This window comes from Georgenia phoenicis (assembly GCF_047302425.1).
Classification (GTDB): domain Bacteria; phylum Actinomycetota; class Actinomycetes; order Actinomycetales; family Actinomycetaceae; genus Oceanitalea.
This window is the reverse complement of sequence record NZ_CP154855.1, coordinates 2,197,920-2,253,415: the sequence shown is the minus strand read 5'-3', so window position 1 is coordinate 2,253,415 and position 55,496 is coordinate 2,197,920. Positions and strand designations below refer to the sequence as shown.

Sequence of the window (55,496 nt, the reverse complement as noted above, 5' to 3'; positions counted from 1 at the left end):
CGGCCCGCTGCTCATCGACCGCTTCCTCGACGACGCGACCGAGATCGACGTCGACGCCATCTACGACGGCACCGAGCTCTTCCTCGGCGGCGTCATGGAGCACATCGAGGAGGCCGGCATCCACTCCGGCGACTCCGCCTGCGTGCTGCCCCCGGTGACGATCTCCGAGCGGGAGATCGCGCGGATCGCCGAGTCCACCCGCGCCATCGCCGACGGCGTGGGCGTGCGCGGGCTCATCAACATCCAGTTCGCGCTCGTCTCCGACGTCCTCTACGTCATCGAGGCCAACCCGCGCGCCTCGCGCACGGTGCCCTTCGTCGCCAAGGCGACCGGCGTGCCGCTGGCCAAGGCGGCCTCGCTCGTCATGGCGGGCGCGACGATCGCCGAGCTGCGCGAGCGGGGGATCCTGCCCGAGCACGACGCGACGCGCCTCGACCTCGGCGCGCCCATCGCCGTCAAGGAGGCGGTGCTGCCCTTCAAGCGCTTCGCCACCCGCGCGGGCTCCGTCGTCGACACGGTGCTCGGCCCGGAGATGCGCTCGACGGGTGAGGTCATGGGCTACGACGTCGACTTCCCGCGGGCCTTCGCCAAGTCCCAGGCCGCCGCGTACGGCGGGCTGCCGGCCACCGGCACCGTCTTCGTGTCCGTCGCCGACCGCGACAAGCGGTCGCTGGCCATCCCGGTCGCGCGGCTGCAGAGCCTCGGCTTCGAGATCCTCGCGACCGAGGGCACCGCCGCGGTGCTGCGCCGCAACGGTATCCCCGCGCGCCTCGTCCGCAAGGCCTCCGACGGCCGCGGTCCGGACGGTGAGCCGACGATCGTCGACCTCATCGAGACCGGCCAGGTCGACATGGTCGTCAACACCCCCTCCGGCCAGGGCGCCCGCGCCGACGGGTACGAGATCCGCACCGCGACGACGGCGGCCGACAAGCCGATCATCACGACCGTCCAGGAGCTCTCCGCCGCCGTCCAGGCGATCGAGGCCGCCGGACAGGGCGCGATGACCGTCACCTCCCTCCAGGAGCACGACGCCGCCCGGGCGGCCCGGTGACGCCCTTCGGCACGCGGCTGGCCGGGGCGATGGCCGAGCACGGCCCGCTGTGCGTGGGGATCGACCCGCACCCGGGCCTGCTCGCGGCGTGGGGCCTGCCCGACGACGCGAGCGGCCTGCGGGAGTTCGCCATGCGGGTCGTCGAGGTGCTCGGCGGACGCGTCGCGGCGCTCAAGCCGCAATCGGCGCTCTTCGAGCGCTTCGGCTCGGCGGGCGTCGCCGTCCTCGAGGACGTGCTCGCCGCGTGCCGGGACACCGGCACGCTGAGCGTCCTCGACGTCAAGCGCGGGGACATCGGCTCGACCATGGCCGGCTACGCCCAGGCCTACCTCGCCGACGGCTCGCCCCTCGCGGCGGACGCGGTCACGCTCTCGCCGTACCTGGGCCTCGGCTCGCTCGCCCCCGCGGTCGAGCTGGCCCACGCCACGGGCAGGGGAGTGTTCGTCCTCGCGCTCACCTCCAACCCGGAGGGTGCGTCGGTGCAGCACGCCGTCAGACCCGAGGGCCGGGCGGTCGCCGCCGGGATCGTCGACGGCGTCGGCGCGCTCAACGCGAGCGGCCCGGTGCCGTCGGGGTTGGGTTCCGTCGGTCTCGTCGTCGGCGCCACCATCGGCGACGCCGCACGCCGGCTCGGCATCGACCTCGCCGCCTCCCGCGCCCCGCTCCTGGCGCCCGGCTTCGGTGCCCAGGGCGCCGGCCGGGCGGAGGTCGCCGAGGTCTTCGCAGGGGCGGAGCAGGCGGTGCTCGCCAGCACCTCCCGCGCCGTCCTCGGCGCCGGACCGGACGGGCTCGTGGACGCCGCCGAGCAGGCCGTCGCCGAGGTCCGCGCCGCCCTCGGCGGCTGAGTGACCCACGCCGTCGGCGCCCAGCGGGGGCGGCCGGCGCCCAAGTGTGGTGAGCGCGACGCTGCACCTGCCGGTCGGCCGGTCCTGCGGGCCCGCGGGTACTGGCACACTGAGCTGGTCGCTGGGTACCTTGCCCTCAGCCCCCTCCATGTCCCCGTCCCCGAGGTGATCGCCGTGGCCCTCCCGTCCCTGACCCCCGAGCAACGCGCTGCCGCGCTGGCCAAGGCAGCGGCCGCGAGGACCCGCCGGGCCGAGGTGAAGAACCGTCTGAAGTACTCCCAGACCTCCCTCTCGCAGGTCATCAAGGACGCCGACAAGGACGAGGCGCTCGGCAAGATGCGCGTCGTCGAGCTCCTCGAGTCGCTCCCCGGGGTCGGCAAGGTCAAGAGCCGGGCGATCATGGCCGAGGTCGGCATCTCCGAGGCCCGCCGCGTGCGCGGGCTGGGGCACAACCAGGTCGAGGCCCTCGTCGAGCGGTTCGGGTGACCGTGCCGCACACGTCCCCCGCCTCCGAGGCGCGTCTCACCGTCCTCGCCGGGCCCACCGCCGTCGGCAAGGGCACCGTCTCCGCCGACATCCGCCGTCGCTACCCGCAGGTGTGGCTGTCCGTCTCCGCGACCACCCGCAAGCCCCGCCCCGGTGAGGTCGACGGCGTGCACTACCACTTCGTCTCCGAGGAGGAGTTCGAGCGGATGGCCGCCGACGGCGAGCTGCTCGAGTGGGCCGTCGTCCACGGCCAGAACCGCTACGGCACGCCGCGCGGCCCCGTCGAGGAGCAGCTGCGCAGCGGTGCCCCGGCGCTCCTGGAGATCGACCTCCAGGGCGCGCGCCAGGTGCGCCGGACCATGCCCAACGCGCACTTCGTCTTCCTCGCCCCGCCGTCCTTCGAGGAGCTCGAGCGCCGGCTCGTCGGGCGCGGCACCGAGGGCCCGGAGGAGCGGGAGCGGCGTCTGCGCACCGCCCGCGAGGAGCTCGCGGCGGCCGACGAGTTCGACGACATCGTCGTCAACGACGTCGTGACGCGCGCCACCGACGAGCTCGTCTCCCTCATGGGCCTGGCGACCGAGTAGACTGGGACGTTGCGCCTGCCGGCCGGCGTCGGCGCGCGCCCAGAACCAACACACGTGAGGTGAGCATGTCCGGAACCGTTGCCCAGCCCGAAGGCATCACCAACCCCCCGATCGACGACCTCCTCGAGGCCGCGGACTCCAAGTACGCGCTCGTCATCTACGGCGCCAAGCGCGCCCGCCAGATCAACGCCTACAACTCCCAGCTCCAGGAGGGGCTGCTCGAGTTCGTCGGCCCGCTCGTGCCGCACGGCCAGACCGACAAGCCCCTGTCGATCGCGCTGCGCGAGATCAACGAGGGACTGCTGACGGTCAACCCGACCCAGGAGTGAGCGTGTCGGGGGCGGCCGGGCTGCGCGTCCTCCTCGGTGTCACCGGGGGGATCGCCGCCTACAAGGCGGTCTTCGTGCTGCGCGCGCTGCGCGAGGCCGGGCACCGCGTGCGGGTCGTCCCCACCGAGGCCGCCCTCCAGTTCGTCGGGCGGCCGACCTGGGAGGCGCTGTCGGGCGAGCCGGTGACGACGAGCGTCTTCGACGGCGCCACCGAGGTGGACCACGTCGCCCTCGGCCGCAGCGCCGACCTCGTCGTCGTCGCCCCCGCCACGGCAGACCTCCTCTCGCGCGCCGCTACCGGCCGTGCGGACGACCTGCTGACGACGACGCTCCTCACGGTCACCGCCCCCGTGCTGCTCGCCCCGGCGATGCACACCGAGATGTGGCAGCACCCCGCGACCGTCGCCAACGTCGCCACACTGCGCGCCCGCGGCGTCACGGTCCTCGAGCCCGACTCCGGCCGGCTCACCGGCGCGGACACCGGCCCCGGCCGGCTGCCCGAGCCGGAGGCCATCACCGCCGCCGCCCTCGCGCTCGTCACCCCGCAGGACCTGGCGGGGCGCGCCGTCGTCGTCAGTGCCGGCGGCACCCGCGAGCCGCTCGACCCGGTCCGCTTCCTCGGCAACCGCTCCTCGGGCCGGCAGGGGGCCGCGATCGCCCTCGAGGCCGCCCGCCGCGGCGCCCGCGTCACGCTGCTCGCCGCCTCGATCGACGAGGCCGCGCGCCGTGCCGCCCAGCACCCCGCCGTCGCGGTCGTCGACGTCGAGACCACGCGCGAGCTCGCCGACGCCGTCGACGCCGCCACCGCGGACGCGGACGTCCTCGTCATGGCCGCCGCCGTCGCCGACTTCCGCCCCGCGACGACGGCGGGGCGCAAGATCAAGAAGGACGGCTCGGCCCCCGCGGCGGTCGAGCTCGTCGAGAACCCCGACATCCTCGCCACCGTCGCCCAGCGGGAGCGCGAGCGTCTCGTCGTCGTCGGCTTCGCGGCCGAGACGGGGGAGCGCGAGGAGGTGCTCGAGCTCGGCCGCGCCAAGGCGCGCCGCAAGGGCGCCGACCTGCTCGCCGTCAACTCCGTCGGCGGGGGCAGGGGCTTCGGGGACGTCGCCAACGCCGTCACCGTCCTCGACCGCGAGGGCGAGGTCGTGGGGGAGGCCGCCGGCTCGAAGCAGGACGTGGCGCGGGGGCTGTGGGACCTGGTCGTGCCGCGGCTGCGCTGAACTAGGATCGTGCGGTGACTTCCAAGCCCAACCTGCGTCTGTTCACCTCCGAGTCGGTGACCGAGGGTCACCCCGACAAGGTGTGTGACCGGATCTCCGACTCCATCCTCGACGCGATCCTCCGGGAGGACCCGGACGCCCGCGTCGCCGTGGAGACGCTCGTGACCACCGGCCTCGTCACGGTCGTCGGTGAGGTGACGACCTCCGCCTACGTCGAGATCCCGCAGATCGTGCGCGCCGAGGTCAACGCGATCGGCTACACCTCCTCCTCCATCGGCTTCGACGGGCACTCCTGCGGCGTGCAGGTGTCCATCGGCCAGCAGTCCCCGGACATCGCCACCGGCGTCGACACCTCCTGGGAGAACCGCGCCGGCGAGAGCCGCGACCGGTACGACGCCCAGGGCGCCGGCGACCAGGGCTTCATGGTCGGCTACGCCAGCGACGACACCCCCCAGCTCATGCCGCTGCCGATCTGGCTCGCGCACCGGCTCGCCGAGCGGCTCAGCCACGTGCGCAAGGAGGGGATCGTCCCCGGCCTGCGCCCCGACGGCAAGACCCAGGTGACCATCGCCTACGACGGCGACCGCCCCGTCGCGCTCGACTCGCTCGTCGTCTCCACCCAGCACGACGCCGACGTCACCGCCGAGTGGCTGCGCTCCGCCGTCGCCTCCGAGGTCGTCGCGCCCGTGCTCGCCGAGCACGCGGGCGAGCTCGACACGGCCGGCCACACGCTCTACGTCAACCCGACCGGCAAGTTCGTCGTCGGCGGGCCCATGGGCGACGCCGGACTCACCGGCCGCAAGATCATCGTCGACACCTACGGCGGCATGGCCCGCCACGGCGGGGGAGCCTTCTCCGGCAAGGACCCGTCGAAGGTCGACCGCTCCGCCTCCTACGCCACTCGCTGGGTCGCGAAGAACGTCGTCGCCGCCGGGCTGGCGCGCCGCTGCGAGGTGCACGTCGCCTACGCCATCGGCAAGGCCCACCCGGTGGGGCTGTACGTCGAGACCTTCGGGACCGAGACGGTGCCGGTGGAGAGGATCAACGCGGCCATCAGCGAGGTCTTCGACCTGCGCCCCGCGGCGATCGTCGACGCCCTCGACCTGCTGCGGCCGATCTACCGCGACACGAGCGCCTACGGGCACTTCGGCCGCGAGCTGCCGAGCTTCACGTGGGAGCGCACCGACCGGGTCGAGGAGCTGCGCCGCGCCGTCGGCTGAGCGCTCTCGGTGGCGGACGGTGAGTCCGCCTGTGGACGGCGCCCGCCGTGTCGGTAGCGCGTGGTGAGATTGAGGCGGAGGTGAGACCGGTGCACCAGCCCGCCCTGCTCGAGCAGACCGCCGCCGTGCGCACGGTCTCGGGCGCCGAGGCGGCAGGCGTCGAGCTGCCCGTCGCGCGGGTGGCGGTCGACATGTCCCTGCCGCACCTCGACCGTCCCTTCGACTACCGCGTCACGCCGGAGCACGACGCCGCCGCCCAGCCGGGCACGCGCGTCGCCGTGCGCTTCGCGGGCAAGGAGCGCACCGGCTACGTTCTCGAGCGCGCCGCCACCACCGACCACCACGGCGCACTGACCCCGGTGCGCCGGGTGGTCTCTGCGCTGCCCGTGCTCACCCCGGAGGTCACCGCACTGTGCCGGGCGGTGGCGGACCGCTACGCGGGCACCTTCATGGACGTCGTGCGCCTGGCCGTGCCGCCGCGGCACGCCACCACGGAGAAGGCGGTCCTCGAGAGCGCCGCGGCGGACCGCACCGGCACCACGGCCGCCTACCTGCCCGGCGGCGCGTGGGACGACTACGTCGGCGGGGCCGCCTACGTGCGCCGGCTCGCGGCGGGGGAGGCGCCGCGCGCGGTGTGGTCCGCGCTGCCGCAGCATGCCGTCGGCGCGCCGGACCGGCTCGCCTCGATCGCCGAGGCCGCGGCCGCCACGCTCGCCTCGGGGCGCGGGGTGCTCGTCGTCGTGCCGTCCGCGCACGAGGCCGAGGTGGTCGAGGCGGCACTGACCGCCGCGCTGCCGGGGGAACCGGTCGTCTCGCTGCAGGCCGACCACGGGCCGTCCCGCCGCTACCGCGCCTTCGTGCGGCTGCTCACCGGGCAGGCACGCGTCGTCGTCGGCACGCGGGCCGCGGCCTTCGCCCCCGTGCGGCGCCTCGGCCTGGTCGTGTGCTGGGACGACGGCGACGACCTCCTCGCCGAGCCGCGCTCGCCCTACCCGCACGCGCGGGAGGTGCTCATGCTGCGGTCCGCCCAGGAGGGGGCTGGGCTCCTGCTCGGCGGGTGGTCGCGCAGCATCGAGGCCGGGCTGCTCGTGGCGAGCGGCTGGGCCGCCTCGGTCATGGCCTCCCGGGCGACGGTGCGGGAGCGCACGCCGCGGGTGGAGGCACCGGGCGAGGTCGACCTCGCCCGCGAGGGCCCCGCAGCCGCGGCGCGCATCCCCCGCCCGGCGTGGGAGCTCGTGCGCAAGGCGCTGGAACAGGGACCCGTCCTCGTCCAGGTGCCCCGTGCCGGCTACCTGCCCGTCGTCGCCTGCCAGGGCTGCCGGGAGCCGGCTCGCTGCCGCGAGTGTCACGGGCCCCTCCAGCTCGGTGGGCGCACGAGCGTGCCCTCGTGCCGCTGGTGCGGGCGTCCGGACCGCACCTGGGCCTGCCCCACCTGCGGCAGCTCGATGCTCCGGGCGAGCCGGGTCGGCTCGGCCCGCACCGCCGAGGAGCTCGGCCGCGCCTTCCCCAAGGTCCCCGTGCTGCTCTCCGGGGCGCGGGCGGACCACGGCATCGTGCGCGAGGTCGACGACAGGGCGCGGGTCGTCGTCGCCACCCCCGGCGCCGAGCCGGTGGCCCGCGGTGGCTACCAGGGTGCGCTGCTCCTCGACGCCGCCGCCGTGTCGGGCCGGCAGGACCTCGCCGCACCCTCCGAGGCGCTGCGCCGCTGGATGTCCGCCGCTGCCCTCGTGCGTCCGGCCTCCGTCGGCGGCCGCGTCATGCTGCTCGGTGACCCGGCGCCGATCCCCGCCCAGGCGCTCGTGCGCTGGGACCCGGCGGGCTTCGCCGAGCGCGAGCTCGCCGAACGCCGCGAGCTGAGCCTGCCGCCCGCCAGCCGGATGGCCTCGGTCCGGGGCAGCGCCCGGGCCGTCGCGGGCCTGCTGCGCCACCTCGACCGGCCCGCCGGCACCGAGGTCCTCGGCCCGGTGCCGTTCTCGGAGGAGGAGGTCCAGGCGCTCGTGCGCAGCGACCTCGCCCAGGGCAGCCGCCTGACCAAGGCGCTGCGCCAGGCCGCCGCCGTCCGCAGCGCCCACAAGGAGCCCGACTCCGTGCGCATCCAGGTGGACCCCACCGAGCTCTGACCCACCGCTCTCGTCGAGAGCGCAGCTGTGCCCAGCGCAGGCCCAGTGCCGCGCCGCCACCACCCGGCGGGAATCTGCCACACTCCGGCCATGTGGACGGATCGAGTTCGCCAGCTCCGGGACGTGTCGGTCGCTGCTTGGATCGCCGAGCGACTGGCCCCGTCGTGGCGCACGATCGCCAGCGTGGTGCCGACGGGTTTCGACGCGTACGCCCGCATCCTCCACCCCGTCCAGATCGGCGACGGCCGCGCTCGCACCTGGGGGCGCGTCGCCGAGGTCACCGGGCAGACGCTCCACCCGACAGCGCAGTGGCACGCCCTCATCGGCGCAGCCTCCGCGGACGACCGCAACAGTGAGCTGTGGCCGGACGGGACGCCGGACCTCGGCAACCTCGCCCCTGAGCCGCTTCTCGAGCTGTGCGATGTGCTCGCCCGCCACACGACCACGCCCGAGGACTGCTACTTCGCCGTGTGGGAGGGGTGGGGACAGCTGCACGGGGCGCGCGTGTGGCTCAGCTCCGACGGTGGCGTGCCGGCTCCTCCACTGCTGACCCCGGAGGAGCTCGCCGTGCCGAGGTTGAAGCTGCCCGGCCGGGCGTACCACCTCTTCCAGGGTCCACTCGCGGCCATGGGCCACCTCGTGCGCCTGGACGGAACGGACTGGGACACCCGGTCGCCCGCGCTGTTCTGGCCCGCCGACCAGTCCTGGTGCGTGGCAACGGAGATCGACTTCGACTCCACCCTGGTGGGCGCCAGCGCCGCCGCCGTCGCCGACGTGCTCGCAACCCGCGGCCTCGAGGCACTCCCCGTCGGCCCGGACGCGTCCCTCCAGGCCGACGCGGACCACGTCAACCAGACGTGAGGCGGGTGCGCCCCCCGTCGTGCGCAACAAGTCCGCGCTCGGCGAGGGAGGGCGCTACCAGCCGCCGGTGAGGGCCATGAGGCCCAGTGCGCTGAGCGTGACGAGGAGCCAGAGGATGCCGCCGAAGGCCAGCGGCTTCAGCCCCGCCGCCCGCAGGGCCGGGACGTCGGTCGACAACCCGATCGCCGTGAGGGCCACGGTGATGAGGAAGGTCGCCGCCGTCGCGAGCGGGTCGTGCCACGCCTCGGGCACGAGCCCGATGCTGTTGAGCGTCGCGAGGATGAGGAACCCGACGAGGAACCACGGCACCAGCCGCCACACCGCGGGCCGCGGCGCGCCGGCCGCGTCCCCCGCGGCCTTGCGGTCCCGCCGCGCCATCACCAGCGCGAGCCCGACGACGATCGGGATGATGAGCAGCGTCCGCACGAGCTTGACCACCACGGCGTGGTCAGCGGCCACCGGACCGAAGCTCGTCGCCGCCGCGACCACCGAGGACGTGTCGTTGACCGCCGTCCCCGCGAAGAGCCCGAAGGCCTCCTCGCCCATCCCGAGGAGCTGCCCGAGCGGCGGGAAGAGCAGCACCGCGGCGATGTTGAAGGCGAAGACGGTCGACAGCGCGTAGGCGACGTTGCTGCTCGAGGCGCGCACGACAGGCGTCACCGCGGCGATCGCCGAGGCCCCGCAGATGGCCGTGCCGGTGCCGATGAGCGTCCGGAGCTCGCCGTCGATCCCGAGCAGGCGCCCCAGCGCCGCCGCGGCGACGAGGCACACGACCACCGTGCCCAGCATGACCGGCAGGGAGTCCACGCCCACCTGCGCCACCTGGGCGAGCGACAGCCGCGCCCCGAGGAGGACGACGGCGATCTGCAGGACCATCTTGCTCGCCAGCTTGAGCCCGGGGGAGAGGGCCGCCACGGACGAGGCGTCCACCCGCCGTCGGACGAGGCCGCCGACGACCACCCCGAGGACGACGCCGCTCACCGGGCTCCCCACGACGGGCACCGCGGTCCCGATCGCGGTGGCCACGAGCGCCAGCGCCACAGCCAGCGCGAGACCGGGCACCTTGGCCCGCCACGTGCCGGTGGCGGGGGCGGCGGGCGCGGCGGGTTCGGTCGACATGGCCTCCATCCTCGCCCCGCCGCTCGCCCGGCGCCGAATCACGCCGTCGTCTAGGGTCGGGGCGACTCCTCCAGGAAAGGCGATACCCGATGCAGTCCTCCGTCCCGGTCACCGGCCCGATCACGACCGTCGTCTTCGACCTCGGGCAGGTGCTGGTGAGGTGGGACCCCTACGAGGCCTTCGCCGACCGCTGGACACGTGAGGAGTTCGACGCCTTCCACACCGAGATCGACTTCCCGAGCTTCAACCACGAGCAGGACGCCGGGCGCAGCTTCGCCGAGGCACGCGCCGCGATCGAAGCCTCCCACCCGCACCGCGCCGCGGACTTCGACCACTACGTGACGAACTTCGCCCGCTCGCTCGGTGGGCCGGTCCCCGGCACCACGGAGATCGTCGAGGAGCTCATCGCCGCCGACATCCGCGTCCTCGGCCTGACGAACTGGTCGGCGGAGAACTTCCACGAGGCCGCGAAGTCGGCGCCGGTCATCAACCGCCTCGAGGGCGTCCTCGTCTCCGGTGAGGTGGGCGTGGCCAAGCCGGACCCGGCGATCTACGACCTCCTCATCCAGCGCTTCAAGCTAGACCCGCCGCTCACTGTCTTCACCGACGACTCGCTGCGCAACGTCGACGCCGCCTCCGGCGCGGGTCTCGTCGCCCGCCACTTCACCGGCGCCGAGCAGCTGCGCGCGGACCTGCGCGAGCTCGGCCTGCCGGTCTGACGCCCCGGCCGGGCGCCTAGACTTCTGCACCATGCGCCTCCTCTTCGCCGGCACCCCCGAGGTCGCCCTCCCGTCACTGCGCGCCCTCGCCGACTCCGCGCACGAGGTGGTCGCCGTCCTCACCCGGCCCGATGCCCGCCGCGGGCGCGGCCGCACGCTGCACCCCAGCCCCGTCGCCGCGTGGGCGCGTGAGCACGGCATCCCGGTCCTCACCCCGCGCACCCTGCGCGACCCCGAGGTCCAGGAGGAGATCGCCGCCCTCGACGTCGACGCCGCACCCGTCGTCGCGTACGGCGCGCTCATCCCGCCCGCGCTGCTCGATGTCCCGCGCCATGGGTGGGTCAACCTCCACTTCTCGCTGCTGCCCGCGTGGCGCGGTGCCGCGCCCGTCCAGCACGCCCTCATCGCCGGCGACGACGTCACCGGCGCGAGCACCTTCCGCATCGAGGAGGGCCTGGACACCGGCCCCGTCCTCGGCACGCTCACCGAGTCGGTGCGCCCCAGCGACACCGCCGGGGACCTGCTCGCGCGACTCGCCGAGTCCGGCGCGCCGCTCCTCCTCGCCACCCTCGACGCGCTCGAGGCCGGCAGCGCCGTCCCCGTCCCGCAGCCGGCCGACGGCGTGAGCCACGCCCCGCGCCTCGAGGTCACCGACGCGCGGGTCGAGTGGGCCGCGCCGGCCGTCGCCGTGGACCGTCTCGTCCGCGGTACCACCCCCGCACCCGGCCCGTGGACGACGGCGCCCGACGGCTCCCGGCTCAAGCTCGGACCCGTCACGGTTCGCGCCGACGTCGACGACCTCGCCCCGGGCGCGCTGCGCGCCACGAAGAAGGAGGTCCTCGTCGGCACCGGGAACGGCGCCGTCGAGCTGGGGCAGGTGGCCCCGGCCGGCCGGTCGTGGATGGCCGCTGCGGACTGGGCGCGGGGCGCCCGGCTGCCCGAGGACGCCCGTCTCGGCGAGGAGTCCGCATGAGCGAGCAGCGCCCGGGCTCCCGCGGACCGCGCCGCGGCGGTGGCCGCCCGACCGGCCCGCGCCGTCGTGAGGACGCCGACGCGGCCCGCACCGCAGCGGCCGACGCACTCGAGGCCGTCGCGACGAGCGACGCCTACGCCAACCTCGTCCTGCCCAAGGTGCTGCGCGAGCGTGGGCTGACCGGCCGCGACGCCGCCTTCGCCACCGAGCTCGTCTACGGCACGCTCCGCCTGCGCGGCCGCTACGACGCGATCCTCGCCCGCTGCACCAACGGCCGACCGCTCGAGCAGCTCGACCCACCCGTCCTCGACCTCCTGCGGATGGGCGCGCACCAGCTCCTCGGCATGCGCGTACCCTCGCACGCGGCCGTCTCGCAGACCGTCAACCTCGTGCGTGCCCGCGTCGGCACCGGCGCGAGCGGCTTCGCCAACGCCGTGCTCCGCGCCGTCGGCCGCCAGGACCTCGACACCTGGCTCGCTCAGCTCCGATCCGAGATCCCCGACGACGGCGCCTACCTCGCCGCCGTCGAGTCCCACCCCGCCTGGGTGGTCAGGGCCCTGCGCTCCTCCCTTCGGGCCGCCGACCGGCCCGCCGAGGAGCTCGCCGAGCTGCTCGAGGCCGACAACACCCCGCCCGCGGTCACGCTCGTCGCGCGCCCCGGCCTCGTCTCCCCGGAGGAGCTGGCCGAGCAGGTGACGCAGACCCTGGGGGAGCAGGGGACGCCCGGCAGCTGGGCGCCGACCGCCCTGCGCCTGGCTGGCGGTGACCCCGCCTCGCTTCCCGCGGTACGGGACGCACTGGCCGGGGTCCAGGACGAGGGCAGCCAGCTCGTCGCCCTCGCGCTGGCCGCTGCCCCGGTGCAGCCCGGCCCGGACGGGGAGGAGGAGGCCCGCTGGCTCGACCTGTGCGCCGGCCCCGGCGGCAAGTCCGCGCTGCTCGGCGCGATCGCCGCCGAGCGCGGTGTCCAGCTCCTCGCCAACGAGGTCGCCCCGCACCGGGCGCGACTGGTGCGCCAGTCGACCGCGGCGCTGCGCGACACGGTCGAGGTGCGTACGGGCGACGGCCGTGAGGTCGGCCCCGCCGAGCCCGGCGTGTACGACCGCGTGCTGGTCGACGCCCCGTGCACCGGCCTGGGCGCGCTGCGGCGTCGGCCCGAGTCGCGCTGGCGCCGCCAGCCGAGCGACGTGCCGGGCCTGACGTCCCTTCAGCGCGAGCTCCTCGAGTCGGCGCTCGAGGCGGTGCGCCCCGGGGGAGTGGTCGCCTACGTCACCTGCTCCCCGCACCTCGCCGAGACGAGCGCCGTCGTCGAGGACGTGCTGCGCAGCCGCCAGGACGTCACCCGGCTCGACGCGCGCGCCGCGCTCACCGAGGCGACGGGCAGCGAGCTGCCCCACCTGGGCGAGGGGCCCGACATCCAGCTGTGGCCCCACCTCCACGGCACCGACGCGATGTTCCTCGCGCTGCTCCGCAAGGACGTCTGACCCCGCGCGCTGGCACGGCTCAGCCGCCGCCGGCTTCCACCGGGTGGTGGGCAGACCTGTCCCCTGGGGTTTCTAGGTCTGTTCGTGCTTGGCGGTGATGAGCTGGCCGTGGCGGGTGTAGAAGTACCAGCGGCCGTGGGCGCGGGCGATGGTGATGCCGTAGGCGTGGACCCAGTCGTGGTGGTGCCAGCACAGCAGGATCCCGTGCTCGACGCAGGTGTTGCCGCCGTCGCGGTACCACTGCAGGGAGTGGTGGATCTCCCCAACCCCGGGTGGTTGGTCGCAGTCGGGGTACTGGCAGCGCCGGTCGCGGGCGATGATCGCCCGCACCATGTGGGCGGGGAAGATCCGCTGCTCCCGCCCCACATCCAAAACGGTGGAGTCGGGTCCGAACACCACCCGCGACAGGGACGACTCGCACACCAGGCGGGCCAGCATGGCCGGCGGGACCGGGGTGCCGTCCTCCAGGGTGGCGGGGGTGATGCCGGTGATGGCTCGGGGGTCGATGGCGGTGGAGATGACGTGGGTGTCACCCGGCTCCCAGGCGTCCATCCACTCCTTGGCCTCCGGGGAGAGCTGGAACGGGTCACCGGCGGGCCGGTTCGGGTCGCGCGGGCCACCGGGGGCGGTGAACTGCGCCTCCTCCCAGAAGCCGAGCTCCCCACCGGCCTCGTGCTCCCGCCCACTCGTGGTGACCGGGGGCTGGGGTGAGCCGGTGGCCGCGGCCAGCGCGCGCAGGGTGTCGAGGTCGGTGGTGACGGTGACGTGGGGGCGGATGCGGGCACCCTTGCCCTGCTCCCCGGCATCCAGCGACTGGCGGGCCAGCGACGTCAGTGCCGCCGCCCGCCGTTGGGCCGGGGTGCGCTCGTCCCCCTTGGCCTTGCGGCCCATGTGTGCGCGTAGTGCGGTGTCGACGGTCTGACCGGACAGCTCGTCGAGCCACCCGTTGAGGTGGTAGCCGTCCATCGTCCGCGACAGCGTGAGCTGCTCCTTGGCCCCGTCCTCCCGCCAGGCCCGGTCGGCGGCCTCGGGGTCGGCGGCGATGGCCCAGGTGGCGACGAGCTTGGCGAAGGACGTGGCGTCCATCTGCTCGGCCTGCTCCACCAGGAAGCCCTCACCGAGCTCCTCGTCGGTCAGCTGCATCCGCTGCCGGGTGGTGGTGATCGCCCCGCGCACGAGCACACTGACGTGCTCCTCACTGATCCGCCCCTGCGCCAGCGCCGCCCGCGCCCGCGGCAGCAGGTCCCGCAGCGCCCGCGCCTGACGCACCTGCCGCGCCGCCCCCTGCGCCGTCGCATCCGTCCTCGTCCGCAGCCACGCGGCAAAGGTCCGCTGACCCTCCAGCGCCCACAGCCCGTTCGCCTCGATCGTCGCCAGCATCGCCGCCCGCACACCCGACAGCTGACGCTCCAGCGACTCCAGCAGCGCCAACCCCTTGTGCAGGCGGTGGCCATCGACCTCGTGCCAGCTCGTGCCCTCCAGGCCACCGACGGCGGCGAGAACCTCGGCCAGCGCGTCGACCCCATCCGGTGCGCGCTCAGGTGCGGACGCCGTGCCGTCGACCATGTCCGTGGTCATCGTCCCCACCTCCCTCGCACCCTTGGTGTGCTGTTGGTCACATCCTGTCAGCGACCTCTGACATTCGAGCCCATCGCCCGCCCCTCACGGGCCGTCCGATGTGCTGCTGGTCACACCCTCTCAGGGGCCCACTGACATCCGGCGCCTGCCGAGCAGCCCGGCCGGTTCCCCCCGGCATGGGTAGGCTCGGAGCCGTGGCCGTACGCATCACTCCCAGCATCCTCAACGCCGACTTCGCCGACCTCACGGGCGAGCTCGGGCGGATCTCCGGCGCGGACCTCGTGCACGTGGACGTCATGGACAACCACTTCGTCCCCAACCTCACGGTCGGGCTGCCGGTGGTTGAGCGGATCGTCGCGGCCAGCCCCGTCCCGGTCGACGCGCACCTCATGATCGAGGACCCCGACCGCTGGGCGCGGGGCTACGCCGAGGCCGGCTGCGCCTCGGTCACCTTCCATGCCGAGGCCTCGGTCGCCCCGATCCGCCTCGCCCGGGAGATCCGGGACGCCGGCGCCCGCGCCTCCGTCGCGGTGCGCCCCACCACCGACATCACGCCGTACCTCGACTACCTCGAGGAGCTCGACATGCTCCTCGTCATGACCGTCGAGCCCGGGTTCGGCGGTCAGCGCTTCCTCGAGTCGACGGTCGGCAAGATCGCCGCTGCCCGCGAGGCGATCGACGCCTCCGGTCGCGACATCTGGCTCCAGGTCGACGGCGGCATCTCGCGTGACACCGTCGCGATCGCCGCCCGCGCGGGTGCGGACACCTTCGTCGCCGGGTCCGCCGTCTACGGCGCCGAGGACCCGAACGCCGAGGTTACCGCGCTGCGCGAGCTCGCCTCCGCCGCCCGCTGACCTCGCACCCCATCCCGTGCCCGGGAACAAATCCACCTGTGGCATGCTTGATGCTGCAAGAACGTGCTCCGGGGTCGGTGAGATTCCGAACCGGCGGTGACAGTCCGCGACCCACCTTCCGAGGTGGTTGACCTGGTGGAACTCCAGGACCGACGGTGAAAGTCCGGATGGGAGGATGCACGGGCGCCTTTGCCGACCCGTCGGCGGAGGTGCCGCGGACGCTTGCGCGTTCGTCGACCCCGGTCACGCCACCAGTGGACCGGAGGGACGAGATGGAGCAGGCACCGCTCGCGCGCACGCTCGCCGCGCACCGCCGCGCGCGCCGCCTCGTGCTCCTCACGCCCGTCGCTCTCGGTGCCGCCGTGCTCCTCGTCTGGGAGCTCGTCGCCCGTTCCGGCGCGGTGTCCCCGTTCTTCCTCCCCGCGCCCAGCGCCGTCGCCGCCCGGCTGTGGACCGACGTCACCGCCGGCAGCCTGCTCTCCTACACCTGGGTGACCTGGGTGGAGGCGCTGCTCGGCAGCGTCCTGGGGACCGCCGTCGCCTTCCCGCTCGGCTACCTCATCGCGCGCAACCGTTGGGCCGCGGCCGGCCTGCAGCCCTACGTCGCGGCCTCCCAGGCGCTGCCGGCGGTCGCCCTCGCGCCGCTCCTCGTCATCTGGATCGGCTACGGGCTGCTGCCCATCGTCCTGCTCTGCGCCCTGCTCGTCTTCTTCCCGATCCTGCTCGCCACGATCCTCGGCCTGCGCACCCTCGACCCCGAGGTCGTCGACGCCGCCCGCCTCGACGGCGCCCACGGCTGGTCGATGCTGCGCCACATCGAGGTCCCGATGTCCCTGCCCAGCCTCCTCACCGGCCTGCGCAACGGCTTCACCCTCTCGGTGACCGGCGCGGTCGTCGGGGAGTTCGTCATGGGCGGCGAGGGCCTCGGCATGGTCCTGTCCGTCCAGTCCAACTCCGCCGACACCACCGGCCTGTTCGCCACCCTCGCCGTCCTGGCCCTGATCGCCGTCGTCATGTACGCCGCCCTGCGGCTCGTCGAACGTCTCGCCGTCGACGACCGCCCCACCGTCCGCACCCGCTTCGGCGCCCGCCGCGCCGCCCACCCCAGCCTCAGGAGCACCCCGTGACCCGCCGCCTCACCGCCCTCGTCCTCACCGCCGCCGCCACCCTCGCCCTCGCCGCCTGCGCCGATCCGGCCAAGACCCCGGACACCGCCGGCACCTCCGAAGCAGGCGAGCTCGTCATCGGCCTCACCTACACCCCCGACGTCCAGTTCGCGCCCTTCTACGTCGCCGAGGCGCGCGGCTACTACGAGGACGCGGGCGTCGAGGTGTCGCTGCGCCACCACGGCGCCTCCGAGTCGCTCTTCGGGGCGCTGGAGTCGGGGGAGGAGGACCTCGTCGTCGCCGGCGGGGACGAGATGCTGCAGGCGCGCTCGGCCGGCGTCCCGGTGGTCAACGTCGCGACGCTCTACGAGGAGTACCCCGTCGTCCTCATCGTGCCCGCCGACTCCGACATCACCAGCGCCGCGGACCTCGCCGGCCACTCGGTCGGCATCCCCGGCCCCTTCGGCGAGACGTACTTCGGCCTTCTCGCGCTCCTCTCCGAGGCCGGCCTCAGCGAGGACGACGTTGCCGTCGAGCACATCGGCTTCACCCAGCAGGCCGCGCTCAGCGCCGGCCACGTTGACGCCGTCATGGGCTTCGCCAACAACGACGCCGTCCAGTTCGCCCAGGCCGGCGTCGACGTCCGCACCATCCCGCTCGGGGACGTCCCCCTCGTCGGCATCGGGATCGGCGCCAACGACGACATCGCCGACGACGGCGCGACGGCCGCCGTCGTCGAGGCCACCATGCGCGGGGTACGGGACGTCGTCGAGGACCCGGCCGCCGCCGTCGACGTCGCCGCCGAGCACGTCCCCGGCCTGGCCGACCCGGCCGCGCGCGAGGCCGCCCTCGCCACCGTCGAGGCGACCGTCCCGCTCTACGGCAGCGCGGCGGGCACGAGCGATCCCGCCCGCTGGGAGGCGATGGCCACCTTCATGGCCGAGCAGGGCCTGCTCGAGGGCGAGGTCGACCCCGCCGAGGCCGTGCGGACGCTCGGCTGACCGTGGACGCTGCCCCGGCCGCTCCCGACCGGGGGCCTAAACTGGACGGTGTGAAGACCTTCGACGACCTGTATGCCGAGCTCAAGCACAAGGCGGACACGCGGCCCGAGAACTCCGGGACCGTCGCCCAGCTGGATGCCGGCGTCCATGCGATCGGCAAGAAGATCGTCGAGGAGGCAGCCGAGGTGTGGATGGCCGCGGAGTACGAGGGCGAGGACGCCACCGCCCTGGAGATCTCCCAGCTGCTCTACCACGTCCAGGTCATGATGGTCGCTCGCGGCATCAGCCTCGAGGACGTCTACCGCAAGCTCTGACCGACCCGACCCGGAGACATATCCCCGTGCTGCGCATCGCCGTCCCGAACAAGGGCTCGCTGTCCGAGCCCGCCACCCAGATGCTCGCCGAGGCCGGCTACCGCCGCCGCCGCGACCGCGAGCTCGTCCTGCCCGATCCCGACAACGGGGTCGAGTTCTTCTTCCTCCGCCCGCGCGACATCGCGGTCTACGTCGGCTCCGGCACCGTGGACGTCGGCATCACCGGCCGCGACCTGCTCCTCGACTCGGGCACCTCCGCCGTCGAGCACCGGCCGCTGGGCTTCGCGCGCTCGACCTTCCGCTTCGCCGCGCCCGCCGGCGCGATCCGCTCCGTCGAGGACCTTGCCGGGGCCCGCGTGGCCACGAGCTACGACGTCCTCGTCGGCAACTACCTCGCCGAGCGCGGCATCGAGGCGAGCGTCGTCCACCTCGACGGCGCCGTGGAGTCCTCGGTCCAGCTCGGCATCGCCGACGCGGTCGCGGACGTCGTAGAGACCGGCTCCACCCTGCGCGCGGCCGGGCTCGAGGTCTTCGGTGACCCGATCCTCCAGTCCGAGGCGGTGCTCATCCGCCCGGCGGACCGTCCCGCCGAGGCCGCCGTCGCCGTCCTCGACCGGCGCCTGCAGGGCGTGCTCGTCGCGCGCCGCTACGTCCTCATGGACTACGACGTCCCGGTCGAGCACGTGGAGAAGGCCGTCGCCGTCACCCCCGGGCTCGAGTCGCCCACCGTCTCGCCGCTCCACGACGGCAACTGGCGCGCCGTGCGGGCCATGGTCCGCCGCGAGGACGCCAACCGCGTGATGGACGAGCTGTACGACGTCGGGGCGCGGGCGATCATCGTCACCTCCATCCACGCGTCGCGGCTGTGACCCTGCCGGCCGAGCTCCTCCGTCCGTTCCGCCCGCGCGCGGCGCGGTGGGTGGCCTCGGTCCTGCTCGTCCTCACCGTCCTCGGCCCGCCGGTCCTTTTCACGGTCATGGCCGCCAACGACCTCGCGATGTCGCTGTTCGACGTCGTCGGGATCGTCTTCACGGCCGTCGTCCTCGCGTGGCTGTGCTTCCGCCAGGCGGCCGTCCGCGCGGTGCCCGACGACGACGGGCTCACCGTCCGCAACTTCGTCAAGGTCCGCCGGCTCGCGTGGGCGCAGGTGGTCGAGGTGCGCTTCGGACCCAACAGTCCGTGGGCACAGCTCGACCTCTCCGACGGGACGACCCTCGCCGTCATGGCGATCCAGTCCGCCGACGGCGAGTACGCCCGCCGCGAGGTGGGCCGCCTGGCCGCGCTCGTCCAGCTGCACGAGTCCGACCACCCGGACTGACCGGGCAGGGCCGCCGTCAGCCGGCGGTGAGCGCGGCGGCGTGGGCACCGGCCGCGGCGGACGCGATAAAGGCGGCCTCGTCCGCATCCAGGCCGCGGCCCATGGTCGACAGGCGCACGGGGGAGTCCTCGAGCGCCGCGCGCAGCCCGTCGGTGGGCACCTCGACGAGCCGGTGGTGGCCGACCGGCTCGCACAGGGTGGCCGCCTGCTCGCGCACCCGCTCCCACAGCTGCCCCTCGCCGACCGGCACGACGACGTCGGCCGGGCGCAGCGCGACGCGGCCGTAGGCGGTCATCGAGTGGTGCGACACGCCCAGGTGCCGCTCGCGCGGGTCCGCCTCGGACACCCGCAGCGCGGCGACGGGCCGCCCGCCGAGCACCGCGGCCGCGTTGAGCGCCTCGCCGGCCGCGACCCCCGAGAAGCCCCAGCGCGTCCCCGTCCCGAGGTTGCCCGGCCCCTGGGCGACGACGACGACGTCGGCCCCCACGACGTGCTTCGCCGCGAGCAGTGCGGTGTGGACGTTGACGGCCTCGAGGTCGCCCCCGAAGGCCTGCCCCGCGGTGATCGTCGCCGCGAGCCAGCCCGCCTCGCGCAGCTGTGCAACGGAGCGGGAGAAGGCCAGCGGCAGCGCCCCGCCGTCGGTCATGACGTAGGTGACCTTCCGCTCGCCCCCGGCCGCCCGCACGCCCGCGAGGACAGCGGGCAGCGCGGAGTGCAGGTCGGCGACGACGACGGCGAGCCCGCCCAGGTCGTCGGCCTCGCGCATCCGCTCGTGCCAGGGCGACTCCTGCTCGTCCACGCCGAGGAGCATCGGCTGCAGCGGCGTGTAGCGGGCCTTGACGACGTGTCCCGGACCGGGAGGCGGGTCGGCCGGGAGGCGGTCGGGCAGGGCGACGACCATGGCGTAGCCGCCGGTGCCGAGCCCACGGACGAGCGCGGAGACGGTCAGCGTCACGCGGTCGCCGACATGCGGCTCGCCGACCAGGCCCGTGTAGGCCAGGGCCCGCACCGAGGAGCGGTCCCCGGCCGGCCGGTCGAGGTCGACCTCGAGCTCGACGGCGCCGGCCCAGGAGCCGCGCACCGTCCTCACCACACCGTCACGCCAGGAGATCACCCTGCGCACGCTACCGTCTCGGGCTCCGGCGCCAGGTGTGCTGTCGGTGCGGGGGAGAGGCCCGGCAGCAAGTACGGTGGGGCCGTGACTCGCGTGGACCCGGCCGAGCGGCTGCTCGACCTCCTCATCGCGCTCCGGCACGCCCCGGGCCGGCTGACCAAGGCCGACGTCCGTGCCTCCGTCAACGGCTACCGGGACGCGAGCAACGACGTCGCCTTCGAGCGGATGTTCGAGCGTGACAAGGACCTGCTGCGCCAGCTCGGCGTGCCGATCGTCACCGACGTCGACCCCGTCCACGAGGACGCCGTCGGCTACCGCCTCGACACCGCCGGTTACTCGCTGCCCGAGGTCACCTTCACCGCCGCCGAGATCGGCGTGCTGTCGCTGGCCGCGACGGTCTGGCAGGACGCCCACCTCCACGGATCGGCCCGGCGCGGGCTCACCAAGCTGCGCGCCGTCGCCGCCGGCGCGGACCCCGACGCGCACCTCGGCGTCGCCCTGCGCGTGCAGCCCGCCGAGACCGCCCTCGGCCCGCTGCTCGACGCCATCGGCGCCCGCCAGGCGGTGACCTTCACCTACCGCGCCGCCTCCACGGGGGCGGAGACCTCCCGCTGCGTCCAGCCGTGGCGCCTGGTGAGCCGTGACCGCGGCTGGTACCTCGTGGGCCACGACGTCGACCGCGGCGCCCCGCGCGTCTTCCGCCTCTCCCGCGTCGTCGGCGCGGTCCGCCCCACCGGCCCCACCGGCGCCTTCGAGGTCCCCGAGCACGACGCCCAGGCCATCCTCGCCGGCAGCGGCGGGGGCCGCGTGCGCGCCGTCCTCGCCGTGCTCCCCGAGCGGGGCGCCGCGCTGCGTGCCCGCGCCGTCGAGGAGCGCGGGGAGCGGGACGGGCGTGACGTCGTCGTCGTCGAGACGGACGACGTCGTGTCCCTCGCCGCCGAGATCGCGTCCTACGGGCCCGCCGTCCTCGTCCTCGACCCGCCGGAGCTGCGCGAGGACGTCGTCGGGCGGCTGCGCGCCGTCGCCGCCCTGGGGGAGGTCGTCCGTGGCTGAGACCACCGGCGAGCGCCTCACCCGGCTGCTCGCGCTCATCGCCTACCTCGGGGAGAACCCGGGCGTCCCGGTCGCCGACGTCGCCGCGCACTTCGCGGTGAGCGAGCGCCAGGTCCTCGCCGACGTCAACCTCCTGTGGGTCACCGGCACGCCGGGCTACCTGCCCGACGACCTCATCGACTTCGCCGCCGACGAGTACGACCGCCAGGTCCTCACGCTGACCAACCCGCGCGGCATGGACCGCCCGCTGCGCCTGGGGGCCCACGAGGCCCTCGCCCTGCTCGTCGCGCTCAAGCCGCTGGAGGCGCTGAGCGCCGACGGCGGCATCGACGACGAGGTCCTGCGCAGCACCACCGCCAAGCTCACCGCAGCCGCGGGGGAAGCCGCCCGCGCCGCCCAGGCCGTGGACGTCCACGTGAGCGACGCGAGCGCCGCGCTCGCGCCCGTCCGCCAGGCCCTGGCCACGGGGCGCCAGCTGCACCTGCGCTACGTGTCGGCGGCCGACGTCGTGAGCGAGCGGGACGTCGACCCCCTCGAGCTCGTGTGGGACGGCAGCCGCTGGTACCTGCGCGCCTGGTGCCACCGGGTCGCCGGGCTGCGCCACTTCCGTCTCGACCGCGTCCTTGCCGCGCAGGTGCTCGAGACGGCAGCCGTGCACCCGCCCGAGGCCACCGGCCGCAGCACCGAGCCCGAGCTCGACGACGACGACCTCCTCGCCGAGCTCGAGCTCGCCCCGCGGGCGCGCTGGCTGGCCGAGCGGGTTCCCGTCATCGACCACGAGGACCTGCCCGACGGCGGGATGCGGGTGCGCCTGCGCGTGGCGGACCCGGCGTGGCTGGCCAACGTCGTCCTCGGGCTGGGCGCCGAGGTGCGGGCCGTGGCGCCGCCGGAGCTGGCCGCAGCCGTCGCGCAGCAGGCGGCCGAGGCCCTGGCCGCCTACGACGACATATCCTCGGGCTCATGACCTGGTGGCTCTGGCTCCTCCTCGTGCTCGCCGCGCTGGCCCTGTACGCCCTCATCGGCCTGGGACTGTGGCGGCGCGGCAAGGCCCTGCTCGCCGAGCTGCGCGGCCTCGAGCAGCTGAGCGAGCGGCTCGCCGCGGTCACCGGCGCCGAGCCGCCGGCCCCGATCGTCCCCGCCTACCTCGCACCGCCCGCCGAGGTCGCCGAGGCCCGCCACCGGCGCGCCGCGAACCTCCGTGCCCGGCGCGAGCGGCGCGCGGCCCGCGCCGAGCTGGGCGTGGCGCGCTGGCGCCGGCTCGGGCTGCGCTGAGCGCGCGGCGTAGACTCGACATCCCCGGACCCGACGCGAAGGCACGTCATGCGACCCCCCTCACTGTGGCAGATCCTCATCATCGTCCTCGTCATCGTGCTGATCTTCGGCGCGAAGCGACTGCCGGACGTGGCGAGCAGCATCGGCAAGTCGCTCAAGATCTTCAAGAAGGAGGTGAGCGAGCTGCGTGAGGACGACGCCACGCCGCCGCCCTCCGGTCCCGTGTCCGGTGGCCCGACCTCCCCGAGCACCACGCCCAACCCGACGACGGCGCCGCCGTCCGCCGACGACCCCGGCAGCACCCCACCGGGTGGGGCGGGCCGCTAGCACGCACCGCAGGACAAGGACCCCGTGGCACTGAGGACGCGGCGCGCCCGCGACCCCGAGGGCCGCATGCGGCTGGTGGAGCACCTGCGCGAGCTGCGCCGTCGCGTCCTGCTCGCGCTGGCGGGCATCGCCGTCATGGCCGTCGTCAGCTGGTTCTTCTACGAGCCGGTCTTCGACGCCATCCAGGCCCCCGTCCGTGCGGTCGACGACGCCGGGCTGTCCGCGGCGCTCAACTTCACCAGCCCCGCCGCCGCCTTCGACATGCAGGTCCGGGTGTCGCTGTGGCTGGCGGTGTTCGTCGCCAGCCCGTGGTGGCTCTACCAGGTGTGGGCCTACATCGCCCCGGGCCTCACGCGCAGCGAGAAGCGCCGCAGCATCATGTTCGTCATCGCCGGGGTGCCGCTCTTCCTCGCCGGTGCCGCCCTCGCCTGGATGGTGCTGCCTAACGCGATCCGCGTGCTCACCCAGTTCACCCCCGAGGGCGCGCTGAACTACATGCCGGCGACCGACTACGTCCGCTTCGTCATGCGGGTGGTCCTCGCCTTCGCCATCGCCTTCCTCATCCCGCTCGTCATGGTCCTCGTCAACGCGATCGGGCTCGTCTCGGCGCGCACGCTCCTCGCGGGGTGGCGCTGGGCGGTGCTCCTCGTCTTCGTCTTCGCCGGCATCGCCAGTCCCACCCCTGACCCGTGGACGATGATCGCGTTGGCCGTGCCCATGTGCGCGCTGTACTTCGCCGCCGTCGGCATCGCCGCGCTCCACGACCGGCGGGCCGAGCGGCGCCGGGCCGCCCACGAGGCGGAGCTCCTCGGGCCCGACGCGTGAGCCGCCGCGTCGGCGTCGTCTGCAACCCGACGGCGGGCCGCGGCCGGGCGGCCCGCTCTCGCAGCGCCGTCCTCGACGGACTCGCCGCTGCCGGCCACGCGCCCCTCGACCTCACCGGCCGGGACTACGCCGACGCCCTGTCCCGCGCCCGTGCCGCCCTCGCCGAAGGGCTGGACGCGGTCGTCGTCGTCGGCGGGGACGGCATGGTCAACCTCGGCGCCAACGTCCTCGCCGGCACCGGTGTGCCCCTCGGCATCGTCGCCGTCGGCAGCGGTAACGACATCGCCGGCGCCCTCGGCCTGCCCGTCCACGACGTCCCCGCCTCCCTCGCCGTCCTGCACCGCGCGCTCACCGCCGGCGACGGCGTCCGCCAGGTCGACGCCGTCGCCGTCAGCACCCCCGGGGAGCCGACGAGCCGCTGGTACGTGAGCTCGCTGTGCGCGGGCCTGGACGCCGCGGTCACCCACCACGCCGCGCGGCTGCGCTGGCCCCGCGACGGCGGGCGCTACGTCCGAGCGGTCTTCGGCCAGCTCTCCGCCTTCCGCCCCTACGGCTTCCGGATCACCGCCGACGGCGAGACGTGGGAGCAGGACGCCACGCTCGTCACCGTGTCCAACACCCCGCTGTTCGGCGGCGGCATGCGGGTGGCACCGGGCGCCGAGGCCGACGACGGCCTGCTCGACCTCGTCGTCGCCCGCGGGCTCTCGCGCTCCGCCGTCGTCCGCCTCTTCCCGCTCCTGTTCTCGGGGCGGCACGTGGACCACCCCGCCGTGACCGTCCGCCGGGCCCGCTCCGTGCGTCTCGAGCCGCTCGCGGCGCTGGGCGCCAACCCGCCGGTGGCGATCGTCGACGGCGAGCCGCTCACCGCGCTCCCGCTGCAGTGCGACGTCCACCCACGTGCACTGTCGGTACTGGCGCATACAGTCGAAGGGTGAGTCCACGACGCAAGCGCCGCCCGGAGCCCGAGGCCCCGGCGCCGGACCCGTCCGCCGAGCCGAGCCCCGCCGAGCGCTACGCCGCCGCCCGCAGGCGCGCCCGCGCCGAGCGCAGCGAGCTCGCCGCCTTCGCCGCGGGCATCGGCTTCCAGCTCGACGACTTCCAGCGCGAGGCATGCGAGCAGCTCGAGGAGGGCCGCAGCGTCCTCGTCGCGGCGCCCACGGGCGCGGGCAAGACGGTCGTGGGGGAGTTCGCCGTCCACCTCGGGCTGCGCACCGGGCGCAAGACCTTCTACACCACGCCGATCAAGGCGCTGAGCAACCAGAAGTACCTCGACCTCGTCGCCGCCCACGGGGAGAGCCGGGTGGGGCTGCTCACCGGGGACACGACGATCAACGGGGAGGCCGACGTCGTCGTCATGACGACCGAGGTCCTGCGCAACATGCTCTACGCGGGCTCGCCCACGCTCGCGGACCTCGGCTACGTCGTCATGGACGAGGTCCACTACCTCGCCGACCGCTTCCGCGGGCCGGTGTGGGAGGAGGTCATCCTCCACCTCGCCGACGACGTCCTCCTCGTGTCGCTGTCGGCCACCGTCTCCAACGCCGAGGAGTTCGGCGACTGGCTCACCATGGTCCGAGGGGACACCGCCGTCGTCGTCTCCGAGCACCGGCCCGTGCCGCTGTGGCAGCACGTCATGGTCCGCGACCGCGTCCTCGACCTCTACAGCGCCCGGGTCGACCCCACCGACCCCGGTCCCAACCCGCCGATCAACCCCGAGCTCCTCGAGGCGGTGCGGCGCGCCGCGCGCACCGGCTCCGCGCCGTCCGGGCGACGGCGTGACGCGCGGGGCGGTCGGGGTCGCCCGCCCGCCCGGCTGGGCCACGTCCGCCCGGCGCCGCGGCCCGTCGTCGTCGAGCGGCTCGACGAGGCGGGGCTGCTGCCGGCCATCGTCTTCGTCTTCTCCCGCGCCGGCTGCGAGGCCGCCGTCGAGCAGACCCTGCGCTCCCGGGTGCGGCTGACCAACGCCGCCGAGGCCCGCGCCATCGCCCAGGTCGTCGAGGAGCGCTGCGCGGCCCTGCCGCCCGAGGACCTCGCCGTCGTCGGCTACCACGCGTGGTCCCAGGCGCTGCAGCGCGGCGTGGCCGCCCACCACGCCGGCCTCCTGCCCGTGTTCAAGGAGACGGTCGAGGCGCTCTTCGCCGCCGGCCTGGTCAAGGTCGTCTACGCCACCGAGACGCTGGCGCTGGGAATCAACATGCCCGCCCGCTCCGTCGTCCTCGAGCGGCTGGACAAGTGGAACGGCACCGCGCACGCGGCACTCACGCCCGGGGAGTACACCCAGCTCACCGGGCGCGCCGGGCGGCGCGGCATCGACATCGAGGGGCACGCCATCGTCCTCTACGGCGAGGACGTCGACCCCGGCGCCCTCGCCGGGCTCGCCTCGCGCCGCACCTACCCGCTGCGCTCGAGCTTCCACCCCACCTACAACATGGCCGTCAACCTCCTCGGGACGCTCGCCTACCCCCAGGCGCGGGAGATCCTCGAGAGCTCCTTCGCCCAGTTCCAGGCCGACCGCGGCGTCGTCGGCCTGGCGCGCCAGGCACGGCGCAACGAGGAGGCCCTGGCGGGCTACGCCGAGGCGATGACCTGCCACCTCGGCGACTTCACCGAGTACGCGCGGCTGCGCCGGCGGATCAGCGAGCTCGAGAAGGACCGCTCCCGCGAGCGGTCGCGGGCCGCGCAGCGCGCCGTCCACGCCTCCCTCGCCGCCGTGCGCCGCGGTGACGTCCTCGAGTACCGCCGCGGGCGGCGCACGCTGTGGGCGCTGGTGCTCGACGTCGACGCCGACCGCCTCGACTCCCCGGTGGTCCGGGTGCTCACCCCCGAGCCGCGCGTGCGTACCCTGACGAGCACCGAGCTGCCCCACGGCGCCACGACCGTCGCCACCGTGCCGGTGCCCAAGCACGCCAACCTCCGGGACGCCGGCCAGCGCCGCGACCTGGCCGCCCGGCTGCGCAGCGCGGTCCAGGCCGCCCCGCCCGCGCAGCCGGTCTCGCGCGCCGGCCAGGCGGGTGCGGACCTGGGCGAGGAGATCGACGAGCTGCGCCGCCAGCTGCGCGCCCACCCGTGCCACGCGTGCTCCGACCGCGAGGAGCACGCCCGCTGGGCGAACCGGTGGGCGACCCTCGACGCCGAGCACCAGCGCCTCCTCCAGCGCATCGAGACCCGCACCTCCTCGATCGCGCGCGACTTCGACAAGGTCTGCGCGCTGCTCGGCGAGCTCGGCTACCTCGAGCCCGACGGCGAGGGCGGCCTCGTCGTCACCGACAACGGCCGCTGGCTCGCGCGGCTGTACGCGGAGAAGGACCTTGTCCTCGCCGAGTGCCTGCGCCGCGGCGTGTGGGCCGGCCTCGACGCCGCCCAGCTCGCCGCAGTCGTCTCGACCGTCGTCTACACCGCGCGCAACGACGCGGCCAGCGCGCCCACCGGTGGTGGGAGCGGGGCGCTGGGGGAGGCCGTGCGGCAGACCGTGCGGCTCTCCGACGAGCTCGCCGAGCGCGAGTCGCAGCACGGCGTACCGTCCTCCGGGCCGGTGGACGCGGGAATCGTCGCCGTCGTCCACCAGTGGGCGAGGGGAGCAGCGCTCGACTCGGTCCTCGAGGGGACCGAGATCGGGGCCGGGGACTTCGTCCGGTGGTGCAAGCAGATCCTCGACGTCCTCGACCAGCTCGCCACGGCCGCGCCCGAGGCCGAGGGCCGCCGCACCGCCCGCCGGGCGATCGAGCTCGTGCGCCGCGGTGTCGTCGCCTGGTCCAGCGTCTGAGCGGTGCTGGAGTGACGGGTGTGAGACACCCCACGACACGCCCGCGCGACACGCCGGTCACGGGAAGATCACGGGCGGCCCGGCGCACCGCCGCTGACCTGCGTGCATGCGTCTGACCTGCGGTTTCGCGGGCTTGAAGCGTGCGGCCCTGGGCACTAGTTTCAACTCTCGTACCGCCCGCCCGTTCCGCCCGCCGTCGAGCTGGCCGGGACGAGCGCAGCGGCGGACAGTGGCCAGGCCCGCGTGTTCAGTAGATAACGATGCTGCCCCCGCAGCGTCGGTCCGAAGGACACGCGGGTCGGTCACGTCCGCACCTCCGAGGCGGTCGGCCGGTCCGGCCCTCCCGGGCACCTATCCTTGTCTGGTGCCCCCGCTCAGTGCTCCCGTCGCCATGCTCCTCAGCATCCTCGGGGCCCTGGCGACCGAGGCGGCCTTCCCCGGGCGCTCGTGGTGGCCGCTCGCGCCGGTGGGCGTGGCCCTGCTCCTTCTCGCGCTGCGTGGTGCCACCGCGCCGCGCGCCTTCGCCTACGGCTGGCTGTGGGGCGCGGTCTTCTTCCTCATCCACCTGTGGTGGGCCGAGGAGGCCGCCGGCGCGGTGCCGTGGGTGCTGCTCGGCGTCGCCGAGGCACTCTTCGTCGCGGTCTTCGCCGCGGCGTGGGTGCTGGCCCGCCGCTGGGGCCCGGTCGCCCGCCACCCCGCGCTCGGCGTCCTCGTCGTCGCGTGCCTGTGGGTGGCGACCGAGGCGGCGCGCGGACTGGTGCCTTTCGGCGGCATGCCGTGGGGCAAGCTCGCCTTCTCCCAGACCACCGGGCCGCTGCTGCGGATGGCCTCGCTCGGCGGTGAGCCGCTCGTCTCCGGCGTCGTCGTCGCTGCCGGGGCGCTGCTGGCCCTGGCGCTGAGCCACCTGCGCCACGTCCGGGTGGGACGGGCCAGCGGCGCGCTCGTCGTGGCCGCCGGGCTCGTCGCCACGGGCTTCGTCGTGCCCGTCGACACGCGCGCCGAGAACGGCACGCTGCGCGTCGGTGCCGTCCAGGGCAACGTGCCCGGTCCCGGGCTGGACGCCTTCGCGGTCCGCCGCGACGTCCTCGAACGGCACGTCACCGGCACCGAGGCACTGCTCGAGGACGTCGAGCCGGGGGAGCTCGACGTCGTCCTGTGGCCGGAGAACTCCACCGACATCGACCCCCGCGTGGACGGCGAGGCGGGCCGGCTCGTCGAGCGGGCCGCCCGCGCCGTGGACGCGCCGATCCTCGTCGGCGGGCAGCGCTACGAGGAGGACCACCGGTACAACGAGGCGATCCTCTGGGCACCGGGCGAGGGCCAGGTCGACGTCTACGCCAAGCAGCACCCCGCCCCCTTCGCGGAGTACATCCCCCTGCGGGACATCGCGCGGAAGGTGACCGACGCCGTCGACCTCGTGTCCATCGACATGCTGGCCGGCGAGGAGGTCGGGATCATCGAGCTCGACAGCCCGCGCCTCGAGCGGGTGGTCGACCTCGCGGTGGGGATCTGCTTCGAGGTCGCCTACGCCGGGCTCATGCGCGACGCGGTCCTCGCTGGTGGTGAGCTCATCGTCGTCCCGACGAACAACGCCTCCTTCGGCTACACCCAGGAGTCGACCCAGCAGCTGGCGATGTCCGTCTTCCGGGCCGTGGAGCACGGCCGGTCGACAGTGCAGATCTCCACCGTCGGGGTCAGTGGCGTCATCTCGCCCAACGGGGTCGTCACCCAGTCCTCCGGGCTGTTCACCGCCGACCGCTTCGTCGCCGACCTGCCGCTGCGCACCTCGCTGACGGTCGCCGACCGGCTGGGGGAGTGGCCGACGCTCGCGGCAGCCGCCCTCGCGACCGTCGCCACCGCGGCCGGCGTGCTCGCCACCTTCCGGCAGCGCCGGCAGCGACGGAGGACGGCGTGAGGACGCTCGTCATCGTCCCGACCTTCAACGAGCGCGAGTCGCTGCCGACTGCGCTGGAGCGCACTCGCCGCGCCGTGCCCGAGGCGGACGTCCTCGTCGTCGACGACAGCAGCCCCGACGGCACCGGCGCGGTCGCCGACGCCGCCGCGGCCCGTGACGACCAGGTCCATGTCCTGCACCGGCCCGGCAAGCAGGGGCTGGGCCGCGCCTACGTCGCCGGCTTCCAGTGGGCGCTGGAGCGCGGCTACGAGCTCGTCGTCGAGATGGACGCGGACGGGTCCCACCGGCCCGAGCAGCTGCCCGAGCTGCTCGCCCGCGCGCAGCGGCCGGACGCCCCTGACCTCGTCATCGGGTCACGCTGGGTGCCCGGGGGAGCGGTCGTCAACTGGCCCCGCCACCGCGAGCTGCTCTCCCGCGGGGCCAACACGTACGTGCGGCTCGCTCTCGGGCTGCCGGTGCGGGACGCCACCGCGGGGTTCCGGGTCTTCCGGGCCGAGGTGCTCGAGGCGCTCCCGCTGGGGGAGATCGAGTCGCAGGGCTACTGCTTCCAGGTGGACATGACCTGGCGCGTGCACCGGGCCGGCGGACGCGTGGCCGAGGTGCCGATCAGCTTCGTCGAGCGCGCGGAGGGCGTGTCGAAGATGAGCCGCGCGATCATCACCGAGGCACTCGTCCGCACGACGGCGTGGGGCCTGTCCCACCGCGGCCGCCAGCTGGCGGCCCTGCTGCGCCGGCGCTGAGCATGCGGAACGGCCCGCAGGCGAGGCCTGCGGGCCGTTCGGCGTGGTGCGGGTCAGGCGCTGCGGCGACGCAGCTGGCCGCTGCGCAGCAGCTCCAGCCGCTCGGTGAGCAGCTCCTCCAGCTCGGGGATGGTGCGGCGCTCGAGCAGCATGTCCCAGTGCGTACGCGGCTTCTTGACCGGCTTGGTGGGCTCGGGGCGGGTGGCGTCGCGCAGCAGCGCCTCCTCACCGCAGCGGCACTCCCAGAGGGCCGGCATCTCGGCCTCGGCCGCGAAGGGCAGGACGATGGTGTGGCCGTTGGGGCACTCGTAGTGGGCCTCGGTGCGCTCGGCGTACTGGACCCCGACCTCGCTCTCCAGGCTCTTCGCGCCGATCCCGACTCCGCGCAGTGATCGATCTGCCATGACGCGTCTCCTCTCGGGCGCGCTGCGAACGCGCCGGTGTGCAAGCTTCTACTGGGCCCAACGAACGATGGTCTCGAGTTGTTCCACGGTCGTGGTGAAAGTCCTGTGAAGGTCCCGCAGACCTTCCCCGGGTAGGGTCCCGGTGTGACCGAGATGACGTATCGCCAGCTGGGGTCCAGCGGCCTCGTGGTGTCCGCTGTCGGCCTGGGGTGCAACAGTTTCGGAGCGACCCTACCGCCGGACGACGTCCCGCGCGTGGTGAGCGCTGCCGTTGAGGCGGGTATCACCCTGTTCGACACCGCCGACGTCTACGGCGGGGAGCCGGGCCAGGGTGAGGCGCTCCTCGGCGCCGCGCTGGAGGGGCGCCGGGACGAGGTCGTCGTCGCGACGAAGTTCGGCATGGACACCCGCGGGCTCAACGGCGAGGACCACGGCGTGCGGGGCTCACGCCGCTACATCCGCCGGGCCGTCGAGGGCTCGCTGCGTCGCCTGCGCACCGACCACATCGACCTCTACCAGCTCCACCGTCCGGACCCCGTCACCCCGCTCGAGGAGACGCTCGGCGCGCTGGACGACCTCGTCCGCGAGGGGAAGGTCCTCTACGTCGGCTGCTCCAACTTCTCCGGGTGGCAGCTCGTCGACGCCGACTGGACGGCCCGCACGGCGGGGCTCACCCCCTTCGTCTCCGTGCAGAACGCGTACTCGCTGCTCTCCCGGGACCTCGAGGCCGAGGTCGTCCCCGCCGCCGCGCACGTCGGCGCCGGGATCCTCCCGTACTGGCCGCTCGCCTCCGGCCTGCTCACCGGCAAGTACCGGCGCGGTGAGCCGGCGCCCGCCGGCAGCCGTCTGGAGAAGCGCCCCGAGCGGCTGGAGAATGCCGACTTCGACCGCATCGAGGCCCTCGCGGCCGTGGCCGAGCAGGCCGGTGTCTCCCTCATCACCCTCGCGATGGGCGGGCTCGCCGCCCAGCCCGGTGTCGCCAGCGTCATCGCCGGGGCGCGCAGCCCCGAGCAGGTGGAGCAGAACGTCGCGGCCGGCCTGTGGGAGCCGGACGCCGACACCCTCCTCGCCATCGACGAGGCGGCCCCCGGCCCCGCCGCAGGCTGAGCCACGTCACGTCGGCACCGAGGTGTGCAGCAGTCGCGCCCGGTGGGCGCCGACGGCGACGACCCCGCGTACGGGAAGCCCGTGGTCGCGAGCGGCGTCGAGCAGGGCCCACGCCCAGGTGAGCTCGCGCGTGCTGCGGTCCCCGCCGTCGGGTGAGGCGATCGCCACGACGACGGAGCAGCCGGGAACCCGCTCCTCCAGCTCGGTGCTGATGCGTCCCAGCAGGCTGTGGACACCCGTTTCAGGAGGCCGCGGCGGCATGTCGAGCAGCTCGGCGGCATCCTTGGTCGTCCACCCGTGCTCGTCGAGCACGATGAGCCAGACCGTGAAGAAGTACTCGCTGCTGAAGGCCCGGGCGAACTCCGTGGCACAGGTCATCACGTCGTCGTCGCTGAGGACGAGCATGGGGACGGCCGGCCAGGCCGTCTCGTCGCTGTTGAGCGGCCCGAGCTGCGGTCCGTCGTCGAGGACCGGGCGGCCCCACACGTCGGTCGTCATCCGTTCTGCGTCGTTGGTCGTCATGCGGGGACACTGGCAGGTCCCGCCGGCCGCCGGTCAGCGCACCCGTGCCGACTGTGGAGGCCCCGTCACCGTGCTCCGCCTGTGGAGCACCGTCGGCGGTGCTCCACAGTCATGCGGCCGGCGCGCCGGTCCACCGCGCGGCCGTCCCGCGCCGCCGGCGTGGTTCTCGCTGCAGCATGCTCGCCCCGGAGAGGAGCACGAGATGACCAGTGACCAGGTCGGGCACAACGCCGTCAGCCTCGTCGGGCGGGTGAGCGGGGACGTCGTGGAGCGGGAGCTGCCCAGCGGGGACAGCCTCACGACCTTCCGGCTCGTCGTCCCCCGGCCGGACGGTGCGGAGGGACGCGCCCGCGTCGACACCATCGACGTCGCCTGCTGGAGCGGGCGCACCCGCCGGGTGGCGGGACGGGTGGGGGAGGGGAGCGTCGTCGCGGTCGAGGGCGCGCTGCGGCGCCGCTTCTTCGCCACGGGAGCGGGCCGCGGCTCCCGCTACGAGGTCGAGGCGCAGCGTCTGCGCCGGCTGGCGGGGCCGTGACGGCCGTGCGGCGGGATGTGCGCCGCCTCAGCGCCGCCCGGCGCGGCGGCGGAACTGGGCGGCCGCCCAGAGGACCGCCACGAGGAGGATGCCGCCCAGCCACAGGGCCGCGAGCGCCGGCGCGCCGCCCGCCTCGGTGCCCATGAGCAGGCTCCGCAGCGTCTCGATGACCGGTGTGACGGGCTGGTGCTCCGCGAAGCCGCGCAGCCACGTCGGCAGGGTGTCGGCGCCGACGAAGGCGGTGGACAGGTACGGCAGGAAGAGCAGGACGAAGCCGTAGCCGGTGGCGGCCTCGGGGCTGCCGGTGGCGAGGCCGATCGCGGCGTACAGGTAGGTGATGGCGAGGACGTAGACGGCGACGACGAGCAGCGCGACCGTCCACTCGGCGACGTCCGCGGTGGGACGGAAGCCGACGAGGACGGCCACGCCCACGACGATCGCGGTGGCCAGCAGGTTGCGGACGAGGCTCGCGACGACGTGCCCCGTGACGACGGCCCAGCTGCGGATCGGCAGCGTGCGGAAGCGGTCCATGATCCCCGAGGCGGCGTCGGTGGCGACGTCGACCGCGGTGGAGGCCGCCCCGTAGCCGGCGCACAGCAGGATGATGCCGGGCACGACGTAGTCGACGTACCCGCCTCCGGGGTCGATGGCGCCCCCGAAGACGTAGACGAAGAGCAGCATGAGGAGGACCGGCAGCAGGACGGCCATGAGCAGCGCCTCGACGTTCCGCAGGCTGTGCCGCAGGCTGCGGCCGACGAAGACGGCCTCCTCCGTGCCCGGCCGGAGCGGACGGGCGGTGGGAGCGGCGGTGAGGGCGCTCATGACGAGGTCCTTCCGGTGAGGGTGGGGGTGGCGGGCTCGGTGAGGGCGAAGAAGACGTCGTTGAGGGTCGGCCGGCGCAGGTGGAGCTCGCCGCGCACACCGAGGGCGTCGATGGCGTCCAGCGCCCGGCGGAGCCCGGCGGGGCTGCCGTCCGTCGGCTCCGCGTGCAGGACCTCGCCGTCCGGGCCGCGCACCTCGACCACCTCCTGGCCCACGGAGCTCTTGAGCTCCGCCGGCGTGCCCTCGGCGACGACGGCGCCGTCGCGCAGGACGGAGACGCGGTCGGCGAGCTCGTCGGCCTCCTCGAGGTACTGGGTGGTGAGCGGGACGGTCGTCCCGGCGTCGCGCAGGCTGCGGACGACGTCCCACAGCTCGCGGCGGCTGCCCGGGTCCAGCCCGGTGGTCGGCTCGTCGAGGACGATGACCGGCACCGCGACGACGAGGCTCAGGGCCAGGTCCAGGCGCCGGCGCATGCCGCCGGAGTAGGTCCGCGCGCGCCGGCCGGCGGCCGCGCCCAGTCCGACGGCCTCGACGAGCTCCCGGCTGCGCCGGCGGGCGGCGCGCCGTCGCAAGCCGTGGAGGGCCGCCATCATGCGCAGGTTCTCCTCGCCGGTGAGCAGCTCGTCGACGGCGGCGGCCTGGCCGGTGAGGGCGATGCTGCGCCGCACGGTGAGCGGGTCGCGGACGGGGTCCGCACCGACGACCGACACCCGGCCGGCGTCCGGCCGGACCAGGGTGGTGAGGATGTTGACGAGCGTCGTCTTCCCGGCGCCGTTCGGGCCGAGGAGTGCGTGGACGGTGCCGGCTGCGACGTCGAGGTCGACGCCGGTGAGCACCTCGAGGGGTCCGTAGGACTTGCGGAGCCCGCGGACGGAGATCATCGGGTCCATGGCGCCACCTTCCGTTCGATGTGTACGGCCTAAACAGTAGATGGCATACACAGAGGCGTCTACCCCCTACACAGATACAGTGCGGACATGGAGACGGACGACGAGCTCGACCTCCCGCGCGGCGTCGCGCTGGCCTGGGGCGTGGCCGCCCACCCGCAGCGTGGACCCAAGCGCGAGCTGAGCATCGAGCGCATCGTCGAGGCGGCGATCGAGATCGCCGACGCCGAGGGCCTGGGCGCGGTATCGATGTCGGCCGTCGCCGGCAGCCTCGGCTTCACGACGATGTCGCTGTACCGCTACGTGACCAACAAGGACGAGCTGCTCATGGTCATGGGGGACGCCGCCCTCGGACTGCCGCCGCTCACCCTGACCGAGGCCGGGGCCTGGCGCGAGCGGCTCGCCGCGTACTACCGCGAGGTGCTCGCCGTGTACGAGGCCCACCCGTGGCTGCTCGACCTGCCGATCGCCGGGGTGCCCGGCACGCCCGGCAACGCCGCCTGGTTCGACGCCGGGCTCGCCACCCTGGAGGACACGCCGCTCGACTGGCTGGAGCGCACCGCCGTCCTGCTCCTCGTCATGGGACAGGTCCGCTGGACCGCGAGCGTCGAGCGCGGGTACGTCGCCCGCGCGGCGGCGGACGGCGTCACTCCCGACGACCTCGACCGTGTCATGGCGCAGGTCCTCGGCACCCTGGTGACGGCGGAGGCCTTCCCCAGCCTGCGGGCGGCACTCGACAGCGGGGTCCTCACCGAGGAGAGCGACCCCTTCGCCTTCGGCCTCGAGCGGCTGCTCGACGGCGTCGCGCTCCACGTCGCGGCGAGGACGAACGACGCCGTCCGCAAGCCGTCCCCCGTCGAGGAGCCGGCCACCGCCCCCGCCGAGGGCTTCCCCAAGGACCCGAAGGTGCGCGAGGCGCGGGCCGCCCGCCGCGAGGCGGAGAAGGCGGTACGCGAGGCGGAGCGCCGGCTGCGCGAGGCGACCAAGCAGGAACGGGAGGCCGTCGCCCGCGCCCGGGAGCGCGCGGCGCGGGACGCCGGGGGACAGGCCTAGGCAGGCTCCGGCGGACGTGGCACCATACGCGCCGTGGACACCGCCGCGGAGCAGCGACTGCACGACCTCGCCCTGCTCCGTCGTGTCCGCGACCGGATCGACCGGGAGTACGCCCAGCCCCTCAACATCGAGTCCCTCGCCCGAGGGGTGCACATGTCCGCCGGCCACCTGAGCCGGGAGTTCCGCCGCGCCTACGGCGAGCCGCCCTACTCCTACCTCATGACCCGCCGCATCGAGCGGGCGATGACGCTCCTGCGGCGGGGCGAGCTCAGCGTCACCGAGGTGTGCTTCGCCGTCGGCTTCTCCTCCCTCGGCACCTTCAGCACCCGCTTCCGCGAGCTCGTCGGCGTCCCGCCCAGCGCCTACCGCGAGCGTGCCTCCGACCTGCCCACGGGGATCCCGCCGTGCGTGTCCAAGCGGGTCACCAGACCGGTCAGGAATCAAGAAGCCCGCGCCACGGCCGTCCCCCTAGCGTGAGATCCATGGACATCACCATTCACGCCAGCTTCCTGCCCACCACCGACCCGGAGGCCTCCCTGGCCTTCTACCGGGACGCCCTCGGCTTCGAGGTCCGCCAGGACGTCGGCCAGGGCGCCATGCGCTGGATCACCGTCGGTCCGCCCAGCCAGCCCGGCACCTCGATCGTCCTCTACCCGCCGACGGCGGACCCCGGGATCACCGAGGACGAGCAGCGCACCATCGCCGAGATGATGGCGAAGGGCACCTTCGCCAGCCTCCTGCTCGCGACGCCCGACCTCGACGCCGCCTTCGAGCGCGTCCAGGCCAGCGACGCCGAGGTCATGCAGGAGCCCACCGACCAGGACTGGGGCGTGCGCGACTGCGCCTTCCGCGACCCGGCCGGCAACACCGTCCGCCTCCAGCAGACCACCTGACCCGGGAGACCCATGACGACGACGACCGCTGACACCCACGACCTCATCCGGGTGCGCGGCGCCCGGGAGAACAACCTCCGGGACGTCGACGTCGACATCCCCAAGCGCCGGCTCACCGTGTTCACCGGGGTCTCCGGCTCCGGCAAGAGCTCCCTCGTCTTCGACACGGTGGCCGCCGAGTCGCGCCGGCTCATCAACGAGACCTACAGCACCTTCCTCCAGGGCTTCATGCCCACCCAGGCGCGTCCCGACGTCGACGTCCTCGTGGGGCTGACGACGGCGATCATCGTCGACCAGGAACGGCTCGGCGCCAACCCGCGCTCCACCGTCGGCACGGTCACCGACGCCAACGCGTTCCTCCGCATGCTCTTCAGCCGGCTCGGGGAGCCGCACGTCGGCTCCCCGAACGCCTACTCCTTCAACGTCCCCTCGGTGACCTCCCAGGGCGCGATCTCCGTCGGCGGGAAGAAGGCCGTCAAGGCGACCTTCAACCAGCTCGGCGGCATGTGCCCGCGCTGCGAGGGCCGCGGCGCCGTCACCGACATCGACCTCACCCAGCTCTACGACGAGTCCAAGTCCCTCGCCGAGGGCGCCATCACCGTCCCCGGCTACGTCGCCGACGGCTGGTACGTCAAGCTCTTCATGGAGTCCGGCTTCCTCAAGCCCGACAAGCCGATCCGCGACTACACCAAGCGCGAGCTGCACGACTTCCTCTACAAGGAGCCCGTCAAGGTCCCGGTCGGCGGGGCGAACATGACCTACGAGGGCCTGGTCCCGAAGATCAAGAAGTCGATGCTCGCCAAGGACCGCGACGCCATGCAGCCCCACATCCGGGCCTTCGTCGACCGCGCGGTCGTCTACCAGACCTGCCCGGATTGCGAGGGCACCCGGCTCGCCGAGCACGCCCGGGAGTCCAGGATCCGCGGCGTCAGCATCGCGGACGCCTGCGCGATGCAGATCAGCGACCTCGCCGAGTGGGTTCACGGCCTCGACGAGCCCTCCCTCGGCCCGCTGCTGGAGAACCTGCGCCACCTCCTCGACTCCTTCGTCGGCATCGGCCTGGGCTACCTGTCCCTCGAGCGGCCCTCCGGCACGCTCTCCGGCGGTGAGGCGCAGCGCGTCAAGATGATCCGCCACCTCGGCTCCGCGCTCACCGACGTCACCTACGTCTTCGACGAGCCCACGGTCGGCCTGCACCCGCACGACATCGAGCGGATGAACGCGCTCCTGCTCCAGCTGCGCGACAAGGGCAACACCGTCCTCGTCGTCGAGCACAAGCCGGAGACCATCGCCATCGCCGACCACGTCGTCGACCTCGGTCCCGGGGCCGGCACCGCCGGCGGGGAGATCGTCTACGAGGGGAACCTCGAGGGGCTGCGGAAGAGCGGCACGCTCACCGGCCGCCACCTCGACGACCGCGTGACGCTCAAGGACACCGTCCGCGAGCGCACCGGCGCCCTGGAGATCCGCGACGCGCGGCAGAACAACCTCCAGGGGGTCGACGTCGACGTCCCCACCGGCGTCCTCACCGTCGTCACCGGGGTGGCCGGCTCCGGCAAGAGCTCCCTCATCCACGGCAACCTCGGCGGCCGCGACGGCGTCGTCGTCGTCGACCAGGGGCAGATCAAGGGCTCGCGGCGCTCCAACCCGGCCACGTACACGGGCCTGCTCGAGCCGGTGCGCAAGGCCTTCGCCAAGGCGAACGGGGTCAAGCCGGCCCTGTTCAGCGCCAACTCCGAGGGGGCCTGCCCGGTGTGCAACGGCGCGGGCGTCATCTTCACCGAGCTCGGCTTCATGGACACGGTGACGACCACCTGCGAGGAGTGCGAGGGCCGGCGCTTCCAGGCCGCCGTCCTCGAGTACACGCTCGGCGGGCGCAACATCGCTGAGGTGCTCGAGATGCCGGTCGCCGAGGCGGAGGAGTGCTTCCGCGAGGGCGAGGCCCGCACGCCCGCCGCGCACGCGATCCTCCAGCGCCTGGCCGACGTCGGCCTCGGCTACCTCACCCTCGGCCAGCCGCTCACCACGCTGTCCGGCGGTGAGCGCCAGCGCCTCAAGCTCGCGGTCCACATGGGCGACAAGGGCGGGGTCTACGTCCTCGACGAGCCGACCACCGGCCTGCACCTCGCCGACGTGCAGCAGCTCCTCGCGCTCCTCGACCGGCTCGTCGACTCCGGCCGCACCGTCGTCGTCATCGAGCACCACCAGGCCGTCATGGCCCACGCCGACTGGCTCATCGACCTCGGCCCGGGAGCCGGGCACGACGGCGGACGGGTGGTCTTCGAGGGCACGCCCGCCGACCTCGTCGCGGCCCGCTCCACCCTCACCGGCGAGCACCTGGCGGCGTACGTCGGCGCCTGACGACCCCCGACGGCGAGAAGGGCAAGATCGGTCAAGTTCCGCCGTCGGGAGGTCAATTTCCGTCAAGAGACGCCGGTCACGGCGTTCCTAGACTCCTTCGTACCGGTCAACGGATGACACGGCGACCGGCAGGGGGGCCGGTCCACACCGACCCCGACGAAGGAGATCACCGTGCGCGTGAGCACACGAGTCGAGACGGTGGAGCAGGCCGAGGACGGCTGGGTGCGGGTGCGCACGGACGGCGTCGAGGTCCGGCTGCTCCTCATGACCGACGACGTCCTGCGGATCCGCGCCGGATTCGACGGCGACTTCGCCGAGGAGTCCTACACGCTCGTCACCACGGCGTGGGAGGACCGTCTCGACAGCTTCATGGGGGCCGAGCGCACCCGCGTGCTCACCCCGCCCGTCGCCGTCGTCGACGAGGGCGACCACGTCACTGTCACCGGGGGCCGGCTGCGGGTGCGGGTCGACAAGGACCCCTTCCGCATCCAGGTGCGCGACGATGAGGGCACCGTACTCCACTCCGACGTCGTTGGCCTCGGCTACCTCGAGGATGCCAACGGCCGCCGCATCCACACGAGCGAGATCAACCCCGACGACGCCTTCTACGGCTTCGGGGAGACGACCGGCCCGCTCAACAAGGCGCAGAAGCTCATCACGATGAGCCCGAAGGACGCCCTGGGCTACGACGCCCGGGAGACCGACCCGCTCTACAAGCACATCCCCTTCTACCTCAAGCTCGACCGGACGAGCCGCAAGGCGGTCGGGTACTTCTACCACAACACCTACGCCTGTGACGTCGACCTGGGTCGGGAGAAGAGCAACTACTGGCCGGCCCACAGCCGCTTCCGCGCCGACGGCGGTGACATCGACCTGTTCCTCATCGCCGGGCCGGCGATCCGCGACGTCGTCGAGCGGTACACGATGCTCACCGGGCGCCCGCCGCTGCTGCCGAAGTACGCGCTGGGCTACCTCGCCTCCTCGATGTACTACGCCGAGCTCGACGCCGACAGCGACCGCGCGATCACGGACTTCATCGACATCGCCCGCGCCGAGGACATCCCCGTCGACGGCTTCCAGCTGTCCTCCGGGTACTGCACCCAGGAGACGGCGCAGGGCCTCAAGCGCGCCGTGTTCACCTGGAACGAGCGCCGCTTCCCCGACCCGCCGCGCTTCTTCCGCGAGATGGCCGAGCGCGGCATCACCGTCTCCCCGAACGTCAAGCCCGCGGTCCTCGACGTCCACCCGCGCCTGGAGGAGCTCGCCGCGGCCGACGTCTTCGTGCGGCGCAGCGCCGACGCCGAGCGCACCGCCGGCCCCGGCCCCGCCGTGGGTGCGTGGTGGGGCGGCCCCGGCCGCTTCGTCGACTTCACCCGCCCAGCCGCCCGCGAGGCGTGGAAGGGCTGGCTCACCGACGCCGTCCTCGCCCAGGGCACGACCTCGGTGTGGAACGACAACTGCGAGTACGACGGCATCATCGACCAGGACTCCGTCGTCGACTTCGACGGCACCGGCGCCACCGTCGGCCGGCTGCGCACGGTCATGGCCAACCTCATGTGCCACGTGACCCGCGAGGCCATCACCGAGCACGACCCCGACGCCCGCCCCTACATCGTGTGCCGCGCCGGCCACGCCGGCATCCAGCGCTACGCCCAGACCTGGGCGGGGGACAACTCGACGTCGTGGGAGACGCTGCGGCACAACGTCGCGACGATCCTCGGGATGGGCCTGTCCGGCGTCGCGAACCAGGGCGCCGACATCGGCGGCTTCCACGGCCCCGCCCCCGAGCCGGAGCTGCTCGTGCGCTGGGTGCAGCACGGCATCTTCCAGCCGCGCTTCTCCATCCACTCGGTCAACTCCGACAACTCGGTGACCGAGCCGTGGATGTACGGCGCGCACACGCCCTACGTGCGGGACGCGATCAAGCTGCGCTACCGGCTCTTCCCCTACCTGTACTCGCTCATGGAGCGCGCCCACCGCACCGGCCTGCCGATCATGGAGCCGCTCGTCAGCGCCTTCCAGGCGGACCCGGCGGTCGACGAGACCTTCACCGAGTTCATGCTCGGCGACTCCCTCCTTGTCGCGAACGTCCTGGACCCGGGCGTCAGCACCCGCACCGTGCGGCTGCCCGCCGGGGAGGTCTTCTACGACGCGTGGACCCGCGAGCGGCACGAGGGCGGCACCACCGTCGAGCTGCCCGTCGACCTCGGCTCGATCCCGCTGTTCGTCCGCGGCGGCGGGATCGTCGCCGTCGCCGACAACCAGCTCGACAGCCTCACCCGCGACGACGTCACCGCCCTGCGCCTGGTCTGCGCCCCCGACCGGGACGGGCGCACCGTCGTGTACGAGGACGACGGCCTCACCCGCGCCCACGAGCGCGGCGAGTACCGCTCGACCGAGGTGACGATGACGGCGGGGGAGCGCGTCGTCATCACCCTCGCCCGCAGCGGCAGCTACCGCAGCCCCGTGCGCTCCCTGCTGCTCGACGTCATCCACCCCGAGCGCGCCCCGTACTGGGTGGAGGTCGACGGCGAGCGGCTGCCGCAGATCCTCTACCCCGAGCGCTTCGAGGCCGCCGAGCGCGCCTGGCACTACGACCCGGCGACGGGCTGCGTCCTCGTCAAGCTCCCCGACCCCGACGGCGACCTCGCGGTCACCATCTCGTTCGAGCCCTTCGACATGATCGGCATGTGAGGACATGAGAAAGCTGCTCACCACCCTCGGCGCGGGCCTGCTCGCGCTGACGGCCCTGACCGCCTGCGGACCCGGCACGGGCAGCGGCGCCACGAGCGCCGAGGCCACCACCGAGGACCCGCTCGTCCTGCGCTTCGCGCACAACCTCAACGACGCCCACGTCACCTCCCAGGCGCTCACCGCCTTCGCGGAGGACGTCGAGGAGCGCAGCGAGGGGCGCATCAGCGTGCGGATGTACGGCAACGGCCAGCTCGGCTCGGAGACCACCGTGCTGGGCCAGCTCAACCAGGGCATCGTCGACATGACCCGCGTGAGCGCCCCCGGCCTGGCCAACTACGACCCCGGCTACCACACCTTCGGACTGCCCTACATCTTCGAGTCCGAGGAGGAGTACTACCGGGTGATGGACTCCCCGGAGATGGCCGAGTACTTCCGCTCGACCGCCGAGGACGGCTTCGTCGGCCTCACCTACTACTCCTCCGGGGCGCGCTCCTTCTACACGGTCGACACCCCGGTGCGCAGCCCCGAGGACCTGCGCGGCCTCAAGATCCGCGTCCAGGACATGCGCTCCCAGACCGAGCTCATGACCGAGCTCGGCGCCGCCCCGATCGTCATGGCGCTGGGGGACACCTACACCTCGCTGCAGACCGGCCTCATCGACGGCGCCGAGAGCAACGAGACCGTCCTCACCCAGAGCGCGCACGGGGAGGTGGCCAAGTCCTTCTCGATGACCGAGCACACCCGCATCCCCGACATGCTCGTCATCAGCAGCGACGCCTGGGAGCGCCTCGACCCGGCCGACCAGGAGCTCCTCGTCGACGCCGCGCGGCAGTCGACCGAGGACCACAAGGTCGCCTGGGAGCAGAGCATCGAGGAGGCCGTGACCGAGGCCGAGGCCATGGGCGTCGAGTTCGTCACCGACGTCGACCTCGACGCCTTCCGCGAGGCGACGGCGCCCGTCGTCGAGCGCTACGCCGCCGAGTACCCGGAGGTCGCCGACCTCCTCGCCGTCATCGAGGCCGCCAGGGAGACGCCATGACCACCCACGACCGCCTGACCCGGGTGAGGGGAGGCCTCGGCGCCGTCCTCGCGACGATCGCCGGCGTCCTCCTCGTCCTCATGACCTTCCTCGTGCTCTACCAGGTCTTCACCCGGTACGTGCTCGGGACCCCCGCGGCCTTCACCGAGGAGCTCGTGCGCTACGCGCTCATCTGGACCTCGTTCATCAGCGCCGCCTACGCCTTCCTCCACCGCAAGCACATGGCGCTCGTCTTCGTGCGCGACCGCTTCTCCCCGAAGGTCAGGCGCGGCTTCCTCGTCGGGGCCGACGTGCTCGTCCTGCTCTTCGCCGTCGTCGTCCTCGTCGTCGGCGGGACGATGCTCGCGCTGAGCGCGCGGCATGACTACTCGGCGCTGCTCGGGATCTCCAGGGGTCTCGTCTACGCCATCGCACCGATCACCGGCCTGGCGATCACCTTCGCGCAGGTCCTCAACATCTGGGAAGACGTCACCGGCGCGCCGGTCGTCGAGACGGAGGGTACTGACTGATGGACGTCCTCATCGGCCTCGCCGTGCTCTTCGGCGTCTTCTTCGTCCTGCTCTTCGCGGGCGTGCCCATCTCGGTGTCGCTCGGCATCGCCTCCTTCCTCACCGCCGCCGCCTTCCTCTCCTTCGAGGACTCGACGTACGTCGTCGGGCAGCAGATGAACGTGGGGATCGAGAGCTTCTCACTGCTCGCGGTGCCACTGTTCATCTTCGCCGGCAACATCATGAACAACGGCGGCATCGCGCGGCGGCTCGTCGACCTCGCCCTCGTCATCGCGGGCCGGGTGCCCGGCGCCCTCGCGCACACCAACGTCCTGGGCAACATGCTCTTCGGCTCGCTGTCCGGCTCGGGCGTCGCCTCCGCGGCCGCCATCGGCGGCACCCTGCACAAGCGGCAGAAGGAGGAGGGCTACGACCCGGCGTACAGCACCGCCGTCAACATCGCCTCGGCCTCCACTGGTCTGCTCATCCCGCCGACGACCGCCGCGATCGTCTACTCGACCGTCGCCGGCGGAGTGTCGATCTCCGCGCTGTTCATGGCCGGTTACGTCCCGGGCATCCTCATGGGCGTCGTCGTCATGGCCGTCGCCTTCATCTACGCCCGACGGCGCAAGTACACCTCCGCGCAGCGGGTCACCCTGCGACAGGGGCTGGGTGTCTTCCTCCAGGCGGTGCCGAGCCTGCTCCTCATCGTCGTCGTGGTCGGCGGGATCGTCGCCGGCGTCTTCACGGCCACCGAGGGCGCGGCGGCCGCCGTCCTCTACTGCCTGGTGCTCTCGCTCATCTACCGGAGCATGTCGTGGAGCGACTTCAAGGAGGTCGTCACGAGCACGGTCGTCGCCACCGGCGTCGTCATGTTCCTCATCTCCGCGTCCTCGGCGATGTCGTGGGTCATGGCCTACACCGGGATCCCGGGCGCGATCACCGACGCCATGCTGTCGGTGGCCGACTCCAGGGCGGTCATCCTGCTGCTCATGCTCGTCGTCCTGCTCGTCGTGGGGACGTTCATGGACATCACCCCGGCGATCCTCATCTTCACGCCGATCTTCCTGCCCATCGCGACCGAGCTCGGCATGCACCCGGTGCACTTCGGCATGATGCTCATCCTCGCGATGTGCATCGGCACGATGACGCCGCCGGTGGGCTCGGTGCTCTTCGTGGCCACGGGCGTGAGCGGGGTGAGCATCGAGCAGGTGGTGCCCAGGCTCATCCCGTACTTTGTCGGGCTCGTCGCGCTGCTCCTCGCGGTGGCCTTCATCCCGTCACTGTCGCTCGGCATCCCGGAGTGGCTGGGCCTGCTCGGCTAGCGACGGCGCCGCCGCCCGCGGGTAGCGTGGGCGGCGGCGCCCCACCCGGTGGTGCTTGAAAGGACGGGGAGTGCTCGACTTCGCCGGTGACCTCATGTCACGCGGACGGGACGTCGCCGTCGCGCGGGTGCGCGGCGTCGACGACAACATGGCCCGCCCGCACCGCCACGACTACCTCGAGATCTACTCCCTCGAGGCGGGCAGCCGCTACCACTGGGCCGACCACACCCTGTACCGGATCGAGCCGGACGAGCTCATCGTCTTCCCCGCCGACCTCGAGCACTTCTCCTACGGCGACGACGGCGTGCGCTTCCAGCGCGTCGTCGTCTACGTGCGCCCCGACGCGGTGCTCTACCCGCACGTGCGCGAGCACTTCCAGGAGCGGGTCACGGTCATGCGGCCCGACGCCGGCGGCCTGCGGGCGGTGCGCCACCTCGTCGAGGAGCTCCTCGCGGTGCAGGACGTCCTGGGGGACGGGGCGCAGGACGAGATGCGCCTGCTCACCACGCAGCTGCTCGTCAAGCTCATGCGCGCGGAGCACCGCGACGCACGCGTGGCCCGGCGGGGCGGGCGCATGGCCGAGGTCATCCACTACCTCCACGAGAACTACGCCGAGCCGATCGACCTCGGCTCACTCGCCGCCCGCTTCTTCATCAGCCCGTACTACCTCTCGCGGGAGTTCAAGAGGCACACTGGCGCCACCGTCATCGGCTACGTCAACGGCCTGCGCATCGGCCGGGCGGAGCGGCTGCTGCAGGAGACCGAGGACCCGGTGAGCCACATCAGCGCCGAGGTCGGCTTCGCCAACGTCACCCACTTCAACCGCGTGTTCCGTGCGCGCACCCACCTCGCGCCCACCCAGTACCGGGCCCGCGCGGAGGACGGCGCCCTGCGCGGGGCCTGAGGTGCAAGGCCTGCCGCGTCCGGGACACAGACACGGTATGGAACGACGCCGTCTGCGCGCGGGCGCGATCGCGCTCCCGGCGCTGCTCGGCCTGCTGGTCGCCGGCTGCGGGGAACCGGTCACGGAGCAGGCGTGCATCTCCTGGGTGTCCGCGGACGACGACGCCTCCCGGACCGAGCTGGCCGACGTCGTCGTGGAGGGCCGGCCGGTCGAGCGGGTGGGGGAGCGGTCCATGTTCGGGGTGGACGCCGCGGTGTGGCGTGTCGAGGTCGACCGTGTGTTCAAGGGCGCGGCCGAGCCCGGGACCTCCATCGACGTCGCCTCGACACCTCGCACCTGCGAGACCGGCGGCCCGTACCCGGAGGGCGACCCGCTGGACACGACGGGCCCGGTGCGGCTCTACCTCAGCGACTCCGAGGCCGGGGGCACCGAGCCCGGCCTCGCGCTCGTCACGCCCTTCGACGGTGTCGGCACCGCCTCAGGCTGACTGCCAGCCCTCCGGCCTGGTGTCCTTCCGTCGAGCCAGAGCCGATCGGAGGCGTCGGCGTGGGAGGCGCGAGGAGGCGTCGATCGTCCCGTCAGCGGGACAGGACCCGCTCGAGCGGGATGCTGCCGTCCTGCCAGGGGAGCAGGACCCACAGCGCGACGTAGGAGATCCAGCCGATACCGGGCAGGAGGAAGGCGAGGAGCAGCAGCAGACGCACGAGCAGGGCGCTGACGCCGAGCCGCGCCGCGATGCCGCCGCACACGCCGCCGAGGATCCGCTGGGGGCCGCGCCGGAAGCCGGTGCGGCGGATGCTGTCGAAGAAGGTGTTCATGGCGTCCACGCTAGGAGGGGCGCCCGCACGCGTGCATCGGGGAGCACCCTGATCCTCACCCTGGTCCGGCGTCCCACCAGCGCAGCACGCGCATCGCGCGCAGCGTCACCCACTTGCTCGGGAAGCCCTCGCCCTCACCGAGGTCGAGCAGCGTGGGGCCCTCGTGGTGCAGCTCCAGGGTCCACAGCCCGCGCTTGTCCGTCTTGCCGCGGACGAGCTCGGCGGCGTCGGCGAGCCGGGGGTCGCGGCGGTCGGCGAGGCGGAAGTGCTCCAGCCCGCGCAGGACGTCGTGGTACCAGCGCACCGGGTAGGAGAGCATCGTCATCCGCGGGTCGGCGACCCTGCCGTCGGAGCGACGGCGGTACAGGCCCCTCTCGAGGAGGTACTCCTCGCCGGCGCGCCGGGCGTCACGGACGTCGGCGTCCACGTGACCGGCACGTTCCCAGGCGAGCAGGCCCTCGACGACGCAGACCGTCGAGTGGAAGGAGGAGACCGAGGCGCCGTGCTCGGCCCAGCAGTTCCACCCGCCGTCGGGCAGCCGGCCGGCGAGGAGGGTGCGGACCATGGGGGAGGCGTCCTGCCCGAAATACGCGGCCGTGCGCAGCGCGACGCCGTTGATGCACGGCTCGGTCTCGCCGTCGAAGAAGGGCTCGCCCTCGTGCTCCCAGCGTACGTGCTCGCGCACGAGACCGATCGCGTGCCGGGCCTGCGGGCTCGCCGGGTCCAGGCCGAGGTCGACGAGCTGCTGGAGCGCGAAGTGGGTGGCCGTCCACGCGTCGAAGAAGGGACGCGACTCGTCCACCCACCCGGGCCGGTAGGTGCCGCCGTCCCAGCGGCCGTCGTCGTCCTGCTCGGCGAGGAGCTGGGCGCCCCAGCCCGTCGTGGCCACCAGGGCACGCTCGGCCTCGACCTCCTCGGCGGGAGCGTCGGTGAGGTCGGCGAGCACCTGCCAGCGCAGCGCGGGGTCGGAGTCGAGCAGCCAGGCGACGACGTCCATGCGGGGAGGCTACTCGCGTCTGGCGTGTGCCGGCCGCAGAAGGACGAGTCCTGGTGCGCCGTTCGGGGCCTCGGGCCCGTGCCCGACGGCCTGGAACCCGAGCGATGTGTAGAGACGTGTGGCGGGGCTGTCGATGTCGGTCGTCTGCAACCAGCAGGAGCTGTGCCCGATCGCCTCGATCCAGCGGGTCAGGACCGCTCGCCCGAGCCCGCGGTACTTGGCGTCCGGGTGGCGGGCGAGGAGGTTGAGGGAGTACGTGCCGTCGAGCCGTGCCGCGTCGTCGCCGAGTAGATCTCGCAGCTCGTACGCCCACGGGTACGTCTGCTCCTCCCACAGCCAGGGGTGACCGTAACCGAAGGCGACGAGTCGGCCCTCGTCCGTGGCGCTCACCGCAACTACGCGCTCGGTCGTCATCGATGCCTCGTAAACCGACGCGAAGAGCTCCGCGCTGGCGGACGACTCCTTCAGCGGCGGCAGCGCGGCCGCCGCTGCGTACAGCGCACGCACCTGCTCCCGCGACGGCAGCCTGTCCTCTGAGGAGACGACGTCCACCGTGATCACAGGAGTGACCCTAGCGAGCGCGTGATCAGCGGTGAGGACGTCGCGGAGACGACCCGTCGTGCCACCCAGTGAACGACGGCAGGGTTCCCTCGGCCGTAGTCAGCGCGCCAGCGCCCAGCTGCTCACGCCCGTCACGCCACCGGCCACGAGCCCGATCCGGGTGTGTGCGTGCCGGACGCCGCGCGCCGTCAACCGCTCGCCCCACCGGTAGATCGCCCGTTCGCCCGCCACCGTGCCGACGATGGTCAGTACCACCAGCGTCACCGCGATCGCCTTCGCCTTCCGAGGGCAGCGGCCCGGTGAGGTCTCGCCCAGTCCGAGGGACTGCGCGTCGATCACCGGCTCGGTCCTCATCCGTGCCACCAGGGTGCTGAGGTCCGCCTCGGGCGCCGGCGCGTCCGCGTCGACGGCGTCCGCCGGGTCGCTGCCGGCCGCCTTCGCACCTCGTGCGGCGTGCACCGCTGAGCCGCCGACGAGAACCGCCACCTTGAGCAACCCGCGCGCTCGGCGTGACGCGACGACGTCGGGCGAGGCGTACCAGAGCCCTGTCAGCACGCCGTTGAGGACGCCGTCGACCGCCGCCCCATGTCCACCCTGCTGACCCACGATGCACTCCCATGTCCGGTGTGGACACCTCAACGCGCGGGCCATCCGGCAAGTTCCGTCGGACGGGCCGGTCGGCGCGGCGCGCGCGGCTGGCTACGAGCTCGGCGCAGGGGATGGGCGAGCGGCAGGCAGCACGCAGAACTCGTTGCCGGACGGGTCCGTGTAGACCCGCCACGGCAGCTCGCCCCAGTCGTGCGCGACCTCGGTGCCGCCGCGCTCGACGATCCCCGCTGCGACGGCGTCAGCGTCGTCGTCCGGGTCGAGGCGGATGTCGAGGTGGATGCGGTTCTTTGCCGCGGCCTTGGGTCCGGGCTCGGGGCACAGCTCGAGCAGGGGCCCGCGCAGCGACGGGTGGCGCAGCGAGACCAATCCCACGCCCTGGACCGGGACCCAGCCCGTCAGCCAGGCCCAGAAGCTCTCGTCGCGCGCCGGGTCGGCGGAGTCGAGGGGGAGCGCGGCGATGGGCCCGGTGTCCCGGTAGGCCTCGCGGTGCTCCATCACACAGAACGGGTTTCCCTCGGGATCGCCCAGCACGACCCAGGGCACGTTGCGCTGGCCGATGTCGATGTGGGTCGCGCCCAGGCCGAGGAGGCGGTCGACCACCTGCGCCTGCCGTTCGCCGCCCAGCAGGTCGAGGTGCAGGCGCAGCGGCTCGGTCGGCGGCTCGGGGACGGGCTGGACGCATAGGTCGATGACCGGCCCGTCGGGGATGGTGAGGCGGGTCTCGAAGCCGTCCGGCCCGTCACTCAGCCGTTCACCGCCGAGTGCCGCCTCCCAGAACGGGCCCACGAGGTGCGGGTCCACGGCGTCGAGCACGATGTTCTCCAGGCGCATGGCTTCACCGTAGAGCCAGCGCGGGGAGTGGTACGCCCCCGGAGCTCCGCCCGTGCCGCCAGACGGATGACCTCGAAACGGCCGCGCCGGTAGTCGCACCTGGCCTACCGTCGAGGCGTGCCCCGTCCCGACAGCCTCCACGTCACCGAGACAGCGCCGCCACGGCTGCCCGTCGCGGTGCGGGTCGGCGTCGTCACCGTCGGCGCCCTGCTCGGCTGGCTGGCAGTCGCTGCCCTGGGCACCCGCGTGTGGGGCGAGGGCACCTCGTTGCCGCGGCACGCGGTCAGTGCCGTGTCCGCGTCCGTCATCGCGCTCGCGCTGGTCGTCGCCGCGCGGCGGCTGCTCGACCGGCGCCCCCTCCGCACGCTGAGGCTGCCCGGCGGGTGGAAGGCAGTCCGAGACCTGCTCTTCGGGGCGCTGAGCTGGCTGCTGCCGGCCGCGGTGGGGCTCGGTGTCGCGCTGGCCGCCGGGTGGGTCCGGATCGAGATCGACGCGTCGGGCGCCGAGACGGCCGGCGTCGTGCTGCTCCTCGCCGTCCTCGTCCTCGTCTACGAGGCGGTTCCCGAGGAGCTACTGTTCCGCGGGTACGTCTACCGCAACCTCACCACGGTGCTCGCGCCGTGGCTCGCCATCGTCGTCCAGGCGCTCCTCTTCGCCACCTTCGGCACGGTGCTGTGGGTCCTCACCTCAGGCTGGGGCGTCCTGGGGGAGCGACTAGTGCTCTTCGCCGGCATGGGGGTCGTGGCCGGGTGCATCCGGCTGATCTCCGGCTCGGTGTGGGCCACGGTCGGCTGGCACCTGGCCTTCCAGGTGGTGATGCAGCTGTTCCTGTCCGGCCAGTACCTCGAGGTCGTCGTGAGCGACACGACGACGTTCACCGTGGCGACGGCGGTGGTCGCCTTCGCGACGTCGACGACGATCGCCGGCTTCCTGTGGCGGGGCGAGGAGAACTGGACCCGGCCGGAGCCTGACATCGTCGCCGCCCGATGACTTCCGCCGACGGCGGTGGTCACCACCTCCGCACGGTCACCGACGGGAAGGGTGTACTTATGTCACGAACGCGGATCCACAACCTCTCCATCTCCCTCGACGGGTACGCCGCAGGGGAGGGGCAGAGCCTCGACACGCCCATGGGGCACGCCGGGGAACGGCTGCACACGTGGATGTTCGCGACCGGCTTCGGGGCGTCGCTCATCGGCGCCGAGGCCGGGAGTGCCGGCGTCGACGACACGATGGCCCGCCGTCACGAGCCCGGCATCGGTGCGGAGATCATGGGCGCGGGGAAGTTCGGCCCGCCCGGCTGGCAGGACGACTCCGCCTGGCGCGGCTGGTGGGGTGACGAACCGCCCTTCCACACGCCGGTCTTCGTCCTGACGCACCGTCCTCACGAGCCGATCGAGATGGCGGGCGGCACGACCTTTCACTTCCTCTCAGCGACTCCGGCCGAGGCGCTGGACGTCGCCCGGGAGGCCGCCGGCGGCCTGGACGTGCGCATCGGTGGCGGAGCGACGGTCGCCCGCGACTTCATCGCCGCCGGGCTCGTCGACCACATCCACCTCGTCCAGGTGTCGATCGTGCTGGGCCGGGGCGCGCGGCTGTGGGACGGGCTGGAGGGGCTGGAGGCCGACTACGCCGTCGAGGCGGTGTCGACGCCCAGCGGGGTCACGCACCTGACGTTCACGAGACGGTAGGCAGGTCGGGGGGCGGCCCCTCGAGGAGCGTCTGCAGTGCCGCGATGCTCGTGCCGGGCGGTGCGGTGCACTCCTCGGGGAGCGCCGGGAGTATCGGGTGGGAGCTGTCGAGCGTAATGTTGCCGCCTCCCGCCCAGACCTCGTCGCCGACGGCGACCGTCCCGACCTCCGGGACGACGACGCTCAGCCCGTCCTCGCTCAGGACCGATCCGTGCGGCCACAGCGCCGGCACCGTCAGCGAGCCGTCCGTGAGTGACAGGCACCCGCGCTCGCTGCGAACGACGACGCCGGTGAGCAGGGCCTCCATCACGTCATCGACCTCGGCGGAGATGAGGGCGACGCTGCCGCCGGCGCGCTGCACTGAGGGACCAGCCGTGCTGGTAGCGCTCGGGCTGGAGCTCGGTGTGACTGCTTCGTCGTCGTCCATCGCGCCGGTGCAGCCTGCCGTCAGGACCAGAGCAGTCATGCACGCGGCCGCCGTCACGGGCCGCTTCACCATACTCGACTATGTCGCGCGCCTGGCCACTCTTGCAGCCGGACCGCCTCTTTGGCGCGACGCCGATAATGTACATTATGTCATTACGCCGAGAGGCCCGGGACTCGCTCTCTTCCCCGCCGGCGCCCCGCTTCCGACTAGTGGCCTCACGGACGGTGGTTGGCGGAGGCGATCCCGAGCGCGAAGAACAGCACTCCGGTCGGATCCTCGGTCGGCACGGGCACGGCGCCCTTCAGCGAGTCTGAGATGACGTTCAGCTCGAGGTTGTCGTCGATGACCTCGACGACCTGGTCATCCCACGTGATCGTCACCTGGGCCGTTCGCCATGTCTCCGTCGCGGGGCTCCATGCGACGTCGACGCGTGGCTCAAGGCGAGCGCGGGCATGAACTGCGGTGAGCACCCGTTGCAGGCGAGCTGCCTCAGCGTCTGATTGAGCGACACTCAACCGGCGTCGGGATCGGAACATGGCGAGATGCTCGCAGATTCCGTGTATCCAGTCTCCCGGAATTGCGTTCGTGCTCCCCCGCGATCTCGAGGGCCTGACATGCTGATCACATGGAGCCCGCCGACGGGACACCCGAGGGTCCGAGTGCGCTGCCACCGCGGCAGGCCTGGTATCCGGCTCGACGCCACCTGCACGTCGCGCTCTTCGTGATCTTCAGTGCGGCCATGCTTGCCCTCGCGTTCCTCCGCCTGACGATCACCTCACTGGAACCCGGCGCGAGGATCGTCTTCGCTGCGATGCAGGCCGCGTTGGCCATCCTGCCGGCCTACCTCGCGCTGAGCGCCAGCAGGTCGCGTCTCGAGGCGGACTCCGAGGGCCTCCACGTCGTCCAGTGGCCCAGGACGACGACGTACAGGTGGGCGGACATCGCCGAGATCCGCCCGAGCATCGTCAAGTCGAAGCGCACCCCGCTCGTCCTCGTCCCGCACCACGGCCTTATCGTCGACCTGCCGGTCACCGAGGAGCACCTCGGCGAGCTGCAGCGCTGGCACGAGAGTGCCAGGTAGGCCCAGCTACTCCCCTGCCGGTGCTCAGTGCCGAGGCGGCGCGCATGGCCCGCTCGGGGAGCCGGCCGTCGGGCGTCAGTCGGTCAAGGATCCCTGGGGTGGATCGGTCATGGCCCTGATGACGTCCTCGTAGCCGCGCCCGCCGGCCTCGGCCGCCACGCCGTCCCGTGCGCCGAGCCGGTCAGCCTCGGCGCGGTGCGCCGACACCTTGAACTTCCCCGTGAGGCTCTCGACATGGACGCTCACGCCCACGATCTCCTGCAGCATCTGCTCGGTGTAGTCCGTGGGCGCCTGGCCCATGCGCCACGGCTGCTCCCGGCCCGCCTCCATCGCTGTTGTCAAGCGTGCCACCACTCCGCGGACCCACCGGGGGTCGTCGTGGACGACGAGCTTCCCCCACGCGTGCCCCACGAGGTAGTTCCACGTCGGCACGACCCGGTGGTGCTCCGTTTTGGACGGGTACCAGGTCGGCGAGACGTAGTGCTCCGCCGGACCGAAGACCGCCAGTACCTGGCCCCGGTGGCTCTCGGGCCGCCACAGCGGGTTCGACCGCGCGACGTGCCCCACCAGCTCCGGTCCCCGCTCCCCCTCGACCTGCAGCAAAGGGACGAGGTCTGCGGCCGGGCGCACGCCGTCGTGCGTCACGAGCGTTGCTAGCGGGTGGCGCCGGATGAAGGCCGCGAGGACGGCGGGGTCGTCGACGACGTCGTGGACAGGTGTGTACGGCACGATCACGTGTCCCGTGTCGGGGCAGGCTCGCCGTAGCGGTTCCAGCTGGAGATCTCCTCCAGCGGCTTGCGGCCCGACATCTGCGGGGTTGCCTGCGCCTGGCTCGTGTCGGTGTACCCCAGGCCGATCGCCGACCACGGCTCGAGTCCGTCGCGGATGCCGAGCAGCTCGCGGACGCGCTGGCGCGCCTCGGCGCTGCTGAACCACGCCGTCCCGCTGCCGATGCCCAGCGCCGAGGCGGCGAGCATGACCCGCTCGGCGAGCCGGCCGTCGTCGTAGGCGACCGAGCGCCCCTCCCCCGCGACCGCCACGACGATCGAGGCGGCCACGCCGTCGAGGAAGCCGGTGAAGGCGCCGCACTGGGCGAGCTCGGCATTGACGGCGCTGTCGGTCACGACGACGAGGTGCCACGGCTGGGAGTTCTTGGCGCTCCCGGTCCACCGCGCTACCTCGAGGAGCCGCTCGATGTCGGCCTGGGCTACCGGCATCGGCAGGAAGCGACGGGACTGGCGGAGGTTGCGGACCGTGGCGAGAAGGTCAGGCTCGGGAGTCGTCATCCGGCCATGATGCACCTGACGCGCCGCGCTGTCGCTGAGCAGTGCACGACTCCGGTGTCGACGGAAGTGCCAGCTGCCGGCGGTAACTGTGCTGTCGGCGGTAACTGTGCTGTCGGCGGTAACTGTGCTGTCGGCGGTAGGTGTGCTGTCGGTGGGAGGGGGAAGCGCAGCGCCCCCGGGAGGAGGTCTCCCGGGGGCGCTGGGTGTCAGTGACGGGTCACTGGACGGTGATGGTCAGCTCCGCCGTCAGCGGCATCGTGCGCCAGCCGCTGTAGCTGATGAGGTGGACACCGGCCGGCAGGTCCAGCTCGAGGTACGGGTCGAAGGTGCCGCCCGAGCCCTCGTCGCTGTCGTCCGAGCTCTCGAGGTCGCCCGTGGAGGTGTAGACGCCGAGCTGGGCGTCGCCCTCGCTGGACACCGAGTCCATCACGACGGTGCTGTCGGAGGTGAGCTCGATCGCGCCGAGCCACACCTCGTCCTCCGCGAGGTCGACGGCGATGGGCTCGCCCGGCGTCACCATCTGCGGGACGGCCGTCGTGATCGTGAAGGGCGTCGAGACGACGCTGCTGTAGGCCCTGACGGCAACCTCGTACTCCACCCCCGGCTCGAGGTAGACGCCGACGGCCGGGTCGAGCGAGCTGGCCGCGCCGTTGACCGGGAAGTCGCCGTTGTCGTCGTTCTCGACGTCGACGTCACCGCCGGTCACGGTCAGCACGAGGTCACCACTCTCGGCGAGGACGTCGATGACGACAGGCGTCGCCTCCTCGACGGTGAGCGTGGCCGTCCAGGTCTCGCCGGCCGCGATCTCACCGGTTGCCGAGGCGTCGAGCGCGAGCTCGCCGCCGCTGACCGTCCCACCGGTGGTCTCGGAGGGCTCCTCGGTGGGGTCGTCGAAGGTCGGGTCGGGCCGTGCGCTCGTGGGCGCGGGCCGCGGGGCCGGCTCGGACTCGTCGTCGCTGCCCAGGAGCAGGACGACGGCGGTCACCGCGGCCGCGATGAGGACGACGGCGGCGATGATGATGCCGATGACCAGGCCCTTGCCGGACCCGCCCTCGGAGGAGCCGGGCTGCTGGCCGTAGGGGTCCTGGCCGGGAGCGGCGTAGGGCGACTGGCCGTAGGGCGCCTGCCCGGCCGGGTACTGCCCGTAAGGCTGCTGCTGCCCGTAGTCCTGCTGGGCCGCGGGCTGCTGCTGGCCGTAGTCCAGCGGCGCCGGCTGGCCGTACTGCCCGGTCGGGTAGACGGCCGTGTGCTGGGAACCGGGCTGCTCACTCGCCTGGGCCGGGAACTGCTCGGTCGGCTGCGCGGCGGCCGGCTCGCCACCCTGGGTGGGCAGCTGCTCGGTCGGCTGCGCGCCGTAGGCCTCCTGACCGGAGGTGTGCGGGGCGGTCTGCTGCCCGCTGTTGGCCGGGCCCGACTCCCCCACCTGCTGCGCGGCGCCCTGCGCGGGCGCGAAGTGCTCGGTCCAGGACGTGCCGTCCCAGTAACGAAGCTTGCTCTGGTCTCCTGAGGGGTCCGGGTACCAACCGGCGATGGGATTGCTCATGGTCCGATAGTAGGAGAGAGGCCACCCCTCCCCCGACCACCTTCCACGGTGTGGCATGGGGACTTCTCCCCTGCCGCCGTCGGCGTCCGGGCACGTGAAAGAGGGGCCCGGGTCGTCCCCGGGCCCCTTCTCGCGTGCGTGTCAGCCGGCGTCGCGTGCGCGACGGCGCTGGGAGAGCTCGTCCTCCACCTCGGGGCCACCGCGCTCGGCCCGCTCGGTGGGCAGCTCGGCGAGCGAACCCTCGACCTCGCGCCACACCCGCCCGACGGCGATGCCGAAGACACCCTGTCCGCCCTGGACGAGGTCGATGACCTCGTCGGCGCTGGTGCACTCGTAGACGCTGGCGCCGTCGCTCATCAGCGTGATGCCGGCGAGGTCGTCGACGCCGCGCTCGTGCAGGTGGTGGACCGCCGAGCGGATCTGCTGGAGC

General features: G+C 73.4%; 60 protein-coding genes and 1 riboswitch (2 of these 61 cut by a window edge). Of the genes, 42 read left to right on the top strand and 18 right to left on the bottom strand.

The annotated features are described in order from the left end of the window. The 9 genes from carB to AA0005_RS10600 form a co-directional block, all read left to right on the top strand. Window positions 1-1,051, top strand: partial view of a carbamoyl-phosphate synthase large subunit gene (gene carB / locus AA0005_RS10640; RefSeq protein ID WP_413450140.1) — the end only. It extends 2,237 nt beyond the left edge of the window; 1,051 of the gene's 3,288 nt are visible here — the last part of the coding sequence; the start codon falls outside the window, past its left edge; the stop codon is at window positions 1,049-1,051. A gap of 29 nt (window positions 1,052-1,080) precedes the next feature. Next, window positions 1,081-1,896 carry an orotidine-5'-phosphate decarboxylase gene (gene pyrF, locus AA0005_RS10635; protein ID WP_413453091.1) on the top strand — a complete coding sequence of 272 codons (816 nt, stop codon included), beginning with the start codon at window positions 1,081-1,083 and terminating at the stop codon, window positions 1,894-1,896. A gap of 174 nt (window positions 1,897-2,070) precedes the next feature. Next, entirely contained in the window at window positions 2,071-2,382 is a 312-nt protein-coding gene (gene mihF / locus AA0005_RS10630) for an integration host factor, actinobacterial type (RefSeq protein ID WP_413450139.1), read from the top strand. Between the two features lie 2 nt (window positions 2,383-2,384). Beyond that, entirely contained in the window at window positions 2,385-2,966 is a 582-nt protein-coding gene (gene gmk, locus AA0005_RS10625) for a guanylate kinase (RefSeq protein ID WP_413453090.1), read from the top strand. 65 nt (window positions 2,967-3,031) lie between these two features. Beyond that, window positions 3,032-3,295 (top strand): DNA-directed RNA polymerase subunit omega, encoded by a 264-nt coding sequence (rpoZ, locus tag AA0005_RS10620; RefSeq protein ID WP_413450138.1) that lies wholly within the window; start codon window positions 3,032-3,034, stop codon window positions 3,293-3,295. A 20-nt stretch (window positions 3,296-3,315) separates the two neighbouring features. After that, window positions 3,316-4,515 (top strand): bifunctional phosphopantothenoylcysteine decarboxylase/phosphopantothenate--cysteine ligase CoaBC, encoded by a 1,200-nt coding sequence (coaBC, locus tag AA0005_RS10615; protein WP_413453089.1) that lies wholly within the window; start codon window positions 3,316-3,318, stop codon window positions 4,513-4,515. A 14-nt stretch (window positions 4,516-4,529) separates the two neighbouring features. Continuing rightward, window positions 4,530-5,735: a methionine adenosyltransferase gene (metK, locus tag AA0005_RS10610; RefSeq protein ID WP_413450137.1), complete on the top strand. Its 1,206-nt coding sequence runs from the start codon at window positions 4,530-4,532 to the stop codon at window positions 5,733-5,735. A gap of 89 nt (window positions 5,736-5,824) precedes the next feature. Next, complete coding sequence (locus tag AA0005_RS10605) at window positions 5,825-7,855, top strand: primosomal protein N' (protein WP_413450136.1); 2,031 nt, start codon at window positions 5,825-5,827, stop codon at window positions 7,853-7,855. Between the two features lie 90 nt (window positions 7,856-7,945). After that, window positions 7,946-8,716: a hypothetical protein gene (locus tag AA0005_RS10600; RefSeq protein WP_413450135.1), complete on the top strand. Its 771-nt coding sequence runs from the start codon at window positions 7,946-7,948 to the stop codon at window positions 8,714-8,716. Between the two features lie 54 nt (window positions 8,717-8,770). On the opposite strand, the gene AA0005_RS10595 is transcribed toward AA0005_RS10600, so the two are convergent. Beyond that, window positions 8,771-9,835 carry a YeiH family protein gene (locus AA0005_RS10595; protein ID WP_413450134.1) on the bottom strand — a complete coding sequence of 355 codons (1,065 nt, stop codon included), beginning with the start codon at window positions 9,833-9,835 and terminating at the stop codon, window positions 8,771-8,773. Window positions 9,836-9,924: 89 nt separating this feature from the next. Between AA0005_RS10595 and AA0005_RS10590 the strand changes: the two genes are divergently transcribed. Genes AA0005_RS10590 through AA0005_RS10580 form a run of 3 tightly spaced genes read left to right on the top strand, consistent with a single transcriptional unit; the run spans window position 9,925 to window position 13,008 of the window. Continuing rightward, window positions 9,925-10,554 carry an HAD family hydrolase gene (locus AA0005_RS10590; RefSeq protein ID WP_413450133.1) on the top strand — a complete coding sequence of 210 codons (630 nt, stop codon included), beginning with the start codon at window positions 9,925-9,927 and terminating at the stop codon, window positions 10,552-10,554. Between the two features lie 31 nt (window positions 10,555-10,585). After that, a complete protein-coding gene (gene fmt, locus AA0005_RS10585; RefSeq protein WP_413450132.1) occupies window positions 10,586-11,527 on the top strand; it encodes a methionyl-tRNA formyltransferase in 942 nt (313 codons plus the stop codon). Then, entirely contained in the window at window positions 11,524-13,008 is a 1,485-nt protein-coding gene (locus tag AA0005_RS10580) for an RsmB/NOP family class I SAM-dependent RNA methyltransferase (RefSeq protein ID WP_413450131.1), read from the top strand. The genes fmt and AA0005_RS10580 overlap by 4 nt, the downstream gene beginning before the upstream one ends. Window positions 13,009-13,080: 72 nt before the next feature. Here AA0005_RS10580 and AA0005_RS10575 read toward each other — a convergent pair whose 3' ends face one another. Further along, the gene (locus AA0005_RS10575; protein WP_413450130.1) at window positions 13,081-14,586 is read right to left on the bottom strand and encodes a DUF222 domain-containing protein; all 1,506 of its coding nucleotides are present in this window, start codon (window positions 14,584-14,586) and stop codon (window positions 13,081-13,083) included. Between the two features lie 194 nt (window positions 14,587-14,780). Between AA0005_RS10575 and rpe the strand changes: the two genes are divergently transcribed. From rpe to AA0005_RS10545, 6 genes are all read left to right on the top strand, one after another. After that, window positions 14,781-15,440 (top strand): ribulose-phosphate 3-epimerase, encoded by a 660-nt coding sequence (rpe, locus tag AA0005_RS10570; protein ID WP_413450129.1) that lies wholly within the window; start codon window positions 14,781-14,783, stop codon window positions 15,438-15,440. A gap of 60 nt (window positions 15,441-15,500) precedes the next feature. Then, a riboswitch (FMN riboswitch) is annotated at window positions 15,501-15,624 on the top strand. An 88-nt stretch (window positions 15,625-15,712) separates the two neighbouring features. After that, the gene (locus tag AA0005_RS10565; RefSeq protein ID WP_413450128.1) at window positions 15,713-16,567 is read left to right on the top strand and encodes an ABC transporter permease; all 855 of its coding nucleotides are present in this window, start codon (window positions 15,713-15,715) and stop codon (window positions 16,565-16,567) included. Continuing rightward, window positions 16,564-17,547, top strand: coding sequence for an ABC transporter substrate-binding protein (locus AA0005_RS10560; RefSeq protein ID WP_413450127.1), 984 nt, complete (start codon window positions 16,564-16,566; stop codon window positions 17,545-17,547). The genes AA0005_RS10565 and AA0005_RS10560 overlap by 4 nt, the downstream gene beginning before the upstream one ends. A gap of 50 nt (window positions 17,548-17,597) precedes the next feature. Continuing rightward, complete coding sequence (locus AA0005_RS10555; protein WP_251303076.1) at window positions 17,598-17,861, top strand: phosphoribosyl-ATP diphosphatase; 264 nt, start codon at window positions 17,598-17,600, stop codon at window positions 17,859-17,861. Between the two features lie 26 nt (window positions 17,862-17,887). Continuing rightward, complete coding sequence (gene hisG, locus AA0005_RS10550; RefSeq protein ID WP_413450126.1) at window positions 17,888-18,730, top strand: ATP phosphoribosyltransferase; 843 nt, start codon at window positions 17,888-17,890, stop codon at window positions 18,728-18,730. Further along, a complete protein-coding gene (locus AA0005_RS10545; protein WP_413450125.1) occupies window positions 18,727-19,179 on the top strand; it encodes a PH domain-containing protein in 453 nt (150 codons plus the stop codon). Before hisG ends, AA0005_RS10545 begins: the two co-directional genes overlap by 4 nt. 16 nt (window positions 19,180-19,195) lie before the next feature. Here AA0005_RS10545 and AA0005_RS10540 read toward each other — a convergent pair whose 3' ends face one another. Beyond that, window positions 19,196-20,293 carry a DUF3866 family protein gene (locus tag AA0005_RS10540; RefSeq protein ID WP_413450124.1) on the bottom strand — a complete coding sequence of 366 codons (1,098 nt, stop codon included), beginning with the start codon at window positions 20,291-20,293 and terminating at the stop codon, window positions 19,196-19,198. An 84-nt stretch (window positions 20,294-20,377) separates the two neighbouring features. On the opposite strand from AA0005_RS10540, the gene AA0005_RS10535 reads away from it, so the two are divergent. From AA0005_RS10535 to AA0005_RS10495, 9 genes are all read left to right on the top strand, one after another. Next, window positions 20,378-21,346: a helix-turn-helix transcriptional regulator gene (locus AA0005_RS10535; RefSeq protein WP_413450123.1), complete on the top strand. Its 969-nt coding sequence runs from the start codon at window positions 20,378-20,380 to the stop codon at window positions 21,344-21,346. Further along, entirely contained in the window at window positions 21,339-22,310 is a 972-nt protein-coding gene (locus AA0005_RS10530) for a helix-turn-helix transcriptional regulator (RefSeq protein ID WP_413450122.1), read from the top strand. Before AA0005_RS10535 ends, AA0005_RS10530 begins: the two co-directional genes overlap by 8 nt. Then, entirely contained in the window at window positions 22,307-22,618 is a 312-nt protein-coding gene (locus AA0005_RS10525; RefSeq protein WP_413450121.1) for a hypothetical protein, read from the top strand. The genes AA0005_RS10530 and AA0005_RS10525 overlap by 4 nt, the downstream gene beginning before the upstream one ends. A 48-nt stretch (window positions 22,619-22,666) precedes the next feature. Beyond that, window positions 22,667-22,945 (top strand): twin-arginine translocase TatA/TatE family subunit, encoded by a 279-nt coding sequence (tatA, locus tag AA0005_RS10520; RefSeq protein WP_413450120.1) that lies wholly within the window; start codon window positions 22,667-22,669, stop codon window positions 22,943-22,945. Between the two features lie 24 nt (window positions 22,946-22,969). Next, window positions 22,970-23,770 (top strand): twin-arginine translocase subunit TatC, encoded by an 801-nt coding sequence (tatC, locus tag AA0005_RS10515; protein ID WP_413450119.1) that lies wholly within the window; start codon window positions 22,970-22,972, stop codon window positions 23,768-23,770. Next, window positions 23,767-24,705 (top strand): diacylglycerol/lipid kinase family protein, encoded by a 939-nt coding sequence (locus AA0005_RS10510; RefSeq protein ID WP_413450118.1) that lies wholly within the window; start codon window positions 23,767-23,769, stop codon window positions 24,703-24,705. Before tatC ends, AA0005_RS10510 begins: the two co-directional genes overlap by 4 nt. Next, a complete protein-coding gene (locus tag AA0005_RS10505) occupies window positions 24,702-27,533 on the top strand; it encodes a DEAD/DEAH box helicase (protein ID WP_413450117.1) in 2,832 nt (943 codons plus the stop codon). The genes AA0005_RS10510 and AA0005_RS10505 overlap by 4 nt, the downstream gene beginning before the upstream one ends. A 364-nt stretch (window positions 27,534-27,897) precedes the next feature. Continuing rightward, entirely contained in the window at window positions 27,898-29,448 is a 1,551-nt protein-coding gene (gene lnt / locus AA0005_RS10500; RefSeq protein ID WP_413450116.1) for an apolipoprotein N-acyltransferase, read from the top strand. Continuing rightward, the gene (locus AA0005_RS10495) at window positions 29,445-30,188 is read left to right on the top strand and encodes a polyprenol monophosphomannose synthase (protein ID WP_413450115.1); all 744 of its coding nucleotides are present in this window, start codon (window positions 29,445-29,447) and stop codon (window positions 30,186-30,188) included. Before lnt ends, AA0005_RS10495 begins: the two co-directional genes overlap by 4 nt. A 53-nt stretch (window positions 30,189-30,241) precedes the next feature. Here AA0005_RS10495 and AA0005_RS10490 read toward each other — a convergent pair whose 3' ends face one another. Then, complete coding sequence (locus tag AA0005_RS10490) at window positions 30,242-30,592, bottom strand: RNA polymerase-binding protein RbpA (RefSeq protein ID WP_251839506.1); 351 nt, start codon at window positions 30,590-30,592, stop codon at window positions 30,242-30,244. A 153-nt stretch (window positions 30,593-30,745) separates the two neighbouring features. Here AA0005_RS10490 and AA0005_RS10485 point away from each other — a divergent pair, with 153 nt between their 5' ends. Then, complete coding sequence (locus AA0005_RS10485; RefSeq protein WP_413453088.1) at window positions 30,746-31,699, top strand: aldo/keto reductase; 954 nt, start codon at window positions 30,746-30,748, stop codon at window positions 31,697-31,699. Window positions 31,700-31,705: 6 nt separating this feature from the next. Here the strand turns inward: AA0005_RS10485 and AA0005_RS10480 are convergent, their stop codons facing one another. Beyond that, on the bottom strand, window positions 31,706-32,221 hold the full coding sequence (locus tag AA0005_RS10480; protein ID WP_413450114.1) for a hypothetical protein: 516 nt from the start codon (window positions 32,219-32,221) through the stop codon (window positions 31,706-31,708). A gap of 202 nt (window positions 32,222-32,423) precedes the next feature. Here AA0005_RS10480 and AA0005_RS10475 point away from each other — a divergent pair, with 202 nt between their 5' ends. After that, entirely contained in the window at window positions 32,424-32,756 is a 333-nt protein-coding gene (locus AA0005_RS10475) for a single-stranded DNA-binding protein (RefSeq protein WP_413450113.1), read from the top strand. Window positions 32,757-32,783: 27 nt separating this feature from the next. Here the strand turns inward: AA0005_RS10475 and AA0005_RS10470 are convergent, their stop codons facing one another. After that, window positions 32,784-33,578 (bottom strand): ABC transporter permease, encoded by a 795-nt coding sequence (locus tag AA0005_RS10470; protein WP_413450112.1) that lies wholly within the window; start codon window positions 33,576-33,578, stop codon window positions 32,784-32,786. Next, on the bottom strand, window positions 33,575-34,468 hold the full coding sequence (locus tag AA0005_RS10465) for an ATP-binding cassette domain-containing protein (protein WP_413450111.1): 894 nt from the start codon (window positions 34,466-34,468) through the stop codon (window positions 33,575-33,577). The genes AA0005_RS10470 and AA0005_RS10465 overlap by 4 nt, the downstream gene beginning before the upstream one ends. An 87-nt stretch (window positions 34,469-34,555) precedes the next feature. Here AA0005_RS10465 and AA0005_RS10460 point away from each other — a divergent pair, with 87 nt between their 5' ends. The 10 genes from AA0005_RS10460 (at window position 34,556) to AA0005_RS10415 (ending at window position 45,709) form a co-directional block, all read left to right on the top strand. After that, window positions 34,556-35,518 (top strand): TetR/AcrR family transcriptional regulator, encoded by a 963-nt coding sequence (locus AA0005_RS10460; protein WP_413450110.1) that lies wholly within the window; start codon window positions 34,556-34,558, stop codon window positions 35,516-35,518. A 33-nt stretch (window positions 35,519-35,551) separates the two neighbouring features. After that, window positions 35,552-35,995, top strand: coding sequence for a helix-turn-helix transcriptional regulator (locus tag AA0005_RS10455; RefSeq protein ID WP_413450109.1), 444 nt, complete (start codon window positions 35,552-35,554; stop codon window positions 35,993-35,995). A gap of 5 nt (window positions 35,996-36,000) precedes the next feature. Beyond that, window positions 36,001-36,411, top strand: a complete 411-nt coding sequence (locus AA0005_RS10450) for a VOC family protein (RefSeq protein WP_413450108.1) — start codon at window positions 36,001-36,003, stop codon at window positions 36,409-36,411. Window positions 36,412-36,423: 12 nt separating this feature from the next. Beyond that, window positions 36,424-38,772 carry an ATP-binding cassette domain-containing protein gene (locus AA0005_RS10445; RefSeq protein WP_413450107.1) on the top strand — a complete coding sequence of 783 codons (2,349 nt, stop codon included), beginning with the start codon at window positions 36,424-36,426 and terminating at the stop codon, window positions 38,770-38,772. Between the two features lie 177 nt (window positions 38,773-38,949). Continuing rightward, window positions 38,950-41,466 (top strand): TIM-barrel domain-containing protein, encoded by a 2,517-nt coding sequence (locus AA0005_RS10440; RefSeq protein WP_413450106.1) that lies wholly within the window; start codon window positions 38,950-38,952, stop codon window positions 41,464-41,466. 4 nt (window positions 41,467-41,470) lie between these two features. Beyond that, a complete protein-coding gene (locus AA0005_RS10435; RefSeq protein WP_413450105.1) occupies window positions 41,471-42,505 on the top strand; it encodes a TRAP transporter substrate-binding protein in 1,035 nt (344 codons plus the stop codon). Beyond that, the gene (locus AA0005_RS10430; RefSeq protein WP_413450104.1) at window positions 42,502-43,014 is read left to right on the top strand and encodes a TRAP transporter small permease; all 513 of its coding nucleotides are present in this window, start codon (window positions 42,502-42,504) and stop codon (window positions 43,012-43,014) included. The genes AA0005_RS10435 and AA0005_RS10430 overlap by 4 nt, the downstream gene beginning before the upstream one ends. After that, on the top strand, window positions 43,014-44,318 hold the full coding sequence (locus AA0005_RS10425; protein ID WP_413450103.1) for a TRAP transporter large permease: 1,305 nt from the start codon (window positions 43,014-43,016) through the stop codon (window positions 44,316-44,318). Before AA0005_RS10430 ends, AA0005_RS10425 begins: the two co-directional genes overlap by 1 nt. 70 nt (window positions 44,319-44,388) lie before the next feature. Further along, window positions 44,389-45,222: a helix-turn-helix domain-containing protein gene (locus tag AA0005_RS10420; protein WP_413450102.1), complete on the top strand. Its 834-nt coding sequence runs from the start codon at window positions 44,389-44,391 to the stop codon at window positions 45,220-45,222. Between the two features lie 37 nt (window positions 45,223-45,259). Next, on the top strand, window positions 45,260-45,709 hold the full coding sequence (locus AA0005_RS10415) for a hypothetical protein (protein WP_413450101.1): 450 nt from the start codon (window positions 45,260-45,262) through the stop codon (window positions 45,707-45,709). 91 nt (window positions 45,710-45,800) lie between these two features. Here AA0005_RS10415 and AA0005_RS10410 read toward each other — a convergent pair whose 3' ends face one another. From AA0005_RS10410 to AA0005_RS10390, 5 genes are all read right to left on the bottom strand, one after another. Beyond that, complete coding sequence (locus AA0005_RS10410) at window positions 45,801-46,040, bottom strand: PspC domain-containing protein (protein WP_413450100.1); 240 nt, start codon at window positions 46,038-46,040, stop codon at window positions 45,801-45,803. Between the two features lie 55 nt (window positions 46,041-46,095). Continuing rightward, entirely contained in the window at window positions 46,096-47,037 is a 942-nt protein-coding gene (locus AA0005_RS10405) for a hypothetical protein (protein ID WP_413450099.1), read from the bottom strand. A 9-nt stretch (window positions 47,038-47,046) separates the two neighbouring features. Then, window positions 47,047-47,598 (bottom strand): GNAT family N-acetyltransferase, encoded by a 552-nt coding sequence (locus AA0005_RS10400; RefSeq protein ID WP_413450098.1) that lies wholly within the window; start codon window positions 47,596-47,598, stop codon window positions 47,047-47,049. 99 nt (window positions 47,599-47,697) lie between these two features. Further along, window positions 47,698-48,204 (bottom strand): hypothetical protein, encoded by a 507-nt coding sequence (locus tag AA0005_RS10395; RefSeq protein ID WP_413450097.1) that lies wholly within the window; start codon window positions 48,202-48,204, stop codon window positions 47,698-47,700. 93 nt (window positions 48,205-48,297) lie between these two features. Next, a complete protein-coding gene (locus tag AA0005_RS10390; RefSeq protein WP_413450096.1) occupies window positions 48,298-49,038 on the bottom strand; it encodes a VOC family protein in 741 nt (246 codons plus the stop codon). 117 nt (window positions 49,039-49,155) lie between these two features. On the opposite strand from AA0005_RS10390, the gene AA0005_RS10385 reads away from it, so the two are divergent. Together AA0005_RS10385 and AA0005_RS10380 are read left to right on the top strand one after the other, a co-directional pair. Next, window positions 49,156-50,028 (top strand): CPBP family intramembrane glutamic endopeptidase, encoded by an 873-nt coding sequence (locus tag AA0005_RS10385; protein ID WP_413450095.1) that lies wholly within the window; start codon window positions 49,156-49,158, stop codon window positions 50,026-50,028. Between the two features lie 59 nt (window positions 50,029-50,087). Next, the gene (locus AA0005_RS10380; RefSeq protein WP_413450094.1) at window positions 50,088-50,729 is read left to right on the top strand and encodes a dihydrofolate reductase family protein; all 642 of its coding nucleotides are present in this window, start codon (window positions 50,088-50,090) and stop codon (window positions 50,727-50,729) included. On the opposite strand, the gene AA0005_RS10375 is transcribed toward AA0005_RS10380, so the two are convergent. Both AA0005_RS10375 and AA0005_RS10370 read right to left on the bottom strand, forming a co-directional pair. After that, entirely contained in the window at window positions 50,716-51,090 is a 375-nt protein-coding gene (locus AA0005_RS10375) for a hypothetical protein (RefSeq protein ID WP_413450093.1), read from the bottom strand. The genes AA0005_RS10380 and AA0005_RS10375 overlap by 14 nt on opposite strands. A 281-nt stretch (window positions 51,091-51,371) precedes the next feature. Further along, on the bottom strand, window positions 51,372-51,536 hold the full coding sequence (locus AA0005_RS10370) for a hypothetical protein (protein ID WP_413450092.1): 165 nt from the start codon (window positions 51,534-51,536) through the stop codon (window positions 51,372-51,374). A gap of 359 nt (window positions 51,537-51,895) precedes the next feature. Between AA0005_RS10370 and AA0005_RS10365 the strand changes: the two genes are divergently transcribed. Continuing rightward, window positions 51,896-52,237, top strand: a complete 342-nt coding sequence (locus AA0005_RS10365; RefSeq protein ID WP_413450091.1) for a PH domain-containing protein — start codon at window positions 51,896-51,898, stop codon at window positions 52,235-52,237. 75 nt (window positions 52,238-52,312) lie between these two features. On the opposite strand, the gene AA0005_RS10360 is transcribed toward AA0005_RS10365, so the two are convergent. The 4 genes from AA0005_RS10360 to AA0005_RS10345 all read right to left on the bottom strand — a co-directional run. Further along, a complete protein-coding gene (locus tag AA0005_RS10360) occupies window positions 52,313-52,966 on the bottom strand; it encodes an FMN-binding negative transcriptional regulator (protein WP_413450090.1) in 654 nt (217 codons plus the stop codon). 2 nt (window positions 52,967-52,968) lie between these two features. Next, window positions 52,969-53,523 carry a nitroreductase family protein gene (locus AA0005_RS10355; RefSeq protein WP_413450089.1) on the bottom strand — a complete coding sequence of 185 codons (555 nt, stop codon included), beginning with the start codon at window positions 53,521-53,523 and terminating at the stop codon, window positions 52,969-52,971. A 217-nt stretch (window positions 53,524-53,740) separates the two neighbouring features. Further along, entirely contained in the window at window positions 53,741-55,066 is a 1,326-nt protein-coding gene (locus AA0005_RS10350) for a DUF2510 domain-containing protein (RefSeq protein ID WP_413450088.1), read from the bottom strand. A 141-nt stretch (window positions 55,067-55,207) separates the two neighbouring features. Further along, window positions 55,208-55,496, bottom strand: partial view of a MerR family transcriptional regulator gene (locus AA0005_RS10345; protein WP_413453087.1) — the 3' portion only. 230 nt of this gene lie beyond the right edge of the window; the window shows 289 of its 519 coding nt (coding positions 231-519); the start codon falls outside the window, past its right edge — the gene reads right to left on this strand; its stop codon occupies window positions 55,208-55,210.

Coding starts and splice junctions, on each gene's coding strand:
- pyrF (WP_413453091.1), top strand. CDS start 1,081: ATGGCCGAGCACGGCCCGCTGTGCGTGGGGATCGACCCGCACCCGGGC.
- rpoZ (WP_413450138.1), top strand. CDS start 3,032: ATGTCCGGAACCGTTGCCCAGCCCGAAGGCATCACCAACCCCCCGATC.
- AA0005_RS10600 (WP_413450135.1), top strand. CDS start 7,946: ATGTGGACGGATCGAGTTCGCCAGCTCCGGGACGTGTCGGTCGCTGCT.
- AA0005_RS10595 (WP_413450134.1), bottom strand. CDS start 9,835: ATGTCGACCGAACCCGCCGCGCCCGCCGCCCCCGCCACCGGCACGTGG.
- AA0005_RS10590 (WP_413450133.1), top strand. CDS start 9,925: ATGCAGTCCTCCGTCCCGGTCACCGGCCCGATCACGACCGTCGTCTTC.
- fmt (WP_413450132.1), top strand. CDS start 10,586: ATGCGCCTCCTCTTCGCCGGCACCCCCGAGGTCGCCCTCCCGTCACTG.
- AA0005_RS10580 (WP_413450131.1), top strand. CDS start 11,524: ATGAGCGAGCAGCGCCCGGGCTCCCGCGGACCGCGCCGCGGCGGTGGC.
- AA0005_RS10575 (WP_413450130.1), bottom strand. CDS start 14,586: ATGACCACGGACATGGTCGACGGCACGGCGTCCGCACCTGAGCGCGCA.
- AA0005_RS10565 (WP_413450128.1), top strand. CDS start 15,713: ATGGAGCAGGCACCGCTCGCGCGCACGCTCGCCGCGCACCGCCGCGCG.
- AA0005_RS10525 (WP_413450121.1), top strand. CDS start 22,307: ATGACCTGGTGGCTCTGGCTCCTCCTCGTGCTCGCCGCGCTGGCCCTG.
- tatA (WP_413450120.1), top strand. CDS start 22,667: ATGCGACCCCCCTCACTGTGGCAGATCCTCATCATCGTCCTCGTCATC.
- AA0005_RS10490 (WP_251839506.1), bottom strand. CDS start 30,592: ATGGCAGATCGATCACTGCGCGGAGTCGGGATCGGCGCGAAGAGCCTG.
- AA0005_RS10485 (WP_413453088.1), top strand. CDS start 30,746: ATGACGTATCGCCAGCTGGGGTCCAGCGGCCTCGTGGTGTCCGCTGTC.
- AA0005_RS10480 (WP_413450114.1), bottom strand. CDS start 32,221: ATGACGACCAACGACGCAGAACGGATGACGACCGACGTGTGGGGCCGC.
- AA0005_RS10475 (WP_413450113.1), top strand. CDS start 32,424: ATGACCAGTGACCAGGTCGGGCACAACGCCGTCAGCCTCGTCGGGCGG.
- AA0005_RS10470 (WP_413450112.1), bottom strand. CDS start 33,578: ATGAGCGCCCTCACCGCCGCTCCCACCGCCCGTCCGCTCCGGCCGGGC.
- AA0005_RS10465 (WP_413450111.1), bottom strand. CDS start 34,468: ATGGACCCGATGATCTCCGTCCGCGGGCTCCGCAAGTCCTACGGACCC.
- AA0005_RS10460 (WP_413450110.1), top strand. CDS start 34,556: ATGGAGACGGACGACGAGCTCGACCTCCCGCGCGGCGTCGCGCTGGCC.
- AA0005_RS10450 (WP_413450108.1), top strand. CDS start 36,001: ATGGACATCACCATTCACGCCAGCTTCCTGCCCACCACCGACCCGGAG.
- AA0005_RS10445 (WP_413450107.1), top strand. CDS start 36,424: ATGACGACGACGACCGCTGACACCCACGACCTCATCCGGGTGCGCGGC.
- AA0005_RS10435 (WP_413450105.1), top strand. CDS start 41,471: ATGAGAAAGCTGCTCACCACCCTCGGCGCGGGCCTGCTCGCGCTGACG.
- AA0005_RS10430 (WP_413450104.1), top strand. CDS start 42,502: ATGACCACCCACGACCGCCTGACCCGGGTGAGGGGAGGCCTCGGCGCC.
- AA0005_RS10425 (WP_413450103.1), top strand. CDS start 43,014: ATGGACGTCCTCATCGGCCTCGCCGTGCTCTTCGGCGTCTTCTTCGTC.
- AA0005_RS10415 (WP_413450101.1), top strand. CDS start 45,260: ATGGAACGACGCCGTCTGCGCGCGGGCGCGATCGCGCTCCCGGCGCTG.
- AA0005_RS10410 (WP_413450100.1), bottom strand. CDS start 46,040: ATGAACACCTTCTTCGACAGCATCCGCCGCACCGGCTTCCGGCGCGGC.
- AA0005_RS10405 (WP_413450099.1), bottom strand. CDS start 47,037: ATGGACGTCGTCGCCTGGCTGCTCGACTCCGACCCCGCGCTGCGCTGG.
- AA0005_RS10390 (WP_413450096.1), bottom strand. CDS start 49,038: ATGCGCCTGGAGAACATCGTGCTCGACGCCGTGGACCCGCACCTCGTG.
- AA0005_RS10380 (WP_413450094.1), top strand. CDS start 50,088: ATGTCACGAACGCGGATCCACAACCTCTCCATCTCCCTCGACGGGTAC.
- AA0005_RS10365 (WP_413450091.1), top strand. CDS start 51,896: ATGCTTGCCCTCGCGTTCCTCCGCCTGACGATCACCTCACTGGAACCC.
- AA0005_RS10355 (WP_413450089.1), bottom strand. CDS start 53,523: ATGACGACTCCCGAGCCTGACCTTCTCGCCACGGTCCGCAACCTCCGC.
- AA0005_RS10350 (WP_413450088.1), bottom strand. CDS start 55,066: ATGAGCAATCCCATCGCCGGTTGGTACCCGGACCCCTCAGGAGACCAG.